The organism is Emticicia sp. GW821-FHT11C11, assembly GCF_058808615.1.
In genome coordinates this window covers 1326447-1384117 of sequence record NZ_JBXARV010000001.1, presented here as the reverse complement: position 1 = coordinate 1384117, position 57671 = coordinate 1326447, and the positions used below count along the sequence as shown (strand labels likewise).

Here is a 57671-nt window from a genome sequence, read left to right as displayed (position 1 = left end):
GACCCGGCTTCTAAAGAGCTATATAAATTTCATTTTCTGAAAGACCCGAAAACTATACAGATTTCGGCCAAAGTATCTGACGATTTTCTGGTAACACAGGCATTCATTATTGCTACAGTCGCCCGTGGCTCGGGTGAAAACGTGAAGTTCAGAGAAGTGAAATTCCCTATTAACCAAACAAATTTCAAAGAAGCATCCGTATCTAAAATCATCGATTTAAAAGCCCTCAATTTTGCTCCGGGCGATGAATTGTACTATTACTGGGGAGCATTTGATAACAAGAAGCCAGAACCGAATTATACCAAATCGGATACCTATTTTATTGTATACAAAGACACTTCTAAAACTGAAGAAGCTGAAATGGCCACTATGGCCATGAATATTCTGCCCGAATATTTCAGAAGCCAGCGGCAGATTATTATTGATACCGAAAAACTCATTGCCAAAAGAAATAAAATCAATCAGAAGGATTTTAACAGTACTTCTAATGAAATAGGTTTCGATCAGAAAGCGTTGCGTCTGCGCTATGGACAGTATCTGGGAGAAGAATTTGAGAACTCGATCGGTGGTGGCAGCGCTTTACCGGAGTCTGCCGGTAACGAAACCGCCGATTTGTTAAAGGGTTTTGTGCATGCCCACGATGAAGGCGAGCATGACCACGAAGACGGCGGAAAACAACAAGAGCACGGACATGACCACGGAGGAGAAACCAAAGGTAATCACTACAACGAAGACCCGCTGGCGGCTATTCTGAAAGATTATGTACACTCGCACGACGACGGCGAAGCCAATACATTCTACGAACAATCAACCCGCAGTTTATTGAAAATGGCGCTGGAACAAATGTGGCAGTCAGAACTGCATCTACGCCTATATGAACCCGAAAAGGCATTACCTTTTGAGAAAAAGGCGCTGGAATTTCTGAAATCGGCCCAACAAAAAGCACGATCATTCGTAAAGAAAACCAGCTTTGACCCGCCACCCATCAAAGAAAAAGAAAAGCGTATGACAGGCGAACTGAACAAATTCAATGAAGCATTCAGTTACGAGAAGAATTTTTCGCAACAACAGGTGGAGCAACTGGTGGCAGAAGTACTCGGCATTATAGATACCAAACAGGAAGCGCAGAAATTGAACGGCCTCCAAAAGCAAACAGTACTGGCATTGGGGTCTTATCTAAGTGGCAAGGTAATGAACAGCAAACTGAGCAACTGGTCGGTTTTGAGCCTGTTGCAGAAGTTAATCAACGATAAAGACCTGTCGGCGGACGAAAAAGCTGAGCTAAAGACAAAACTTTATCAGCTCACAGGTATCAGTCAACCTAAAGGCACATTGAACAAATCTTATTCGGGAGAAAAAAAATTAGAAAAGGCATTCTGGAAAAACATTCAGTAGTCCGGCATCAGACCAAACTTAATCAATGACATTGCAATTACTCATATTATCAGTTTTTCAGTCAAAGTGGCTACTCTACGGGTGTTTAGCAGTAGTGCTGCTTATCCAATTCTGGCTATTATGGCAGTTGAAAACACTACCTACAAAACGCTTGTGGATTCGCGCGGGGTTGAATCTGTTTGTCTGGTTAATGGTTTTTCTCTTCGTTCTTCAACCCGGGTTCAACCGCACGACTGATAGCAACAAGATTTTATTGACTGATGCAGGAGTACCGAGAGCATATATTCAGAAAGTCAGAGACAGTCTGCAAATCAGAGAGTCGTTCAGTGTTTCTGAGTTCAACCGGCTAATGAGTAAAAATCCACACTTTTCGGATCAACCGGGCATTGTATACCTGTTAGGGCAAAATTTCAATCAAAAGACAATCAGTCTCCTAAGCAATAAGACCCTGAACTGGATACCTTATTTTAACAACGGACAATTGGAGGATTCAGACTGGAAAGGCATCGTAAGAAAGGGCGATATACAGGAGGTAAGTGGGAAAATAACGGTAGACAAGCCTCAGACACTCAGTATCAAATACGCCAATCAGATTTTAGATAGCGTACTATTACAAAAAGGCTTAAATGCCTTTCAGCTGAGTTTTCCGGTTTTCACGATTGGGCAGACAGAGGCCACACTGGCATTAGAAAATAAGTCTTTGCAGGATATACACTTTTTCGCTCACGCCCCTCAGGCACACAATGTGCTGTTTATATTGGGTAACCCCGACTTTGAAAGTAAAAACCTATCTGAATGGCTGGGTAAAAACAATCACAAGGTCGAAATCATTACGACTATCGCCAAAGATGCTCAAAGTAAGGTTTCTATCAATAAAACCACACAGGCAAAAACCTTCAATACGGATATTGTAATAACTGACCCCGGCAACGCTTCTCATGCTCTGGTAAAAAAAGCTGCTGCAGAAGGCAAAAGTGTTTTGTTTATTAACTGTACTAATCCGGAGCAGGATGTCAAAACTATTAATCAGGCGTTGGGTACTAACTGGCGGGTAAAAAAGATATCGAATGAGCAATCAGTAAATCTCGCCGATAATCTCACTGCCTTGCCATATGCTTTGGTGGAAAACATCAATCAAAAATCAGTGGGTACCTATCCCATCGCTGTTCAGAAGAAAGCCGGCACAATAGTTCTAAGCCTTTTAAACGAGACTTTCCCTCTGAAATTAAGTGGTGATAGTCTGAATTATAATAAAATCTGGGCCTCAGTATTCCAACAGTTGAATCCCCCGGCGCAGAATAACGTCATTATACAATCTCCTGTTTTTACTGATACCCAGACACCCGTTATTGTCAACAATCCTTCAGCAATTACAGATGTGCTTAAAATAGCAAGTGATACCACCCGGCTTCTACAGTCAGTTGTTAATCCGCTTACCTTCTCGGCCAACTATGTTTTTAGAAAACCGGGTTGGCAAGCTTTTCAGGATTCACTATCCGTTTACGTTGAAGATAAAATAAGTACGCTGCAACAAAGCAAACAAATACAAGAAGCTTTACTAGCTCACCAGACATTTAATACCGTTAGCGGAAGTCCTTCGGTTTCGCAGGCATTGACCACTACCCTACCCGACTGGATGTGGTTTGCTCTTATACTGATAGGGTTAGTGGCGCTTTGGGTTGAACCTAAGCTGGATTTTTGAGATTATTTCCACACTTCCACAATTTGTACCAGAGCGCTCTCCAATCTGCTCTTAATCAACTCAATACTATTTTCTTCATTTCTTTTCAGGATTTATGTTTGAAAAAACGTTCCATTTGAGCCTGTTTCAGTCTGGTTTCTTCCGATTTAAACCAGTGGACAGGCGGATAAAAATACAAGACAAGCGAAACCAGCGAGATTACCCAGAAACTGACACGCTGAACTTTAGAAACCCTGCCGGTTGGCTTATACAACTGATAAAAAGTAAGCACGAAAATGAGCAATTGGCAACCCAATAGCAGAGGCGTATATGCTTGCAAGGCAATAAATATGCTCAGGCCACCGCTGATGCTTATCAGCAAAGGCAACCCACAGCAAAGCAGATGAATGCAAGAAGCGGCAAGCAGTTGGATTCCTAACAATACTTTTGTCATAATAAAATGGTTTATAGCAATCAGATACGTTTGGGTAACATTATCGAAGTTCAACAAATAAAATAAATGCAACATTGTTGCAAACGTAGAATTGCATTTCTACATTTGCAACACTATTGCATAAAAATTCTCCGACTATGAAACGTATCTTCTATCCTTTTTCATCAGGAATGACCATCATTCTCCTCGGCAGTTGTTTGGGTTTCGGGTTTTCATGGCAGGGTGCTACACAAAATATAACCTGGAAAGACCTGCAGGATGTACGATTTAAGAAAAGATTCAACAAACAGGAAAACATGTTTTTTCTTTATCCGGAATTCGGAGAGAGAGTAAAGGCATTGGAAGGAAAAGTAATACAAATCAGAGGCTATATGATTCCGGTTGACCCCGCGGAAAATGTCTTCGTGCTTTCGGCGAATCCTATGGCCGCCTGCTTTTTTTGCGGTGGCTCAGGGCCAGAGTCAATCATTCAACTGAAGCTCAGACAACCCCGCAGATTTGCAACAGACGAGATCTGGACTGTAAAAGGCACGCTAAAGCTCAATACTGATAATGTGGAAGAACTGAATTATGTTTTGCAGAATACTGAAACGGTAAGGAAGTTTAACTGAGCAGCTTTGATAACATTATAGCCATACAGGTTTGCTCTATATGGCTATTGTCCTGGTATTAATTTCCTGAAGGCTTATTGGCCGGGCGGAAGAATCTCTTCTTCGATTTGGTCTTATTACCCGATGACGTTTTAAATCTGGTTTTCGTACCACCTGTTTTATACTCAGGGGCGGGGCCTAATCCTAAACCTTCCGTAATGTTTTGCTTCTCTACTTCTCTTTCCAATAGCTTTTCTATATTAGCAATGCGATACTGGTCTTTTTCATTAATGAAAGTGATAGCCGTACCTGTGGTTTCTGCTCTCGCTGTTCGCCCAATTCGGTGAATATAATCTTCTGCATCACGAGGTACATCGAAATTGACTACATGGCTCAGGTTATTGATGTCAATACCTCTCGAAAGTACATCTGTCGCCACCAGAATCTTATATTGTTTGTTCTTAAAATCACGTAAAACGTTTTCGCGTTCCTGTTGTGAATTATCTGACGAAATACCTCTGGCATCCAGTTTTAATTTTGTCAAGGCTCTGATAATTTTATCAATCATCATTTTCTGAGAAGAAAACACGATTACTGACTGAACTCCATCATTTTTTAGCAGATGTGCCAGTAACGGAATTTTCTGTGTATCGTTGGCTAAATAAAATTGCTGGTCTATCCCTTCGGCAGGCTTAGAAGTTGCCAGTCTGACCTCTTCAGGATTATTCAGAATTTTATTGGCAAAGTCTCTTATTTTCCGGGGCATGGTAGCCGAAAACATCAGATTCTGCCGTTTGGCCGGAAGTTGTTTCAGTATAAAAAGGATATCATCCGAAAAACCCATATCAAGCATTTTATCTGCCTCATCAAGTACGAGACATTTGATATGGTCAAACTTCACTTCTGTAGATTTCATGTGGGCCATCAACCGCCCGGGCGTAGCAATGATTATATCTGCTCCGTGCACCAGAGCTTTTCGCTGTTGATCCCATTCTTCACCTACACCACCGCCATATATGGCAATACTGGTAGCATTGATAAAATAACTGAATCCTTCAATTTGCTCGTCAATCTGTTTAGCCAGTTCGCGGGTTGGTACAAGTACCAGTACCGATGTCTGGTTGCTTTGTTGGCGCACCACCTGATCAAGTAAAGGAATAAGATAAGCCGCTGTTTTGCCTGTGCCGGTTTGTGCGGAAGCCAGGAGGTCTCTTCCTGCAAGAATGAGTGGAATGGTTAGTTCCTGTATGGGTGAGGCCTGAATGTAATTCATGGCGCTTACGCCAGACAACAGGTCTTCATGAAGGTTAAATTCGCTAAATTGCAAGTTTTGTTCTGAAATTATAGATTGGTAAAAACGTAAAGATAGCATTTAGAAATGAAGAATGCATAGAATGGCCGAATCATCAGCTATTCTATGCATTCTTTAGTTACTTTACCAATCAATTTAAAGCTGATGCATTACTTAAATAAAAACCTGCTCGGGGCGATTTCAGCTTTAACTGAATCAATCAATACGCCAGTCGGCTTGTATCTGAAAACATAGCCTGCCTGTTTGTATGACGGCGTAGTACCCCCATAGATTATATTCTCTTTTGGATCAAATCCGAAGGCAGTAAAGGTGCGTTTAATTAAAGGAGTCGATGTTGAAATGGTAGCATCATTTATATTAAAACTAAAGGTTTCACCCACCTCGCTCCAATGTGAAAAAGAAAAATAGATAGTTTTTCTATCGGCACTGAAAGTCAGATTTCCGAGTGTTTTGTCACCATTGCCGCCTACTTTAATTCTTGCTTCTACCAGTTTGGTTTGTGGGTTTATTCTCACTACATCCTGATATACAAAACCCCATATTTTACCATTGGCATCTGCCTGTAAGCTACTGATGCTACCCACTCCACTAATCTCTTGTTTAAAAGTATCAGTCTGTGTGTCTATTACCTGAATCACCCCATCGTTTGCATCACTTACAAAGGCCTCGGTCCCTACCACAACAATGCTTTCTGCACCTTTTTGTACAGGTATTTTCTTGGTTATTTTGTTAGTTGTCAAGTCAAGTACAGCTACATAACCTTTGTTGATATAAAAATCGGGATAAGCACCTGTTTCTGCCCAGGCAGTTACATAGGCTTTGTTAGCGCTCACTTTTACAGCCTGGCGGGGGTTTTCAATCTCACTCGACGGAATAGTGGCAACAGATTTAAAAGTGCGGGCATTTACAATTTCAATTTTATCCTGCCCAGTTGTTGAGTTATCAACCAATATGATGCCTTTCCCATCAACTTCCGCATAATCTGCTATCCCTCCGGTTATCGAGCGGCTATTTTCCTTTTGAAATATATCAAGCGACGCCGTTTTTGAATTGCGGTCTACCAATGAGAGAGAGCCGTTATTATCAAAAAAGTTTCCGGCATTTATCACAATCACACCTGAGTCATACGGTTGTGCGGGTTCTGCTTCTTTTGTTTCACAAGAAAAAAGAGCAATAGAAACAAAACCAATCAGTAATAATTTTCTGTAGTTCATCTGGATTATTTATTTATGTTTATAACTAAGTTGATTGCATAATTTCTGCCTGGCATGGCATTGCGTTTCGAATTGAGATACAACTCATCGAATACATTATTGATCTGAAAAAACAATTGACCGTCAACGTGTTTCCATTGTAAACCGCTTTCCAGTATTACATTCACAAGCTGCTGGCCATCGAACCACTTGGAGTTGTCGAAGGTGTAGTACCTGCGGCTATTGGTCTGCCATTGAAGCGTAGCACGGAATGGCATTCCGTGTGTTTTCATCCACTCGCCTTTGCTTCGGGTCTGGTAGAATAAATTGGCAGTAAAATTGTGCTTCGGAATATAAATCAGTTGTTTGCCTATCACATCGGCCGAAAAATTGTCATAAGCCTTCCGTTGTGAAGAAAGCGTATAGGCATATTGTGTATTCAACCCTAAAGTCAATCGCTTCTGCTGAAACTGTGTTTTATGAGATAGTTCTATGCCTTTAGCCAGTACTTGTTGCAGGTTTTGTACGCGATACCCTATCTCTGGGTTCCAGTATACCCAGTTGTCAATCAGATTATGATAGACGTTCAGAGATGAACTGAAACTGAAAGCGTTTTTTGCCTTATTCCAACTGATACCGAGTTCTTTATTGAATCCGTCTTCAGGTTTCAGATTGGGGTCTCCCAATTCAGACCAGTAACGCTCATTCATGGTGGGTACGCGGTAGCTGCGCGAAACATTACCTGTTAACTTAATAGCTTTAGCAAGCTGATACTCGAACCCTAATGCCGGAGCCATCGGCGGCTCAAAGCCTTTCACAAATGCCTGCCTCACATTGAGCGAAGCAAGAAATTTCGAGGAAACCTGATAGCGCAACCAGGCAAAAAGATCGAGTCGGTTTTCAGAGATTTTTCTTCTTTCATACTCATCAACGTGCGCCACCACATTAGCCGCCTCTGTACCAATATGTGCAGTTAGTTTTGAAATTTGCCATTCATGCTCCACCCGAACCAGAAAACGGTCTATGGCTGTGCGGCTGGGTTTAATAAAGTTACCTTTCCCATAATTGGTTATATCCTGTACATACCCACCTCTCACGGTCAGTTTCCTGAACTGATAAGTATTCAGAACCCTGATTGCCTGGGTCTGCAACAATTCTCTTGTATTAATTGACTGCGGCGAAATCTCGACACTATTATCCGACAACCAGATATTCAGCGAAATCTGGTCCTGTTTTTTAGTCAGATAAAACAAATCCTGTATGAATCCTTTTGATGCCGTAGCAGAGCGCTCTACCGGATAATAATTCCGCTCGGTATAAGGGTAATCGTTATTCAACACCCCTTTATAAAATACGGTTTTAGAAGAAATACGTTTATCAGATAGCCGCACTGACAGTTGGCTTTGTCTGTTATCGAAACTGGCCAGTCTTTGTCCGAAACTCGCCTGCATTTTCTTTTCCCAAACAGGTTTTGAATCGAGAAGAATACTCCCTCCGACCGCATCAGAACCAACTACACAGGACGAAGATCCATATTGAATAGCCAGCAAGTCGAAACCTGCCACGGGAAGCGTAGAAAAATCGCTCTGCCCAGTGCTTGGCGAATTAATATTGATACCATTCCAGAGCACTGCAGTATGGTTACTCGAGGTACCTCGCAGTCCCACGGTGGTCAGTTGTCCGTTACCATATGGCCGGAAATTAACCGGTGCCTGAAAACTCAGGAACTCTGCCAGTGTCTGAAATTTCGCCTGCTGTATGGCTGCTGAATCGATGCTTTGGATTTTCAAACCCGCCATAAAACGAGTTGGGGTAAAGGTTTTCACCACTACCTCATCCAGCATTCGTGTCGAATCGGTTTGGGCAAAGACATTTACCTGCGGTAGTAAAAACCACGCAAATACAAAGGAGAATACCTTCGACAAAAAGCATTTAATGGAAATGCTCAAAAATTAATGAATATAAAATGAATGATATCCTGTCGCTCATTTGCTTTTATCCTCCGTAAAGCGCAAATAAGGATAGTCCTGGGCAGGTCTCCTGACTCGTTTCAGCATTTCCGGCCTTCCCGTATAACAGTGGCCATGAAGACGAAATGCATCAATGAAACTTACAGTTGCGGGGACAGCTCCCGGTTTGAACGGGATTCCCTTTTAAGCCTTGAGACGATTATCGGAAATCGCATAAGGCACCTAAAACTGATGCAAAGGTAAAATGATTTTTAAAATTAACAGCAATTGCACAAAAAAATAGTAGTTCATGTCACGTTAATACTAATTCTGAAAACAGATGCTTATACTTGTTAAATGTTGTAAAATCTATGTTTATATTCGCACATACAAAACCTTAATACGAATGACCAAAAAGAGAATTGCCATTGATATGGACGACGTAATGGCAGCCACTGGAAAGAAAATCCTCAGAACTTATAACCATCTGGTAGGTACCGCTTTTACTGAGCAGCATTTTGAAAACAAAGCATATTTTGAGATTTTCGAGGAAAAAAACTATCACAAAATAAGAGAAGAAATATTTAAACCGGGTTTTTTCAGAGATGTAGAAGTAATGGCTGATGCCGTAGAAGTGGTACAGAAACTGCATGAAAAATTTGAAGTATTCATCGTATCGGCAGCCACCGAGTTCCCTAATTCATTGAAAGATAAAATGGACTGGCTGGAAGAACACTTTCCGTTTATTTCATGGCGGAATATTGTACTTTGCGGTGATAAAAGCATTGTAGCCGCCGATTACATGATTGACGACCACGAGAAAAACTTGAAGACCTTTAAAGGTAAAACGCTGATGTTTAGCGCCATCCATAATCAGATGGTTACCGGTTATCAAAGATTCAAATCATGGAAAGAAATTGAGGCTTTTTTTGAGAATGAAAGTTAAGATTCATTCAAAAACGACCTTGTATTCATGGGAAAAACTGAAGAAAAAACAATAGTATCACAACCTGACAATAACTATGCTCGATCTATCACATTAGCCGTTTTATTGTTAGCAGGATATTTTTGGTTTTTTGTTCAGTCAATTGCAGTAGTTTCATGGCTGCTACTTTTCTGCTCTTTGTTTTGCCTCTTTTTAGGAAGTTATCTTATTCTCAATTTATCCAAATACATTTACTATTTATATTCTGATAAAATAATTATAGCCACGCATAAAAATGAATATCTTGATGAAATAAAGATTACTGATATCACTGCTTGGAACATTGAATATGATGAGGTTGGAAAATACAAATCAAACAAAAATTTAGTTTTTAGAACAAATGAAAAAACTATATCTATAAGCAGCCAGGACTATAAAAATTTCTCAGATTTTACTAACTACTTTAGAAAGTAAAAGTTACCAATTGACAAAAACCTAAAAGCACCACTTAAAATTTCATTAGATGAAGAAATACCTAGTTCTGAGAGAATCGGCCCAATTATTTTATTCGCTGCTGTATTAATTACAATAGCAACTTTTTGGTTGATTGTCAGGAAAAAATCTGATTCTGATGAAATAATTTACTTTATAAGTGAGATAACAAACATTCACATTAAAAAGCATGGAACAGAGTAAGAGTTAAAAGGTTACCCCTCATTAAATTTCTATACAAGCAATAAAATCTTTTTTCAGCCATACTATTACAATAATGGGAATCTTACCTATACAAATCAAGGCAAAACAATAAGGATTAGTGTTCTAAAAAGTGATTACGATTGGCGTCTGAAACATAAGTTTATAAGGAAAATCACCATGTTCTCTGAAACAGATTTACCGATTGAAAATTTTAAGATTCTTGATTAGCTCTGCTAAAGATAAAACCTAAAACCCAATATGACCGCAAAACAAATTGTAGAAAAACTGGCATCTTTTCCTAACAGAGGCGTAGCTACTGCTAATGAAATACCCGTGCTTGATTATCTGAGCAGTTTGTTTCCGGAACGAGATGTTACAAGGGAGTCGTTCAAAACACCTAAAACCTACATCTCAATTGTATGGTGGTTGATTGGGGGTTTAACGGCAGGATTATTGGCGCTTAATTTCTCCCCTATAGCTGGCTTATTTCTGACATTGATATTTGTAACCCTGGCTATGCTGTATTTCAACTGGTACGCATCGCCGGTTACTGGTTTCCCTCCCTTAGTCACTTCGTATAATCTGATAGTTAAGGCTAAACATAACGAGGTCAGCAAGCCTAAAAAGCTCATTCTGATGGCACACTGGGACACAGCGCCTATTTCAGTTCTTTACAGACCTGAAATGGTAGGTAATTTCAGAAAATCATTAAAAATGAGTTTGCTTCTTATGATTATAGCACAGTTTATAGCCATTTCTCAGTTTCTGGTGCCTAATAATTTCATTATGCTGATAGGCAATATTTTAGCCTTCTATTTTCTATTGCAGGGATTAGTGGGAACCGTCGATTATTTCCGTTTAGGATATTCAAACGGGGCTTCTGACAACGCCACCGGCGTGGCAGCAGCTATTGCCACGGCAGAAAAATTGTGGGCTGAAAATCTGGATAATCTTGATGTTGAACTGGTGCTGACAGGTGCCGAAGAGGTAGGTATGATTGGCTCAAGAGCTTATATGAAAAAACATTATACCGAATTCAATAAAGAAACTTATCTGGTAAATTTTGATACTTTAGGTAAAGGGAATCTGAAAATCATTACCCAGACCGGCAGCTGGTCTAATATTGTGTATGATAACCAGCTGATACAGATAGCCAAACAAACCGTTGCGGAACTTCCTGCTCTGAAAAACGTAACAACCGGAGCATGGCATACAGCTGATTTTGACTCGGTCTGGTTTCAGCGGGCGGGTATTCCGGCAGTAACGCTGGCGGCTCTTGATGCCAATGGCCGCATGCCTAATATTCACCGCCCGACTGATATTCTGACAAACGTAGATTTTTTACCTATGGAAAAGGCTATTATATTAGCAGAGAAAATCGGAGAACAACTCAACAATTCTTAATCTTCTTTACTATGAATCGTAACCAGACTTATCTATTCTTTGGCTTGTCTGCATTAAATATTGTAGCTGGCTTATTGGAAAACGAATGGCTTGGCTATATAACAAAACCCCTGCTGATGATTACCCTGGGTCTTTTTTATTATCAGCATACCCATACAACTTTTACCAGAAGAGACCGTATTGTGTTGTTTGCGCTGCTTTTCTCCTGCCTGGGTGATACCTTCCTGATGTTTCAGAAATTCAATCAGAACTTCTTTTTGCTAGGCTTAGGTGCGTTTTTGCTGGGGCATGTTTGCTATATATTGCTGTTTCAGCAAGAGGGGAAATCCCGCCACTTCCGTTGGTTACCGTTTATATCATACGCCTGTTTGCTTTTGTTCTTCCTGCTCAATAAAATTCCGGCAGACTTCAAAATTCCGGTCATGCTTTATTCGGTTGTGATAACACTGATGGGTATCAGAGCCAGTGAAAGGCAGGTGAAAGATAAAAGTTATGAAATAGTGCTGATTGGCGCCGTCTTATTCATTATCTCTGACTCGCTCATTGCGCTTACTAAATTCGTAGTGTCAATACCTTTGGCAGGCTTCTGGATTATGAGCACCTATGTTGTGGCCCAATACCTGATCATTCATGGCCTATTAATCAGTCGCCGCTCTTAGCTTCATTCCTTCTTCGTTTTCTGTATGAAGGCTCAGGAGTAATTAATTCAGCCATGTCGCTGAGTTCGAGTTTCAAGGCATTCATTGAAAGCGTAATTTCACGCACTGATAGCGTCAGCGCTGCAATTTGAAGCATCAGGGCTCCGCCAAACATCCATTTGGCAGCCAGTTCTTTGCCTACAAAAATTAACAGCATACAAACGGCACTCAAAAGCAGGCTCGAAATGGCTATTACCTGAATATTCCTTACAATTCTGATGCGTCGTTGCAGGCCTCTGATCTGTGCAACAATGTTTTCTTTTTCCTCTTCTGTTTTGTATTTCAAGTGCAGGTCACGAATAAGACTTGCCAAAGCCAGAAACCGGTTAGTAAAAGCAATCATCAGTAATGAAACTGTAGAAAAAAGAAGCGCCGGGGTACTAATAGTCAATTCCATCAGGTATGATTAAGCGAAACCTGCAGGCTTCGCCGTTATAAACAAAATAAGTAGGTCTTTGAAAGAGATATTATGCGTAACTGCCCGAAATATAACTTTCGAGGGAAGCAATCTGAGCCTTTTGCTCATTGATTATTGTTGTTACCAAATCATTGATGGAAATAATACCCGCCAGCCTATCAGCGTCCATTACCGGTAAGTGTCTGATGTGCTTGTCAGACATAATACGCATGGCATCTTCCAGTTTATCTTCCATATCTATCGTAATCACTTTCGATGTCATTACGTCACTTACCTTCGTTTCGTCAGAATGCAGCCCTTTTAACACAATTTTGCGGGCATAGTCACGTTCTGAAAAAATGCCGGAAAGTTTTCCGTTATCTATTACCAAAACCGCCCCGATATTTTTATCGGCCATTTCTACAAGCGCATTATATACGGTTGTATCTGATGAAACCGAAAAGAGCGCATTGATTTTCTTTTTTTGCAATATCTGACGAATTTTCATAGGTATAAATTTACGGTTGATAAAACATAAGACAATTTTATAAAAAAAATCATAGAAAGCAATAGTTTGAAAAACAAAAATATATTATTAACTTTGCACCCCTAAATAATATGTTCACGGCACAACCGGAAACTATTTTAGAATAAAACAGTATTCATTGTAAATCTTTCATTCAAAAATGTACGCAATCGTAGAAATCGCAGGTCAGCAATTTAAAGTTGAAAAGGGTCGTACGCTCTATACTAATAGATTAGAGGGCGAAACGAACGCTGAACTTGTTTTCGACAAGGTACTCCTTGTTGACAACGGTGGAACTATCTCAGTAGGTGCTCCAACCGTAACTGGTGCTTCTGTAAAAGCAACTATCCTTGAACACCTTAAAGGCGAAAAAGTAATCGTTTTCAAGAAAAAACGTCGTAAGGGCTACGTTAAAAAGAACGGTCACCGTCAATATTTGACTAAAATTCAAATCGACGAAATCGGAGCGTAAAAGCAGGTTGAGTGAGATACTCAGCAACAAAAACATTTATTCATTGCAATTCACTAATTAAAAGAGAATAAGGTCATGGCACACAAAAAAGGTGTTGGTTCGTCGAAAAACGGACGCGAATCAGAAAGCAAACGCTTAGGCGTTAAATTGTTTGGTGGACAAACCGCTATCGCTGGTAACATCATTGTTCGTCAACGTGGTACTAGACATAATCCGGGTGTTAATGTAGGTGTTGGTAGAGACCACACACTTTTCGCGTTAACCGATGGTATCGTAGAATTTAAAAAAGGACGTGACGGAAAATCTTTCGTTAACGTTGTAGCAGAAGCTTAATCAGTGTTCTGTAAAAGATTTTGAGACCTGCCCCATAAAGGCAGGTTTTTTTATGCCTGTACCAAACTTATTTTTAGTAACGACTGTTCTTAAACAGACACAGATTATTTAATACTACCGATTGTCATGCTTCAACGCCAAACAATGATATATACCGAGCTGAGCCCCAATCCGAATTCAATGAAATTCGTATTGAATTTTGAGCTGGCTCCTGACGGATTGTCGTTCGATTATCCCACCATAGTTGCTACTGCAGACGAAGAGAAAGCTTCTCCTTTAGCAGCAGACCTTTTTCAGTTCCCGTTTGTGAGGAGAATCTTTATTGCAGCCAATTTCATCACAATTACCAAAGATGAGGATACAGAATGGGAAGATGTGGTTTATGATATAAAGAAATTTCTGAAGATATATTTTGAGCAAAACCATCCTGTCTTTACTCAGAAAACGATTGATAAAAACACGTTGATTATTGATGCGAATGATTCGGCCATAGTGGCGAAAATCAAATCAACGCTTGACCAATATGTGCGCCCGGCGGTGGAGTCAGACGGTGGCGCTATCAACTTCGCTTCTTTTGATGAAATAACCGGACAAGTGAAAGTTTATCTGCAGGGTTCTTGCAGCGGTTGTCCTTCGTCTACAGTTACCCTACGTGACGGTATCCAACGTTTATTAACAACAATGGTACCAGAGGTAAAAGAAGTAGTAGCAGAAGGCGTTTAAGACATAAAGATAATATGTTAGGTAGAGACATGGCAATGCCATGTCTCTTTTTTTGTAATATCAAAGCGCATGATTGGCCATAATTCTCGATAATATTCCCTCTTTTAGCGAATAACTCGATACCCTCACATGATTAATCCCATAGGCCTGTATTACGTATCTGATAAGGCATACCGCTACCACTATCATATCCACGCGCAGCTCAATCATTCCGGGAATCGCCATTCTTTCCGCATGATTTTTAAACACCAGTTCATCATAAGCCGTGTAAAACTCCGAAATGGAATAATCAAACCCTACTTGCTCAGTCGGTGGTAATTGGCCCTTTTCATTCATAAAGTGCATATCAATCAGAGTATCGAACGAACCCGAGGAGCCAATCAAAGTCTTGGGGTCATACTGATGGCAGGCATTTGCCAAAGGCAACAGTTTTTCACGAAAAAAATCATCCATTTGCTGCACTGAACGCATGGAAATAGGGTCGGTCTTCATAAACTTGTCCATCAATCGCTGCCCTCCTATTTCGAAACTCTGTTTCCAGAAAATCTTCTCACCATTACCGATAATAAACTCTACGCTCCCTCCTCCTATATCCATCACCATAGATGTTTCATTGATCGGGAGCGCCTCCCTTACTCCATAATAAATCAATTCTGCTTCTTTATCGCCCGAGATGACCTGTATATTTATACCCGTTTCTTCAGCTACTCTGCTGGTGAACTCTTCTTTATTAGCGGCGTTTCTGATAGCGCTGGTGCCAATGGCAAAAATCTGAGCAGTATCTATCTGATGGCTATCAATGATAGCCTTAAAGTGCTTCAAAACACGCAAAGCCCGCTGAATACCTTCTTCGGCAATAATACCCTGGCTGATACCTCCCTGACCGATTTTGGCCGGTATTGACTCTCTGTAAAGTGTTTGTTGGTTTTCGACAATCAGCAAATGAAATGTATTGGTTCCTAAATCTATAATGGCTATTTTCATGCTGAAGTAATTAGGTGAGGTTTGCAGTGCAAAACTACACTTTTTCAAAAAACACTTGTAGCACCGCACCGATTAAATTTCACAAAAACCTGACCATTGCTTGAAAAAATAAACTATTCTTTCTACATTTGCAACCCCAAACAAAAGGAGGTGTATTTATATGTTAATAGTAAATGTAAAAGAAAACGAGTCTATTGATAAAGCGTTGAAACGTTTTAAAAAGAAATTTGAAAAAACCGGTGTATTGCGTCAGTTGCGTAAACGTCAGGCTTTCGAGAAACCTTCAGTAGCGCGTCGTAACGAAGTTATTCATGCTCGTTATGTTACACAACTAAGAAGCAACGAAGAAATCTAAATCGATTGACAATAGACACGAAACTAAATTTCGGTCGTTCATTGTAAATAGATATATTTTAAACCATATTAGCAGTTTCAATTGCTTAAGGCAAATTGTTTACTGGTAGTATGGTTTCTTATTTTTTACAATATATCCAATTCGAAAAACGGCTCAGTCAGCATACGGTTACGGCCTATGAAAACGACATGAAGCAGTTTTCTACCTATCTGCAATTTCAATACGAGCTAAACGAACCCGAAAAGGCCGATTCACAGATGATCAGATCATGGATTGCGGGCATGGCCGAAGAAAAAATGGACAACCGGAGTATCAACCGGAAAATTGCCACACTCCGGAGCTACTACGATTTCCTGCTTCGTCGCAAAGCCATCTCAGCCGACCCGATGCTCAAAATCAAGACTTTAAAAACCGATAAGCCTCTGCCAAAATTTGTTGAAGAAAAATCAATGCAAACCATGCTGGCCGGGATTGAATTTGAAAATGATTTTGCCGGGCAAAGGGATAAACTGGTTTTGGAACTACTCTATGGCACAGGCATGCGCCTTGCCGAGTTAATCGGTTTGAAAATAAGCGATATCAACCTGTTTAATCACACGCTTAGCGTACTTGGTAAAAGAAATAAACAGCGGGTGATTCCGGTTAACAAGAGCCTGGCAGAAGCCATAAGCAGTTATATAGATGGTAGAAAAGAGTTCGTGAGCAATTTTGCTGCTACACCTTACTTGATACTGACAGATAACGGAGCACAGGCATATCCGATGTTTATTCAGAGGCTGGTTAAGAAATACCTTACAATGGTTACGTCACTTGAGCAAAAAAGCCCGCATGTGCTAAGACATACCTTTGCCACGCATCTATTAAACCGCGGTGCCGACCTGAACGCCATTAAAGATTTACTCGGCCATACAAGCCTGGCTGCTACACAGGTTTATACCCACAATACGATTGAGAAATTGAAGAAAGTATATCAACAGGCTCACCCTAAAGCCTGATACATGCATAACTGCCTGAACATTCAACCTAAAACTACAATTGATGAAAAACTACATTTATACACTCTGCCTTATACTGGCAGTAAGCGTTGCCTACTTTTTCCCTCAGTATTTTATAGAAATCAACGGCTTTCAGTTAAAAGAATTAATCATACCCCTATTGCAGATTATCATGTTTGGCATGGGTACCACCATGACCTACGACGATTTTCTGGGTGTAATTAAAATGCCAAAGGCCGTTATTATTGGCTTGGCCTGTCATTTCATTATCATGCCTTTACTCGGCTTTTCTATAGCCAGTGTCTTTGATTTTCCGGCTGAAATTGCCGCAGGGGTTATTCTGGTTGGCTGCTCACCAAGTGGGCTGGCCTCTAATGTGGTTTCTTATATTGCCAAAGCTAATGTGGCGCTTTCTATTACCATTACCTCTTTTGCTACCTTACTGGCACCTTTCCTGACTCCATTTCTTATGAAAATTCTGGGTGGTCAATTCATAGATATCAATTTCTGGCAAATGATGATCGAGATCATCAAAATGATTATTGTACCGGTTATTCTCGGATTTATGGTTAATAAAATATTCAAAAAGCAAAGCGCCTGGCTCAACAAAATTCTGCCCTATGTGTCAATGGGAGGTATCCTTATTATTCTTGTTGTCATAACTTCTGCCGGTCAAAAATCACTTCAGACAGTGGGTATTGCTTTAGTTTTTGCCACTATTATTCACAATGTGGGCGGTTTTATTCTGGGTTACTGGGGAGCCAGACTATTCAAATTGCCTGAACAAGACTGCCGGACAGTAGCCATTGAAGTAGGCCTGCAAAATGCAGGATTGGCCTCAGGCTTAGCCAAGGCAATGGGTAAACTGGCAACAGTGGGCGTTCCACCTGCTTTGTTCGGACCAATCATGAACATTAATGGTTCATTGCTGGCTAGTTTCTGGAGTAAGAAATCGGTAGACTGAATAAAAAAGCAAAAGGCGCGTAAATCGCGCCTTTTGCTTATATGATACATTCTGATTATCTGTCTGTATACATGCTTTCATAGTATTTCAGATAGTCACCACTGGTTACATTTTTCAACCAGGTTGTATTTTCAAGATACCAGTCTACAGTACTGGCCAGCCCTTCTTCAAATTGTAAAGATGGCTGCCATCCCAGTTCATTCATAAGCTTTGTGGCATCAATGGCATATCTTAAATCGTGACCTGCGCGGTCTTGTACGTAGGTAATCAATTTAACCGATGTTCCTTCCGGGCGGCCTAATTTCTCGTCCATTATTTTGCATAGCAAATGTACTAAATCAAGGTTTTTCCATTCGTTGAAACCACCAATGTTATAAGTTTCTCCATTGGCACCATTATGGTAAATCACATCAATGGCACGGGCGTGGTCTTTTACAAAAAGCCAGTCGCGCACATTCTCGCCCTTGCCATAAACCGGCAGTGGCAGATTATGCATGATATTGTTAATCATTAATGGAATCAGTTTTTCCGGGAAATGATTCGGGCCATAATTGTTAGAGCAGTTCGATACCACTACCGGTAACTTATAAGTATTGTGGTATGCCCTCACGAAATGGTCTGACGATGCCTTTGATGCAGAATACGGCGAGCGGGGATCATAACTGGTTGTCTCGAGAAAAAACTCTTTCGGATCATGCAGTTCTCCGTATACCTCATCTGTTGACACATGATAAAAACGCTTGCCTTCATAATTGCTATCCTTCCATGCCTCTCGGGCAGCATTCAATAAATTAACGGTACCTATCACGTTGGTCATTACAAATGCCATCGGGTCAGTTATCGACCTGTCAACATGCGATTCCGCCGCCAGGTGTATCACACCTTCAAAATTATATTTCTGAAACAATCCTTTCAGGAAATAGGCATCTACTATGTCTCCTTTTTCAAAAACATAGTTAGGCAGATGTTCAATGTCTTTCAGGTTTTCCAGGTTACCGGCATAAGTAAGGTTGTCCAGATTAACTATCTGATAATCCGGATATTTTGTCACGAAGAGACGAACCACATGAGAACCTATGAAACCTGCTCCGCCCGTTATTAAAATGTGTTTTGATTGCATTTTTATCATTCAATTTAGATCGTACCCAAAACGATAAACTCTCAATATAATTACTAATCTATCAGCTTTCGCTTATTTATTCTTTGCTATTTTCTTTTCCCATCTCCAGGCATCTTTTACACTTTCTTCCAGTGATTTCTCCGTTTTCCAGCCTAACACTTTTTCTGCTTTTTCAACACTGCCAAATATTTTCTCTACATCGCCGGCACGTCGGGGTCCTATTTCATAATTAAGTTTCACTTTATTCACTTTTTCAAATGCCTTAATCACCTCAAGAACCGTATTACCTCTGCCTGTGCCTACATTGAACACATCATAGAAATTATCCTTGCTTTCAGACAGCAATTTTAATGCCGAAACATGTGCTTTAGCCAAATCAACTACATGTATAAAATCTCTCACATTGGTTCCATCTGTAGTATTGTAATCACTCCCGAAAACAGTGAGTTTAGGCCTGATACCAATAGCAGTTTGTGTGATGAAAGGCACAAGATTGCTTGGTACTCCTCTGGGCAGCTCTCCTATATGAGCGGTTGGGTGGGCACCAATCGGATTAAAATACCTTAGCGCTATGATTTTCAACGGGTTGCCTGCAGTGATGGTATCACGGAGTATATCTTCACAAATGGTTTTGGTATTACCATAAGGCGACGCAGCCGGTTTGCGTGGTGTATCTTCTGTAACAGGAATCATGTCGGGCTGACCATAAACCGTACATGACGATGAAAAAACAAGGTTTTTAATATTTAGTTTCAACATCACTGCCAGCACGTTCAGGGTCGAACCTATATTATTTTCGTAATACTTAAGTGGCTTTTCAACCGACTCTCCTACTGCCTTGTAAGCGGCAAAATGAATGACACCTTCTATATTTTCTTTTTTACAGATTTGCTCCAGTGCTTTTATATCATTACAGTCTTTTTCGTAGTATTTAACAGGCTTTTTTAATATTTTCTTTAAACCTTTCAGAACAGATTTTTCCGAATTGTTGAAATTATCGATAATAACAGGGTCATAACCGGCGTTCACCAGTTCAACTACTGTATGCGAGCCAATGAATCCGGCACCGCCTGTAACTAAGATTTTCATAAGCTTAAAATATCCGGTTAAAATTTCTGAAAAAGTTTTTTAGCAAAACTATTTGTTTTTTTGTCAAAAGTATGAATTTAGAGGTGGATTTAGAAAAAATTGAGCTTTGAAGTTTTAACACGGCCACAAGCAAACCGTTAGCCTGCTTACAGTCAGCTATTTAGGCCCACAAAGATTTGTTATGAAAGAATCGGAAATAAAAGCGTTGGTAACACTTCTGGACGATGAAGACATTGAAGTAGTACAACATGTTGAAAAACAATTAAGAACCATTGGCGGAGCGGTGATTCCTTTGCTGGAAGATCACTGGCAGGAAAACGGATTGAACCCGGTATTACAAAAGAAAATAGAGGATCTGATTCATGATCTGCAATACAACTTATTGATCAGCAGATTACTGGAGTGGAAGCAAAACGGACACCAGGACTTGCTGGAAGGTATGTGGATAATTGCCACTTATCAATATCCTGACATCACGCTTGAAAAATTACGGCAGAGTCTGAATGATATTTATTTTGATGCCTGGCTGGAGTTCAGAGATGATTTACACCCGCATGATCAGGTCAGAATTCTGAATCAGGTATTTTTTGATAAGTATAAGTTTGTGTCTAACACAAAGAACTTTCATTCTCCGGCCAATTCAATGCTCAATCAGGTTTTCGAGCAAAAAAAGGGAAACCCCATTTCGCTTTGTATCATTTATATGTTGATAGCCAAGCGACTGGGTATGCCGGTTAGCGGAGTTAATCTGCCCAGTTTATTTGTATTAACCTACAAAAACCCACAGATACAATTCTATATCAATGTATTTAACCGGGGGCTTATTTTCTCGAAAATTGATATAAGCAACTATGTAAAGCAAATGCATTTGCTGCCGCAGGACAGTTTTTATCAACCTTGTACCAATCTGGATATTATATGCAGAGTATTGCGCAATCTGATCGTATCTTTCGAGAAGGTTTCAGATGTTGAAAGAGCACAGGAAATTGAAAATATTCTGAAACTAATGACAGAATAATTTAGCAGACCATAACGAGATAGTACTTATCTATTTTTTCAACCACCATTTCATAATCCTCGTCAATTTCATTGATTTTAAGTCGACCATTGATAATCTGCTGATTTTTCCCGAACGGGGCAATCAGCAGATTATCCTTGAAGATAACCTTACGCTTGCCGTATAATTTATACAAAGCTTCTTTAGCTGACCAGTAAATACAGAGTTTATCCTGGTCGTTAGCAGCGTCATTCCTTTCAGCTTCTGACAAAAACTTATATGCAATTTTCAATAATTTTTCGCTGGGCCGTTCCATGTCTATTCCCAAAGGCCGACTCCTGTGCATAATTACCGCTACAAATTCAATAGTGTGCGTAAGAGAAAACTGCCAGTCGACTCCTGCCAGATATGGTTTGCCACATTCATCTTTTTTTATACCCAGATACTGTATACCCAATTTATCGGCCAGATATTTAATGGTCAATCTGCTGCAGAAAAACTCAACCTGTTTTTGCGCATGATGAATATTTGCCAGTTCGGCGTCTGTTAATATTTCAGAAGGAAGCATGGCCTGTAACTCGTCATGCGACTCTTCTATTTTCCAGACAGCCAGAAAAGAATCATTGCTATATTGTTTTTCTATAATAACAGGCATACTACTATGTTGTTTTAAAGCCTCCTTATCAATAATGCCGCAAATAAATGAATAAACTGTAAGTCGGGGTTTGAATTAAAATAATTTTTTATATTTGTTCTGATCCTATCCAAACAATAACCTATTAAGATGCCATATGAATACTAAAAAAAAACTTCTGCTCCTGTACCCGATAACATTGTCTTTAAACATATAGCAGGCTTAATACATCTGTATTGCCATTTTCATAAAAACTGAATGCCCGATGAGCAGTATTGACACATCGGATGATTCAGGAATAAATCTCAATTTTTCATAAATTAATAAAAATAATAATAGCAGATATCTAAGAAAATACGTTCAGATTAGAAGAAGTATTTCCATAAATGGCAAAATTTTCTAAAATTACTTACACAAAACGCAGCATATTATTTTATTTTCTCGTCTTTTGTCTAAATAATTGTTTATTTTTAAACTTGGCATCTCAAATAGTTAACTGCTGTTTATTGCCAATTGTATAGAGTACCTTTTTAATTACTAAACTAAACTATATTTTCCAACCTATGACTTTTATGAAATCTCGACATTGCTTAAATACCCGGGCCGTTCTGCCGCAATCATTCAATTTTTAAATATTTCTATTAATTATTTAGGACAATAAAAGGTTTGTCTTGTACAATAATTGATTTTTATAATTTATCGGCAATTTTCACTCATGTATATGAGGTTTTTACTTGTATTTAATTTATTTTTAATCTCTTTAAATTAATCCTATAACAAACTAAATTACGAATGGACAAACTTTTACGAGTTTCATTAAGTTGCGTATTCCTATTTATCTCAATTTGGGTAAATGCGCAAGACGTGGATGTAACAGGGAAAGTTACATCAACTGAAGACGGTAGTCCGCTACCAGGAGTATCAATTACAGTAAAAGGTACAACAAGAGGAACTACTACTAATGTAGACGGAACTTACAAAATTGCTGTTCCTGCCAACGGTATTCTTCAAGCCAGTTTCATTGGCTTCGCAACGTTGGAACAACCGCTTAATAACCGCAGAATTGTTAACTTTGCTTTAGATCTTGCTACCAAAACACTGAACGAGGTGGTTGTGACAGGTTACGGTTCGCAAATCAAACGCGATTTAACAGGTAATATTGCTAAAATCAAAGGAGCTGATGTAGCTGATATGCCTGTAACTACTTTCGAGCAAAGTATCCAGGGTAAAGCAGCCGGTGTGCAGATAAACCAGGGTACGGGTAAACTGGCACAAGGTATTCAGGTACGTGTCCGTGGCCAATCTTCTGTAAGTGCTTCTAACCAACCATTATATGTATTAGATGGTATTCCGCTTACGCAAGGTAATCTTTCTATCACAACCAGTACCACCAATCCCTTGGTAGATATTAACCCTCAGGATATTGAATCTATCGAGATTCTGAAAGATGCTTCAGCCGGGGCTATTTATGGGGCACGTGCCGCAAATGGGGTTGTTCTGATTACTACTAAAAGAGGTAAAGCAGGTAAAACCAATGTTACTTTTGGTATGCAGTATGGTAAAAGCAAACCAACCAATGTTTTGCAATTTCTGAACACAGAGCAATACATCGATTTTTATCGGATGGCTGCTGCCAATTCAGATGCCATTGAGGGTTACCCAACGAGCGACCCTGACTCTTATACCTCATACATGGAAAGCTTCTTTTCTACTCAAAGTCTGGGAACCCTAGGTACTGCTAAACAAGTGGATACAAAATGGGCCGATCTGGCGTATCAGGATGCACCTTCACAGCAATATGATTTAAATATTAGTGGTGGTTCTGAGAAAACTTCCGTATTTATTTCGGGTCAGCTTTTAGACCAACAGGGTATCCTTGCGGGCAATGCATTCAACCGCATGTCAGGACGTATGAACCTTACCCACAAAGTTACTGATCGTCTGAATGTGGGTATGAATATGAGCATGACTCGTTCGTTTAACCAACGTGTATCTGGTGACCGTCAGTTCGATAACCCACAGCAGTTGGTAGCGCTTCCCCCAATGACTCCGTCAACTGACCCAGAAACAGGTTTACCTGTTGGTATGCCTCCGGGTGATATCTCAATTCCGGTATATTACAATGCGCTTATTAACATCGGTAATGCTTATTATAACACTACTGTGCATCGTAGTATCGGAAGTATATTTGGTGAGTATAATTTCTTCAAAGGACTTAGATTCCGTTCCGAACTAGCTGTTGATTTATTGAATCAACAGGAAGAACAATATTACAACAGTAAAACCCAACGTAACTTCGGAGCTCCGCTTGGCTATGGTTATAACCGTTTTGTGAGAGTAGAAAACTACAACACCAATAATTACTTTGTATTTGACAAAACCATTGGTATCCATTCATTTGATGCAACGGCTGGTATGTCGTTCCAAAATTCTCTCACAAAGACAAATGCGGCCGAAGGTAGAGATTTCCCGTCTGATGCCTATCGTATGATTGCAAGTGCAGCCCGTAAAACAGATGCGAGTTCTTCAGAATCGAATTATAATTTCCTTTCGTACTTTGCCCGTGTGAATTACAAATTCAACGAAAAATATCTGTTAGGTTTAAGTGCCCGTGCCGATGCATCGTCACGCTTCGGTATAGATAATCGATATGGTTTCTTCCCAGCGGTATCTGCCGGATGGATTCTAACGGAAGAAAGCTTCCTGAAAAATATTGAGGCAATCAGCTTTTTGAAATTACGTGCCAGTTGGGGTTTAACAGGTAATGCTGAAGTTGGAAACTTCGGTCACTTAGGATTATTCGCAGGTGATGCCGGCTATGGTACATTACCGGGCCAACGCCCATACCAATTAGCAAACCCTGACTTAAGTTGGGAAACAACTAACCAAATAGATATTGGTTTAGATTTTGGTATTCTTAAAAACAGAATCAATGGTGAGATTGACTACTACGAAAAAAATACAACTGGCTTATTGTTGAATGTAAATGTACCGGGTACTTCAGGTTTTTCAACCCAGTTGAAAAACGTGGGTTCATTAACTAACAAAGGTTTTGAATTTGTATTAAACACCGACAACCTGGTTGGCCAGTTCAAATGGAAAACAAGCTTTAATGCTTCAACAAATACTAATAAAATTACTAATCTGCAAGGACAGGTAATTGAAGGTGGTTTGAGCAACATGAGCCGCGCTGTTGAAGGCCAGCCACTTGGGGTATTCTATACTGTAGAATATGCAGGTGTTGATCCGGCTAACGGAGATGCGCTTTTCTATAAAAACACTAAAAATTCGGATGGTTCATTAGACAGAACAACAACCAATGTTTACTCGCAGGCTCAAAGAACGGTGATAGGTAGCCCGCTCCCTAAGTGGATTGGTGGTATTACCAATACTTTCAGCTATAAAGGTATCGAACTAAGCGTATTCTTTAATGGTGTGTTCGGTAACAAACTAAATTTCTATGGTGTGGGTCGTTTCTCATCAGCCAATGGTCGTTATGAAGACAACCAGACTGTTAATCAGTTAGCTGCCTGGACTCCTGAGAATCGTGACACAAAGGTGCCGCAGGCTCGTTTATTCTATAATAACGGTGCACAGGCATCAAGTCGCTTCATTGAGGATGGTTCTTTTATACGTTTGCGTAATGTTACACTTTCTTATAATCTTCCAAAATCTATTATTAATAAAGTGAAGTTGAGTAATGTAAGATTGTACGTAACCGGTCAGAACTTGTTGACATTTACGAAATATTCTGGTTGGGATCCGGAAGTAAATGCCGATGATGTTGTATCAAACATTGCTTTGGGTTATGATTTTTATACTACCCCGCAAGCAAAAACTATTTTGGGTGGTTTAAGTATCAGTTTCTAATTTCTTTTTCAGAAGTACATGAAATAGAAAGCAGCACTTTATTTTAATTATTTAAAGCAATCAGAAAATAAAATGAATAAAAATATTAAAAATTGGATATTTACTTTTGCCGCAGTTGCCTTTCTGGCTAGTTGCGACAATAAGCTGAATGTATTGCCGACTGCCACCATTGATGAATCGGAGGCACTGTCGAATTCACAGGCGGTAGAAGTAACACTCATAGGTGCTTACGATGCCATAAGCAGCAGCAACGTTTATGGTGGTGCCGTACAATATTCCGGAGATTTACTAGGTGACGATCAGGAGGTAAGATTTGCCGGAACATTTGTAACATTGGATGAGTTGTGGCGTAAAACCTTCACAACCACCAACACGCAAACACAGGCTACCTGGTTACAAAGCTATAGCGCCATTAACATTTCTAATAACGTGCTATCGGCTCTGGATAAAGTTGAGGCATCTAAAAAGAACACCGTTGAAGGGGAAGCTCGTTTCATTCGTGGTTTGGTTTATTTCGATCTGGTAAGACTTTGGGCAAAAGCGTACCTGGATGGTGATCCTAATACTAATTTGGGTGTTCCATTAGTGACTACTCCAACACGTGGCATAACAGAAACAGATTTTCGTGCTAGAGCTACGGTAGCTGCTATTTATGCACAGGTAATTGAAGACCTAACTAAAGCTGAAACTCTTTTGGGTAATCCTCAGAATACTGGCTTCGCTTCAAAAGGTGCCGCACAGGCTATTCTGGCAAGAGTTTATTTGCAACAAGGCAAGTATACAGAGGCACGTGATGCAGCTAATCGTGTAATTGCCGGATCGCAGTTTTCTTTGACTGAGACGTTTCAGGATGTCTTTAATGATGCCACTAATGATAGTGAAATAATATTTAGAATACTTGTTACAGATCAGGATGGTGTAAACAGCATGAACACTTACTATGCTCCGGCCACTTATCAGGGACGTGGAGATATTCGTGTACAAACCAAACACCTTAACTTATATGGACCTGGTGATACAAGAGGTTCTTTCTTTGTAAGAGCATCAAATAACACCTATACAGGAAAATATCTCGACCAATATGGTGATGTTCCGGTGGTTCGTCTGGCTGAAATGTATCTGGTTCGCGCTGAAGCTAACTTGCGTTTAGGAACAACAACGGGAGCAACGCCTTTGAGCGATGTGAACCGAATCAGAGAAAGAGCAGGTGCTATTCCTTTGCTTACCGTTTCAGTAGATGATGTTCTGAAAGAGCGCAAATTGGAGCTTGCCTTCGAAGGAGAGCAGGTGCATGATGCCAAGCGTACGAAAAGAAACGTAGGCGCTTTGCCATTCAGCGATAATAAACTGGTTATTCCAATTCCGCAACGTGAGATAGATACCAACAAATCGTTAGTACAAAATCCGGGGTATTAATTATTCAATATCTCAAACATAAAAATAGAGGGCGCAAGCGCCCTCTATTTTGTTTTCTATGCAATACATTGCCTTAATCTTAATTCCCACCTTTTACCTTCATCGGTAAAACAAAAACGGATTCAGAGGCAGTAATAAAAAGAATATCCTTGTTCTTACCACCGAAACAAACATTGGCAGTCCATTTAGCAGGCACCTCAATCTGCTCTATTTTCTTTCCTTCAGCGTTATAAACAGTCACTCCCCTACCTGCCAAATATACATTGCCCTGGTTATCAATCGTCATACCATCTGAAAGGTCTTTGGCAAACTCTATTTTATTACTTAATGAGCCATCAGCATTGATGTCGTATCTGATTATTGCCCGGTTCCCCATGTCAGATACATACAGATATTTATTATCAGGAGTGCCAATTAGTCCATTAGGTTTTTTAATCTCCGGGTCAACCAGAATGGCTTCACTTTTACCCTTGGGCAAATAATATAGTTTTTCTCCTTTCATTGCAGGATCAGGACTTTTTCTTTCCCAATAGTCTCTTTGAAAATACGGGTCCGTAAAATACATACCCCCTTTTTTATCTATCCATAAATCATTCGGGCCGTTAAATATATGCCCCTGATAGCCCTTTAACAAAACCGTAACTTTTTTATCCGGACTTATCGACCATATTTCGTTATGCTCGTCGGCACAAGTAATCAGATTTCCTTTTTTGTCAAAATAGGTTCCGTTCGATCGCCCGGCTTTATCTAAAAATACCGAGAGTTTACCTTCGGTATCATATTTCCAGATTTTGTCGTTAGGCTGATCTGTAAAATATACATTCCCCTTTTTATCTGCTGCCGGCCCCTCTGTAAATGCAAATTGGTTTGAAACCAATTGTGGCTTGGCGCCATCGGCTATAATGCCCGATTGCTGACTGAATACTTTCATAGTTATACAAGATGCTAAACACATAAGTATAACCAGCGTTCTTTTTGAATTGTTTTTCATTGTATGATCAGAATTGTTTGAATAGATGCTTCTGTAAAAATAGAAATAACTCTGCAGAGTACTAGATATCAGTTATAATTTTAAATAATAACATACTGAACAAATACGGACGGGCATCTGTGCACCAAAAAAAAATAGCCTTACTGTTGGCAAGGCTATTTTTTTGAGTACTCTATCATCAGCTTAAATGCTTATCTTTTTTCTCTCTGTCCCAGAAACGATGTTGTGCTATGGCACTCACAAATTCTTCCGTTGATTGGTTAATCAATACTCCGGACAAAGGATGTGTTTCTTTAGCCAGTTCTTTCATGATTCTTTTCGAAGTTCTTAACAACTCAATGCCTCTACCTTTGGTAGCAATAGGTTTACAGTGTTTGTAAGCCTCTTCTATAAACTCAGCGGCATTAGGTTCATCAAGCAATGTCCCTACACTTTTTGCTCCATCACATACAAAAACCGCATCAAAAAGTACGGAAGCAGCCATTAGCAAACTCTGGTCAGCTTTTATGTCCTCTCCACTTTCACTCTTAATCATTCCCAGTTTTGGTGCAACAGTAGTAACTTTGGCGCCTTCCTTCTCCATGGCCCGCTTCATTTCATTGAATGATTTCTCTTCAAATCCGTCAGCCAGCAATACAGCAATCTGTCTTGTTTTGATTGTATCTTTACTGGTATCATTCATGCTTAGCGCCGCTGATTTTTTGAGCGTCTGCTGCACAAAAATCGGCTGATAATTTTGAGGATCCTCATCAGCAGGAACACTATGGTTAATAGGATATTCTAAAGTTTTTGGAACGGTTAACCCGAGTCCATCAGCCACGTTTTTGGCCAGAGCCTCGTTAATCTTTGATAATAAGCCAAGCATTCTGTTTCTTATTTCAACGGTTTCCACCTTGCCTAACTCGAATCTTAAAGCATCCGTCAAGTGCTGTTTTTCTGCTTCTGACTGGCTCTCATAAAATAAAGTAGCCTGACTAAAATGGTCAAGAAAACTCTTGCTTCTGCCACGTATTTTTTTACTGTCTATCCGTTCGGTATAACTTTTGAATCCGCCATCGGCAGCCTTGGCCTGAAACGGGCACCCTCCGCCTAATGTGTTAGGGTGATAACTCACTTTACCTGTATTGATGGTTTGCCTCATAAAACCATCTCTTTGATTGTTATGTGTAGGAGATACCGAACGGTTGATTGGGATCTCATGAAAATTAGGTCCACCTAATCGTATCAATTGAGTATCTGTATACGAAAACAACCTACCTTGCAAAAGGGGGTCGTTAGTAAAGTCTATGCCAGATACCAGGTTACCGGGATGAAAAGCTACCTGCTCTGTTTCGGCAAAGAAATTGTCAGGGTTACGATTCAACACCATCTTACCAATTCGCTTTACAGGTACCAGTTCTTCCGGTATAATTTTGGTTGGATCCAGTAAATCAATCTCATATTTAAACTCATCTTCGTCAGGAATAATCTGTACACCCAGTTCCCATTCCGGAAAAGCTCCGCTTTCTATGGCTTCCCATAAATCTCTTCTATGGAAATCAGAGTCTTTTCCTGATATCTTCTGGGCTTCATCCCAGCATACGGAGTGCACACCAAGCAGGGGTTTCCAATGAAATTTAACGAAATGAGACTTCCCTTCGGTGTTAATGAAACGAAAAGTATGCACTCCGAATCCTTCCATCATGCGGTAGCTTCGTGGAATGGCCCTGTCACTCATTACCCACATAATCATGTGCATGCTTTCAGGCATCAGCGAAATAAAGTCCCAGAAAGTATCGTGAGCCGATGCAGCCTGTGGCATTTCGTTGTGTGGCTCCGGTTTAACGGCATGTATCAGATCCGGGAACTTCATGGCATCCTGAATAAAAAATACGGGTATGTTATTGCCTACAAGGTCATATACACCCTGCTCTGTATAAAATTTCACGGCAAAACCCCTTGCATCACGAGCCAGGTCGGTTGAGCCTCTAGAACCGGCAACAGTTGAAAATCTGACAAATACAGGTGTTTTGAGCGATGGGTCTTGCAAAAAATGTGCTTTTGTATAGGCCCCCATTGACTCATACACCTGAAAATACCCGTGCGCAGCTGTTCCTCTGGCATGTACAATCCGCTCTGGAATGCGCTCATGGTCAAAATGCGTTATTTTCTCGCGTAGAATGAAGTCTTCCAGTAAAGTAGCCCCGCGTTCTCCTGTTTTCAAAGAATTCTGGTCATCATTGATGGGCAAACCATGATTGCTCGTAAGCGTCTGGCCGGTGGCATCAAGAGTGTTGATACGCAGATCTTCTTTCTTTTTATCCTCTAACGATTGGTCAGGATGTTTCATGACTATTAAGTTTAAGTATTGTAAATTAACTATCACTCAATTCTCTATTTTTTATCTTTTTTGTTGTCTTTTTCATTATTACTATATTTTGCAGTTGACTACCTCATTTTGTTTTTCCGGTCTTTTCTCGTTTTTCAATGCTTTTATCTATTATTAACTCTTCTTCTTCCGACAACTCCACCAGCACCGCATCTTTATTCGGTTCTATGCCCCTGCCAAAATGCGTGGCAAATTGTTTGGTGAATTCAGCCCCAAAAAACACTATCATACAAGAATAAGATACCCAGAGCATCACCAATATAATAGAACCTGCTGCACCATAGGTTGACCCCGGCTCGGCTTTACCAAAATAGACACCCAAACCAAACTTGCCTAATATAAAAAGCAAAGTGGTAGCCATGGCCCCAATCCAGACATCTTTCCATTTGATACGTGCATCGGGCAGAATCTTATACATAAGGGCAAACAATACGGTAATAATGACGAACGAGATAAGAAAATTGATTGACTGAAACAGGAATAACATAAAATCGGGCAGGTGCGCTTTTATCCAAGTGCTAAAAGCTGCCAAAGCAGTAGTGAGCATAAGAGAAATTAAAAGCAGAAAGCCTATTGATATAATGAGACCAAAAGAGAACAAACGGTCTTTTATCAGTTTCAACCACTTTTCTTTGCCCTTGAGCTCAGGCTTTACTTTTACCTCCCAAATCTGGTTCAAAGAAGTTTGCAATTGAAGAAATACACCAAGGGCACCAAATATCAGAGAGATGATACCAATAATAGTAGCCCATATTGAGTTTTTTTGCTCACCGGCTTTTGCAATAATATCTTCTATCTGCTTAGCTGCATCTGCACCCATTGCCGAGCTGATCTGGCCTGAGATTTCTCCCTGAACTGCCTCCCGGCCAAATGCAAAACCTGCCAGAGCAATAATTATAACCAGTAAAGACGGTATAGAAAAAATAGCATAATAGGCAATAATGGCACTCTGCCGAAAAGGATCTGCGGCATTCCAGGCTTGAAATGATTTCTTTGTAATGAGCCACAAATTCTTCGGACTTGCTTTTGAATTACTCATAATAGAAAAAAATAAAAACAATAAATCGAATAGTACTCAGATGAGAGAACTTTACCATTACAAGTAAGTATTTGCAAAAATTTTAATCCATATCAATTTTGTGGAATTACTTGCGCACGTTTGTCCGGAGGGCTATTGAACGAAGAAAAAACATCTACAAACCTGTTCATTAAAATTGTGCCTGTAAATAGCAGTTTAGGAAGAAATATTTGAAAAGCTTCGTGAATCACACTCTAATTAGCAACAATTAATAACGAATTGCCTGCAAAAAAGCATTTACGCTTTTGCCTTTGCACAGATTTTTAGCCATTTACTACCAATACATTCAATTAACTCAATAGCGTGTCTGTTGAGGAACAAGTTTGTTTTAAGCAATACAAGTAATAGAATATAGTTATGAACGAAGTAATCATGCAGTTTTTCGAGTGGTACTACCCCGATGACGGTTCTTTATGGAAGAAGGCCAGCCAGGAAGCCGAACATTTACAGAAAGCAGGTATTTCGGTAGTATGGTTACCACCGGCATATAAAGGGTCAAGTGGAACACGTTCTGAGGGATATGATGTATATGACCTATATGATTTAGGAGAGTTTGATCAGAAAGGAACCATCCGCACAAAATACGGAACTAAAGAAGAATACATTGCCGCAATTAATACACTTCATCAGCACAATATACGGGTTTACGTAGATGTTGTTCTCAACCATTTGGGAGGAGCAGATGAAAAGGAAAAGATTATGGTTCGGCAAGTAGATTTAGAGAACCGAAACCAATTCATCGGTGATTCTTTTGAGTTTGAAGCAAACACAAAATTCACATTTCCGAACAGGAATCAAAAGTATTCAGCTTTTGTATGGAATTACGAATGTTTCACCGGAGTAGATTGTGAAACAGAGAATGGCGAAAAATGTATTTACAAGATTAATAACAGCTATGGCGATAGCTGGGAGCAGGTAGTAGGTAACGAAAAAGGAAATTATGATTACCTCATGTTTTCAGATATTGAGTCGAGGAATCCGGCGGTGCGTGAAGAATTAAGGCATTGGGGAAAATGGTATCATGAAACCGTTGGTTTTGACGGCGTGAGACTGGATGCACTCAAGCACATATCTCCTGATTTTTACAACGATTGGCTTGATTACATGAAAACTCAGGTAAAGCCGGACTTATTCGTAATCGGCGAATACTGGTCGTTAAGCGATCTTGGCACATTGGAAGAATACATAAAAGCTACAGAATCACGCGTTCATTTATTTGATGTTCCCTTACACTATAATTTTCATAATGCATCTATAGCCGGTAAAGACTATGATTTAAGAAATATACTCAACAATTCTTTAGTTAGTAAACAGCCTGACATGGCCATTACTTTTGTCGAAAACCATGACACTCAGCCTTTTCAGAGTTTAGAGTCGCCCGTTGACGGATGGTTCAAGCCGCTGGCTTATGCACTCATTCTGCTTCGCCAGGAAGGCCGTCCATGTGTTTTCTATTGTGATTTTTACGGTACCTGCTACGCTGACAAGAAAGATGGCGGAGCAGAAGAGCAAGTGGTTATGCCCAAAATAAGCGCCTTGGAAAAACTACTGAAAGCCAGACAGGAATACGCATGGGGAGCGCAGCGCGACTATTTCGACCAGCCTAATTGTGTAGGCTGGGTAAGAGATGGGGATGATGAACACAAAGGTTGTGTCATACTACTATCAAACGGTGATAAATCTGATAAAACGATGCAGGTTGGTTCAAAATATGCAGGCAAAAAATTTGTTGATTTTCTGAACGACAGGTCGGCGGAAGTTGTGATTGATTCAAACGGTAACGGAAAATTTTACGTAGATGCTGGTAGCATTGCTATCTGGATACCCAAAGATTGATGGTGCATAAAAATAAACGCTAACAATAATTAATTCCACACAATACTATGAAATCTTCAACTAAGAAAATTGACTCAGCCTCTTCCGGAGAACAAAATATGGCCGATAAGCCGGTCTTTGAACGAGCCTATGACCGGCAGGCCAAAAAACTGACAGATAAGGTAGCCATAGTAACAGGAGGAGACAGCGGTATCGGTCGGGCTATTTGCGTAGCTTTTGCCCGAGAAGGAGCCAAAGTAGCTATTATTTACCGCAAAGAGAGCAACGATGCCAAAGAAACCCGGAAACTTGTACAAGAAAAGGGAGCTGAAGCAATTATTATAAGTGCCGATATAAGCGTTGAAAAAAATTGCCGGAAAATCGTAGATACAGTAATAAAGACCTGGGGAAAAATTGATATTCTGGTCAACAATGCGGCGGTGCAGTATCCACAGACCGAAATAGAGAATATCAAGGAGCAGCAACTTCTTCAAACATTCCGTACCAATATATTTTCACAGTTTTTTCTGGTACAGGCAGCACTACCACATCTAAAAGAAGGCAGCGCTATTATCAATACTACATCGGTTACTGCTTATAAAGGCAACCCATACTTGTTAGATTATTCCGCCACGAAGGGTGCCATTGTTTCGTTTACCAGGTCTCTTTCAGGCATACTCAATGGGCGCAAAATAAGAGTAAATGCCGTTGCTCCCGGGCCAATCTGGACGCCCCTCATTACCTCCACTTTTCCTGATGAATCACTGGATACCTTTGGAAAAGATACTCCGATGCAAAGAGCAGGGCAACCTGCAGAAATAGCTCCGGCCTATGTATTTCTTGCTTCTGAAGACGCCAGTTATATTACCGGACAGGTGATCCATGTTAATGGAGGCGAAATTGTAAATGGTTAAGTATCACTGAACATCCCCCACAATCATGATCAATTTGCAACCCAAAGAAATATTGACAGAAAAAGAAGTACAATGCGGTATGAGCCTGAGCATCAGGGAAGGTCTGGCAACTGAAACCATGACGGTACTTACTAGTGGGGCATTTCTTACAGCGTTAAGCCTTTTACTGGGCGCATCTAACCTTCAGATAGGGCTTATTGCTGCGCTTCCGGCATTTTCTAATATCTCTCAGCTACTAACTATCTGGCTGGTGAAACGCTATAATAATCGCCGGGCCATCAGTGTGCTGTTTTCTGTATTGGGGCGTATTCCTATATTGATTATAGGTATCATCGCACTCTTTTTTCCGCGCGATATATCCATTGAATTCATTATTCTGTTTCTTTTCTTTAACTTCTTTTTTGCTTCAATGGCAGGTCTCTCCTGGAATGCCTGGATGAAAGACCTGATACCGGAAAAAGTAATGGGTACGTATTTCTCCAGAAGAAGTGGTTACCTGCAAACTTTGAATGTCTGCATGAGCCTGATTATAGCCCTGACAGTTGATTACATCAAAGACAATTATTCCAAACTTGAATTAGATACCTACGGCACTATGTTTGTAGCAGGAGGCCTTATTGGCCTCATAGGTGTTTTTCTGCTGTCACGCATTCCTGAGCCAAAATCTTTCCTTGGCAACGAAAATATTTTCAGGCTTTTTATCTTACCACTTAAAGACAACAACTTTCTACGGTTGCTTATCTTTAATTCTTTCTGGGTCTTTTCTTTAAGTATTGCTACTCCTTTTTTTACGGTGTTTTTAATGAACCACATGAAGTATTCAATATCATATATTATTACCTTAACCATTATCAGCCAGTTGTGTAGTATTGCCACCATACGAAGCTGGGGAATTTTTGCCGATCGCTACAGTAATAAAACCATTCTGTCTATTTGTGCGCCAATTTATATCATATGTATTGGTGCGTGGTCATTTGTAGGCATTTATACACAGTTCCGTTCGAATTTTGCACTGTTAGTAATCATCTACGCACTCATGGGAGCTACAACTGCCGGTATAAATCTGTCATTGACCAACATAGGTTTAAAACTGGCTCCGCGTAAAGAAGCCATCGCCTATTTATCTGTCAAGAACACCATCACAGCTATTTTTTCCTTTATCGGTCCGCTTATAGGAGGTTTTCTGGCCGATTATTTTACCAACAGGCATCTGAATATCCGCATAGAATGGACCAGCCCATCACTTGAAAAAGTATTCCGCATTCTGTCGCTTAATCAATGGAATTTCCTTTTTATGATAGGTGCCGTTTTAGCACTGATATCGCTGGAATTCCTTGTTCGTGTAAAAGAGGTAGGAGAAGTAGAAAAAAACCTGGTAGTGAAAATTATGCGGAGCAGTATCAGAAACAACCTCAAAGATTACTTTGTATTAGGTAATATGCTGAACTGGCACAACCATCTGATGGCCGTTATAAGAAAGAAAAAACCTGAAGCTATACAAGGAGAAATATCCAAACCGGTTTAACATAGCTCACCATTGGCTAGATGGCTGGCACGGAATATTTATTGATCAATAAATATTAACATCAATATGCCAATGGAAACTTCTTAGTATGAAGCGCGGCCTGATCAAAAAAGAAGATATTATGCAGGGCGTTAGAAAAACTATTCTTCAGGACAGTATCGACAAAATCTGCCTTGAGCATAATGGTGAAATAAGTCTCATTAAGAAAATACGGCTCACAACAAATGAAGGTGAGCTCAGGTGTATCCTCCCTATATTATAGTGATACAATTTCTGTTTTATTCTTGCCAAACAATTATATTTAGGCAATTTTAGTATTTACTGATTTAGGAATGATAAAAATTGGAGTAATTAATGTCTCTGACCGCGCCAGCGCAGGTATATACGAGGATATACCCGGAAAAGCCGTTGTAGAAACCCTGAAAGAATATCTGGTCTCTGAATTTGAGACCGTCTATAAAGTTATACCTGACGAGCAGAACCTGATTTCGGACACATTAATTGAAATGGCTGATATACACGAGTGTTGCCTGATTGTAACAACAGGAGGAACCGGCCCTGCCAAACGCGATGTAACACCTGAAGCAACCGAGGCCGTATGCCAGAAAATGATGCCTGGCTTTGGAGAACTGATGCGGATGGAAAGCCTGAAATATGTACCAACAGCCATATTATCCAGACAAACCGCCGGTATACGCAATAAGAGTCTGATTGTTAATCTTCCGGGTAAGCCCAAGGCCATCCGGCAATGTCTGGATGCCGTTTTCCCTGCCGTTCCTTATTGCATAGATTTAATAGAAGGCCCTTATCTGGTTTGTAATCAGGATGTTATGAAAGAATTCAGACCAAAGAACTAGGCCCAAATAAGCATTGAGAGGCCGAATGATACCAGAAGACAATTATCGTCTATTCTCTTATAAAAACATAAAAACGAGAGAGGCTCCGGAATTCCGGAGCCTCTCTCGTTTTTAACTATACATTAAATCTGAAGTGCATTACGTCTCCGTCGGCCACTACATATTCTTTACCTTCTATACGCAGGCGCCCCGCATCCCGGCAAGCGGCTTCTGAGCCATATTTCACATAATCATCATAACCTATTACTTCGGCTTTGATGAATCCTTTCTCAAAATCAGTATGAATCACACTGGCAGCCTGTGGCGCCTTCCATCCCTCCTGAATCGTCCAGGCTCTTACCTCCTGCACACCGGCTGTAAAGTACGTACGCAAAGTAAGCAATTTATAGGCTGCCCTGATCAATCGGTTCAGACCTGCTTCTTTTAGACCATATTCTTCTAGAAACAAAGCTTTGTCGTCAGGGTCTTCCATTTCTGTAATCTGTGCTTCTATAGAATTGTTCAGCACTATAATCTGTGCGTTTTCCGCATCGGCTACTTTCTGCAATATTTCTGAGTACTTATTGCCTGTATGCATTGATGCCTCGTCTACATTAGCAACATACAGCACCGGTTTAATAGTTAGCAAGAATAAATCTGCTATTGCCGGTAAGTCTTCTTTCGCAAGACCCATCCCACGTACATTCTTACCTTGTAATAACCACTCCTGGCAACGCTTCAACACATCAAACTCAGCTTTTGCTTTGGCATCGCCACCCACTCTTGCCTGTTTTTCGATCTTCTGTATTTTCTTTTCTATACTGTCCAGATCTTTCAACTGCAATTCGGTATCGATAATTTCCTTATCACCTATCGGATTAATATCGCCTTCATCCCGAAGTATATTTTCATCTTCAAAGCATCTGATTACATGAATAATCGCATCTACTTCTCTTATATTCCCCAAAAACTTATTTCCCAGCCCCTCGCCGCGGCTGGCCCCCCTCACTAATCCTGCAATGTCAACAATTTCTATCTGGGTAGGTACTACACGGTTGGGTTTTACCAATTCCGATAATTTATTCAATCTTTCGTCAGGTACATCAACCAAACCCACGTTCGGGTCAATTGTACAGAAACGATAATTGCTTGCTTGTGCTTTGGCACTATTAGATACGGCATTAAAAAGTGTCGATTTCCCAACGTTGGGCAGTCCCACAATTCCGGCTTGTAAAGGCATATTGTATTTAAATCTTTATTCTAGTGAAATTTCCCGCAAAATTACTTTAAAAGCAGGAGAAAGGCAAAAAGTACCTGATTTCTATTTGCAATAAGAAATGGAACAGGAGTATACGCAATTTTGATAGGTTTAAAATAGCAAAGCCTTTGAGGGTTACTCAAAGGCTGAATGTCATTAACTCCCTTACTCAAAAAGCAATTATCAACTAATAAGGGGTCTTACAGATTCCCGTTTTTGAAAATCCGGACAGAATCATCAGCAAAAATTGATAATTGAAATTTTGACAAGAATTACTCCCATTTTAGATCTGAACCACCACCTGCAGCGTAGTCTTCCGTTTCTTCTCCTGAAACCGGTACTTGTTCGTTTTTGTACTGATCGAAGTCAAAATCTGGCATTAGCTCGGTTTTAATGTGGTCAATTGTTTCTTGCAGAGCTTCAAGGAATTTGTTAAAGTCCTCTTTGTACACAAACATCTTGCTCTTTTCGAATACAAATCCCCCATCTTTCTGAAAACGGCGGCTTTCGGTGATAGTAAGGTAGTAATCACTTGAACGGGTGCTTCTTACATCAAAAAAATAAGTACGCTTACCCGCTCTTACACGTTTAGAGTAAATTTTGTCTCTGTCTTCTCTTTCCACAATCCTTTTAAGTTTTAGAGGTTTAGAATGAATTTCAAATATAGGTTTTTATTATTTTATGCAAAATATTTTATTAGGATTTTCAAACAAAAATAATGTTAATTTTATTTCAAATCAGCAATTTTCAGCATAAATATTTTAATTATCATTTCATTACAAAATTTTTGATTGTTTTCTGCCTTGCCGAAATTTTTGTATCTATGCATTGCAAAATCAAATTTCAACCCGGAATGACACTAAAAACGATATCTTTTTTATGTTTACTCATTCTGCTTAAACCCACGCTTTCTTTTGGTCAGTCATCTTATATCGGAACCGAAATCTTCGGAAAAGCTTCGTATTACGAAAACTGGTTTTATGGAAGAAAAACCGCCAATGGTGAAATTCTGAAAAAGAATTTATTTACCTGTGCTCATCAAACACTGCCCTTTGGTACAATGATAGAAGTAACGAACCTGACAAACAATAATTCGTGTATTGTTAGGGTTAATGACAGAGGGCCTTATATGAAGAAAAGGATTATTGATTTATCGCAGGTTGCGGCCCAACAATTAAACATGCTTCACCCCGGCGTGGTTAATGTTAAATTAACAATAGTAGGCGAAAACAATAAAATATACATTGCAAGCCCCGGTTCAATGGATAAAACTGCTACCGAAATCGTGAACGAACCCGGAGAAAAACATGTGCAGGTACCATTGAAACCTAAAAACAAGGCAGTCAGAAGCAGGTCGTCAAAGGCGGCGAAAGAAAAAAGGGCCGTGAGAAGAGCCGTAAATACTACACCACCCAACGACCCGGGCAAACAGCAGAAATAAAACTCAGGAGTGTAACCATGATAGATTTAGTAAAAATAAGAGAATACGGCAGCATCGAATTCCTGGCCAAGCAACTGGTTGAGGGGTTTATTACCGGTTTACACAAATCTCCCTTCCACGGGTTTTCGGTAGAATTTGCTGAACATCGCTTATATAATACCGGAGAAAGCACACGATACATTGACTGGAAAGTATTTGGTAAAACCGACCGCCTGTATGTAAAACGCTATGAGGAAGAAACCAACCTGAGGTGCCACCTGCTGATTGATACTTCGTCGTCAATGTATTATCCCGAAAAAACCAATGGTAAAATTAACTTCAGCATCATGGCAGCCGGGGCTTTGGCGTATATGCTGCAAAAACAAAGAGATGCCGTTAGCCTGACTACTTTTTCGGATGGCATTGAAATACAAACTCCGATCAAATCAACGGCCTCGCATATACACAAGATATTTCTTGACCTAGACTCACTTTTGCAGAAGCCTAAACCCAACAAAAGAACTTCGGTAGTAGAAACCCTGCACGAAATAGCAGAAAAGATACATAAACGCTCACTGGTAGTGATTTTCAGCGATATGTTCGACGACATCTCGAATACAGAACGTCTTTTCTCGGCCATGCAGCACTTGCGCCATAATTTGCACGAGGTGCTGTTGTTTCATGTGACCGACAAAAACACAGAGGAAGACTTCAATTTTGAAGAACGCCCTTATGAGTTCATTGATCTGGAAACCGGAGAAAAAGTAAAGGTGCAGCCGTCACAGGTAAAAACACATTATCAGGCAGCTATTAAAGATTTTTATCATAATCTGCGCATGAAATGCGGACAGTATAAAATAGATTTTGTAGAAGCCGATATTTCACAGGGTTTCGATCAGATTCTCTCAGCTTTTCTTGTCAAAAGAGGCAAAATGAAATAGTTTTCATTTCGTTGAAATCCCAAACTTTTATATGCTATGAATACGGGCAGACGTTTATTTCTGGGTTCTTCTGTGATTGGCGCAGGGTACCTCATCTATAGACAATTATTTGGAGGAACCCCGGTTAAATCTACTTTAAGTACTACTGAACTGGCCGACGTTACTGTTGCGCCTATGCCTGAGGTAATCGTTCCGAATGGCTCATTTACCAAATTTGAGACAGACACCCTGCCCGCATTAGTAAGTGGTGTAAATGATATACCTACAAAAAACACACTTGGTTTCGAAGTGTTTCCAAATATCAACGGTCAGCCTACTCAGCAATTCAACAGCCGCTTTCTTTGGGGAAACGGTATTGAGTTCATGAATCATAGCGGCGATACGCCACCGATAGGCTTAGCAAAAGGACTGGCTACCGGATTTGACAATTGTTTTCTGAATACACTGAAAGGCGTGCCCAGCGAACACCGGTATAAATGGACACTTTTCAACGATTTTCTGTTCTGGCAAAAAAGTCACACAGATCTGGAAAGAATTGGTGGCGAAACTTATGGCGCCATGAAAACCCAATCGATTGATTCAGACGGAAAAATGGCTCCTTTTTCTTATACCATGCTCGATATTGAAGCCGGCGTAACCGACTTCTCAAAAATAAGTTCTTTTCTGAAAGGCTACTACGCCGTTGCCAAAGCAGATAACCCAAAGCACACAATCATTTTGTACAGCTATGTCCCCAATAAGGGTTTTACCTACTGGCAGAGCGGATACTATTATGATGGCGACGATGTACCGCTCGACAAAAAATTCTTTCCTTATAGCAAGCATTCTTACAATGAAGACAAAGCAAAAGTCAGTAGCGGCGTAATCAACAATTATTTCAGGGGTAAAGACCTGATGTACAATATTCTGGTTAGTTATCAGAAGGTCAATCTGCCCATCACGACCCCTATGTACCAGAAAGATGCTCAAGGCAGGTTTATAGTGGATACCAACGGAGACAGGGTATTAAGAAGTGAGGCTTTTGAGGAAATGCAAAGAGGTGAGCTTATCAGGTTTTCAGAGGCCGGTGAAAGAAAAAATATTTCCTTGGCAGAAGGACATAACTTTGGAGAATACCGTTTAAAATCTGAACTCTATCATGGCATTAATCAGTTCGGGGGGTATTATTCCGAGGTTTTCTTCAGGCTTCAGATGTTGGCTAAAGATTGTGGATTGAACGAAGATTTTCAGAACATACATGCCATTAATAATCCGTATCAGACGGTCGGAGTTTTACGGCATGACCTGGAGTCGAATCCGTATACTAATCTTTACCGACCCATGGATCGGGTTACGTCAGAATGGCACGCGGCGCTGGTATACACATTGCTGAATAATCTGCTGATCTGGACAAACGTAACAGGAGGCAACATAGGCCTGACAAAAAAAGGAGCCTGGCTCAATGGTAATTTTATTCCGGATTTGCACCTCTCAACCCCTGAAGGGAAACCATTTGCGCAGGAATACTTTGGCGACGGTGCCGGAAAACCAAAAAAGGAAGGCCATTTAGGTAATTACAGACAATGGGCTGCCAAAATGTATCAGATGCAGGCAGAGAACAGAATTTATGGTTTATGGCAGAAAACCGACAAGATATTAGGGTTGGCTCATCCTGAACAAATCATTAACGGACAGTTTCCGGCTGTGGGCAGACTACAGGGAAATGTGCTTAAACTCACCGCGCTGGAATCAAAACTTGAACTGGGTGAGAGTTTTAAAATTAATATCAAAAACACGAAGAATAATGCCGTTTTTACCAAAACCCTGTCTTCAAAAGCGGTATTGAATAAAATAATAGTTTTGCCTGCCGGAAAATACAATGCTCAGGATGTTTATCTGGAATATACGAATCCGGTTAAAGGCAAACTGCAAAGAGTAAACGGACGGGGAGAAACCGTTTAGTTTTATCGTCTCAAAGAATCCCAGATTACGCTGAAAGTAAAATAGCCTTTCCCACTAGTGAGTGTGGCATGTGAAAACGAAAAACCGAACTTTTTCAAACGCATATTGCCACCGAACGAAAATCCCCCTGCCCCGCCTAAAGAACTGACAGCTAATTCCTGATGGCGCAGATGATTGTATCCGGCCATCAGATGAAAATTCTTATGCAGTATTATTTCTGTACCTATCGCAAAATGCCGGAACACCTTATCAGCCACTGATATTTTTTTTGGAACCCTGTTTCCTTGATCGTCATAAGTATAGTTAAATGAAGGGTCATTATAGGCGATATCAAAAGCATATAAATGATGTGCCGTGAGCGAGAATCGCACCGGCATATGCTCAGGCTTAAAAGTAGTGCCCAATTGCAGGTCAAAGGGTATATCCGGACGTATGTTTCCATAGCTTTTTATAACAAAGCCCACATTTTTAGCCACGAGTCCAAAGCTCAGATCATAATCCGGATGTTTGAAAGTCCCGCCCCAATCGGTGAGAAGTGCCATTGAATTGTATGATTCCAGAACCGACCCAACCAACTTTGCAGTAATACCAAAAGAAATGTGGTTGATTCGCCGGGCATGCGTTACTCCTAAAGAAAAATCGTTAGCAGAAAACTCACCCGTGGCATTCCCTATTGCATCAGTGCCCTGAAAAGTACCATAGTTGAGGTTTTGCAGACTGATACCCCACTGGCCTTCATTCATACTTCCTTTAAACTTTGGTGCATAATTCAAAGTAAAGAAATTACTATGTGCCAGATAAGGCGAATAATTAATACCTATTTGACCCTGCTGCGACGAATCCAGTAAAGCCGGGTTCGCTGTATGTAGATTAACGTCTTTATCAAAGAGAGAGACATTTACCCCTCCCAGCGCATTTAGGCGTGCATTATTGGGTAAGGTTAAAAAAGAAAAACTGTTTTGTGCTATGGCGTTGGTGCTCAAAAAACTACAAACTGAAAGAAAAACAATGGGTTTAAAAAATGAAATAGCCCAACTTAATACCCACCGTAAGGCGTGGGTATTTGTATTTCTTTTCACTGTGTCTGAGTAAATTATTTCCATAGTACCTGAAATCTGCTATAAATTATTGACCGAGCAGCCTGATAATGCTTTAGCATATGACCATAATTGTTTTGGAATGGCTGCATGAGACTATCAGTTTTTTTTCAGATAGGCAATCACTGTTTTTCTGATGTCATTCCTTACATCATTTTCATTGAATGTATCTTTAACCGAGATGATGTCCGGATTCGTTTTGATGAAAAAATCCAGATTCCTCTCTTTTCCGGTCAGTAAAAAATCGCTGGTTACTACCTGATACTCCTGATTCACATCCAGCAGTTTGCCGTTAATTTTCCATTCGTTTCTGGCTTCATCGTAGCTTATTCTATCCCATTGCAGATAGCCGCCGCTACCTTTATTTTTCAAACCTATTTCAAGTGTTCTCTCCAATAAACGACCTCTCATCTTCACTTCTATTACCTTTCCGCCAAACGGCAAAATTCTGAGCACATCCAGTTGCGTAATTCTGCCGGACACCACATCATCTATTCTGATAGAACCACCATTGAAAAAGGTACAATCGGTTGCTTCAGGTGTGGCAGCTGTCATGGCTTTAGCTATCATATTTCCCATTGGCGCCTGTTGATTCCTCACTGTTGACTCATGCCCATCCAGCGGTTCTTTTAAATCAGCAATAACCTCATTTTTATCAATACCAATGGCCTTGAAACTGGCATCAGCAATATCTTCCCATTTTTTCACCACAACTGCCGTTCCGGCATGATCCGGTATCTGATTATCAATTTTGCGTAATTCTGATTTTACAATTGTCTTTTTATTGGCCTTACTGTACACAATTCGATGGATGTAGGCAGTTTTGGCATTGGCATCAGCTTTAGCCATTATTACATTGCCAATCTTTTCAATCATGTTGTCGTGGTCATGCCCTCCCATCAGCAGTTTTACTTCGGGCAACATGCCTGCCAGTTTTATGTCGTCTACCTTATTAATATGTGTAAGCCCCACAACAAAATCACATTGAGGTTTCAGTTCTTCAAAAGCCTTTTTTGCCGACTCAAAGAAATCATCATACCAGACATAATCTTTTGGGTTCGAAGGCAATACTATGCCAAACATCCCCATTTTTATCTCTTCCCCTTTCGCATTCTTAAAACTGAAAATTTTTGTCTTAACAAAAGGCACTTTCATTCCGTTTATCACTTTGCCAAAGGGTTGCAGTTGTCCGTTGACCTTCTCTGAAGCATTGGTATTCAGCCAATCAAACTTCGACTCATTGATACGTTCCTGTAAATCTTTTTCGTCCAGGTCAAATTCATGATTACCAAAGCACACCCAGTCAAACCCAACGGTATTCATTACATCAATCATTTGTCTTCCTTTAATTCCTTTTCCCTCATATCTTAACGTACCTGTTACTGACGGACTGAGGAAGTCTCCGGATAATACAGTAATTGTATTAGGATTTTCTTTCAATAATTGCTCACGCACGGTGGCAACTCTGGCTAACCCTCCTACCTTGCCGTTGTCCAGAGGTGATATCTCATACACATCATTGAGATGCAGGAATGTAATGGCTACTTCATCCTGATTTATTCCGGCTAACTGCGAAGTGCGGCAAGCTCCCAGCAAAAGAGCTATGGAAAACAAAAAAAGTAGTTTTTTCATCATATAAAAAGCTTTATCAATCAGTTATAAACAGGTTCAGATTATTATGTTTAAGTAGATAAAAAGCCCTCGGTCTATCCACTTTGAGGACAGCAAATGTATACAAAAAGCGTTACTCATACTAAATCCGTTTCATAAATGCTTACCGGGTATCGGGCAGAAGTGCTTTGTAATGATAATTAAATACATAAACATATACTTACTTACGGGGCTTGTTGAAAAGACTTACTTCTTAAAACCATCGTTTCAATTTCACATACCTATAAGCATCTGTGAATCAACAATTTAAAACAAAAATCAAAAACTTATCAGATTTTAGCCGACAGAGTTCGACAAAAAATCGTACCTTTGTATCCCGTAATCAAAGATATCAATACCACATGTCAATGAACGGGCAACCCCGCAATCCGAAGTATATTTTCGTTACGGGAGGCGTAACTTCATCACTTGGAAAAGGCATTATCGCTTCTTCCTTAGCTAAACTCCTACAAGCCAGAGGCTTATCGGTAACTATTCAAAAATTCGATCCTTACATCAATGTTGACCCCGGCACATTGAATCCTTACGAGCATGGCGAATGCTACGTAACCGATGACGGCGCCGAGACAGACCTTGACCTGGGCCACTACGAACGTTTCCTGAATGTTCCTACCTCGCAGGCAAATAATGTAACCACCGGACGTATCTATTATAATGTAATTATGAAAGAGCGTAAGGGGAGTTATCTCGGTAAAACCGTACAGGTAATTCCGCATATTACCGATGAAATCAAAAGAAACATTCTGCAACTAGGTGAAACCGGCAATTTTGACATTGTCATTACCGAATTAGGCGGCTGCGTGGGTGATATCGAATCATTACCTTATGTAGAAGCCGTACGCCAGTTAAAGTGGGATCTGGGTGCAGATAATCTGCTTGTGGTTCATCTTACCTTGGTTCCTTACCTGCAGTCAGCCGGTGAATTAAAGACCAAACCTACCCAACACTCGGTTAAACAATTACAGGAGTCTGGTGTACAACCGGATATTATTGTTTGCAGAACAGAACATCCGCTTCCGCAGGATATCCGCAGGAAAATAGCGCTTTTCTGTAATGTTGAGCAAAATTCTGTTATTGAAGCCATGGACGCTGAAACGATTTATGATGTGCCATTGTTGATGCAGAAAGAAAAGCTTGACCAACGTGTATTGTATATGCTCGATATATACAACGATCAGGATGCTGACATGGATAACTGGAAGAAATTCCTGAGCCGTTTCAAAAATCCTATTGAACAGGTTACCATAGGGCTGATCGGGAAATATGTAGAACTAAAGGATGCTTACAAGTCAATTGCAGAATCTTTTATTCATGCAGGGGCAGCCAACGAATGTAAGGTAGTTGTTGAATGGATACATTCGGAAAGCCTGACTCCGGAAAACATCGCCGAAAAATTTGCCGGCCTGGATGGCGTACTGGTAGCTCCCGGATTTGGAGAACGCGGCATAGAAGGCAAAATTGCGGCAGTCCGTTATGTAAGAGAAAACAACATTCCGTTCTTTGGTATCTGTCTTGGTATGCAAATGGCATGTATTGAATTTGCCAGAAATGTGATCGGTCTGAAAGAGGCCCATTCGACTGAAATGGATCCAGATACGGCCTATCCGGTAATAGATTTAATGGAGGCGCAAAAAAATGTAACTGACAAAGGCGGCACCATGCGTTTAGGAGCTTATGCCTGCAAGCTGAAAGATAAAACACTGGCTCGTAAAATTTACGGGAAAGCGAATATCAGCGAGCGCCACCGCCACCGTTGGGAGTTTAACAGTAAGTATCAGAAAGACTATGAAGCAGCCGGAATGGTGATTTCTGGTGTTAATCCTGACAGCGGACTGGTAGAAATAGTGGAATTGCCTAATCACCCGTATTTTATCGGTGTGCAGTTTCACCCGGAATTGAAAAGTACGGTTATGAACCCGCATCCGCTTTTTGTTAATTTTATAAAAGCGGCCATAGCTTATTCTTCGAATAAAAAGCTTGCTTTAAACTAAATTAAATCTTTGAGAACCAGGTTCTTAGAGATAGCCTAATAATTAGGAATTATTATCATTCTTTGCGACTTTTGTAAGACAATCTGAAAGTTGCGATTGTATTTTTTACGAATTTTAAATCTTTAATGGAAAAATTAATAGACAAAAACCAGATAATTGGTATTGTATTGTTGTTGGCAATGTGGGCTGGGTACATGTATTTTATGCCTTCAACTCCCCCTCAAGAACAAAAACCTGCGATTCCGGCCAGTGCAACAAAAGTAGTACCAAAAAATAATCAGACTACTGATACTACCGCTATCAAAGCGGCATTTGGTGACTTTGCCTCTGCTGCAACCGGAACCACCAGAGATATAACAATTGAGAATCAGGATGCCCGATTCACATTCAGTACACAGGGCGGTGGTGTAAAAGAAGTAGTTCTGAAAAACTATTCGGCATACGACGATTTCAAAAGCGGTAATAAAAAACCTTTAACACTTTTTGACGACAAGAGCTCTACCCTGAGTCTTGAGCTTCAGACTAATAAAGGCAAAATAGATTTAAAGAAACTCTTCTATACTTCTGACAATCAGTCGTCTGTAATTAAATCAGGCGATTCAACAAGAGTAGTTTTCAGATTAAATTTAGCTGCAAACCAATATGTTGAGCAGGTATATACTATCAAAGGCACCGGATTCATCGTTGACTACGATTTAAATCTGGTAGGCTTAGATGCCCTGGTTCAGAACCAGCCGGTTCGGTTATTCTGGCAGGATAACCTGAAAGTGCTCGAACACGATATCAACGAAAACCGTAAGTCGGCACAAATCAATTATTGGGACGCCAAAGCAGATGACTTTGATGACCTGGGTTCAAATAAAGTAGGTAATGATGAGCTGAACATTGTTGATCCTATCCAATGGTTTTCGTTTAAGCAGAAATACTTCATTACCGGTTTTGTGGCCAAAAATCAGCCGCTTTCAACACCTAAATTTAAGCTGACTACACCGGAAACCGACCCTAACGTAGTAAAAATTGCTGAAGTAGATGCCAACCTTCCTATTTCTGATTTAAAAACAGGTAAAGGAAACTACCGCTTCTATTTCGGACCAAACGATTATAATGCAGTAAAGACAGTTGCTACCGGTTTCCATAGAAACGTATATCTTGGATACGACTTCGTAAAGCCCATCAACCGTTATATTTTTGTACCTTTATTTAATCTGGCCGAAAACCTTATCAGCAATTATGGGTTATTGATAATAGTAGTGGTGTTAATCATTAAAACTGTGCTTACTCCACTTATCTATCGTTCTTACGTGAGCTCTGCCAAAATGCGTATTCTGGCACCTGAGTTGAACGAGATACGGGCAAAAGTGGGTGACGATCAGGTGAAAATGCAACAGGAACAAATGAAGCTGTATCAGCAGGTAGGTGTAAATCCGCTTAGTGGTTGTGTACCTATGCTTTTACAAATGCCTATTCTGATGTCGGTTTTCTTCCTGTTCCCGAACATGATCATGTTCCGCCAGAAAAACTTTTTGTGGGCATCTGACCTTTCTACTTACGATTATCCGATCAGTTGGGCTACCAACTTGCCGGTAATCGGGAGTCACATCAGTTTGTTTGTGGTATTAATGACACTTTCGAGTCTGGCATTTACCTACTACAACAACCAGATTACCCCAGACCAGCCCGGGCCGATTGATATGAAGAAACTGAGCTATATTTTCCCAATCGTTTTCTTCTTCGTATTGAACAGCTTCCCGGCAGCGTTAAGTTTTTACTATCTGGTTTCAAACGTCATTACGATTGCACAACAACAAATAGTACGCCGTTTCGTTGATGAGGATAAAATCAGGGCGATTCTGATGAACAATAAAGTTAAGTACCAGGCCAATCCCCAAGGTGCTAAAAAAGGCAAATTTGCACAGTTTATGGAAAAACAGGTGAAAATGGCCGAAGAATCCCGCAAACAACAGGACGAGCTGAAAAAGAAACAACAAAATAGAAAATAAAAATTTCAGCTGAGCGTGAAGCTCCCTTATGCTTCACGCTCACTTCAATATAAACTCTATTACTATGCCTATGAGAAGGACAAAAAATTTCTTCATTTTTTTATTCTTATCATATTCTGCAATAGCTCAACAGCAGGCCAGTCTGAGTGAGAAAGATTACTTGTTGAGATATAAAAAAGCTGTGCAATTTTATGCCGACCAGAAGTACACCGAAGCCAGAGAGTTACTGCTGCCACTTACCAACAAGAAATACGAAAACTCCGTTTCTCCGTTTGTTCATTACTATTATGCTTCAGCAGCCTTTAAGCTGAACAAATTCTATGATGCCCGCACTATGTTGCGACAACTCTTTGAACGCTTTCCGAATTGGGGCGAAATAGATGATGCCACTTATTTGTATGCCAACGTAGCTTTCGCTGAAAACAAACCCGAAGAAGCGTTGCAATCACTCAACCGGATTACATCAAAAAACTGGCGTCCGGAAATTGAGAATATGATGTATGCATATCTTAGCAATATCAAAGAATTGAGTCAGCTAAAGCAATTATATCAAAAATCTCCTGATAACCCTGTGCTGGCTCAATTGATAATTGATGTCATACAGCGAAGCAAAAACGCCAGCCGTGAAGACCTGGAATTATCAGACCGGCTTACCAATCAGTTCAATCTGAATAATTCGGGTAACAAAAAACCAAAAGCAAAAGACAATACAAATACCATTAATGTAGCCGTAATGCTGCCCTTCCGCTTGTTTGAATTTGATGCCAACAAAACCAGCAGAGCGAATCAATACGTTTACGATTTATACGCTGGTATGAAACTGGCACAGGAAAAACTGGCTGCTGAGCAGATAAACCTTAATTTATTTGCATTTGACGTAGAACGTGACGTTAAAAATATCAATGATATTGTAGGTAATCGTGGTTTTGGGAAGATAGATGTAATCATCGGGCCATTGTATCCTGAGGTTAACAAGGTAGTCAATTCATTTGCCAAATCGAACGATGCCATTCAGGTGCATCCATTATCTAATAATCAGCAATTAGTGAGCAATGATAAGTCAGCTTTTCTGGCTTCTCCTTCTTACGAAATGCAAGCCACCAAAGCGCTTGAATACATTGTGAATGAAAAATCAGCCCATTCGGTAAGTATCTATTACGGTAATACTCGCAAGGATTCGACTTTTGCCTACATTTATAGAGACAAGGCGATGGAAAAGGGTCTGAGTGTATTGGCGATTAAAAGATACAATAGCGCCGACGACATTGATACCAAACGAAGATCTGACCATATTTTCATTTCCGGTAGTGACCCTGCGTTTGGTCCGAAAATCATGAGTGCCATTGATAAAAAGAAAATAAGTTCGCTTATTGTTGCGGCATCTTCTGCGTTTGATATTGAATCCGTTTCGCTCAATTTATATAACAGAGAGTTATTTCTGATCCAACAGGATTATATTAATAGAGAAAAAGATGAGGTTAAAAATTTTAAGAGTGCATACATAAGTAGTCAGAATATAGCTCCTTCTTATTATGCCTATTGGGGTTATGACATGGTATTGTTTTATGGCAGAATGCTGAGAATGGGTAAAAACAGACTTCGCGGTAACCTTGATGCAATAGAATATACACAAGGGTATACACTTGATGGCTTTGATTATACGAATCGCTCGCACGAAAACAAGATAGTACCCATTGTTAAATATGAAGACGGCAAATTTATTGAAGTAGCCAGATAAACAGATTTATCAGATATTATAAACGAAAAGAGACACCCCGGGGTGTCTCTTTTCGTTTATACACAGCCCTGTTTATTTATTCATATATTTCAATTTATACTGAAAATTCAATCAATAACATATGTATAGAATATTAAATTAATACAATATCAATTATCTATAAAAAATATATTGGAAATATAGAATTAACAAAACAAATAACCTATTCAAAAAAAATGAGCGAAGCTATGCTTCGCCCATTCAATTATTTTCTATGACTGTAAGTATCAGATGCCGAAAGCCTCTTTTACCTTGTCAGTATGATCCAGTTTCTCCCAAGTAAAAAGTTCAACTTCTACTTCCTTATGGCCTTCAGGGCCTTTGAAAACTTTGCTCACCCACTGAGATTCACGACCCATGTGTCCATAGGCTGCGGTTTCAGAATAAATCGGGTTACGAAGTTTTAAACGTTGCTCGATGGCGTAAGGACGCATATCAAAAACTTTCTCCACTATTCTGGCTATTTCTCCGTCTGTAAGTTTTTTGCCGTTAGCTCCCTTCACTTTAGCAGTGCCATAGGTATCTACAAATATACCACAAGGCTTAGCTACACCAATGGCGTAAGAAACCTGCACCAGCACTTCATCACAAACACCGGCCGCAACCAGGTTTTTAGCAATATGGCGCGTAGCATAGGCTGCAGAACGGTCTACTTTCGACGGATCTTTGCCAGAGAATGCTCCACCACCATGTGCACCTTTTCCACCATATGTGTCAACGATAATCTTACGGCCTGTCAAACCTGTATCACCATGTGGCCCTCCGATAACAAACTTACCTGTCGGGTTGATATGATAGGTAATCTTATCATTGAATAACTTACGAAGAGACGGTTTCAACTTCGCTTTTACACGAGGTATCACGTATCCGATAATGTCTTTTCTGATGGTAGCTAGCATGGCTTCATCTTCAGCGAAATCGTCATGCTGCGTTGAAACAACGATTGTGTCTATTCTGACAGGCTTGTTGTTGTCGGTATATTCAATTGTAACCTGCGACTTCGCATCAGGTCTCAAATACTTGATTCTCTTATTTTCGCGACGAATAGCTGAAAGCTCCTGCAAAATTTTGTGCGCAAGGTCTAAAGCCAACGGCATATAGTTGTCGGTTTCACGGGTAGCGTAACCAAACATCATACCCTGGTCGCCGGCACCTTGTGCGTCGGCCTTTTCTTCAAAATTTCTCTCATCTGCCGAGCGGTCAACACCACGGTTGATATCGTCTGATTGCTCATGGATAGCCGATAAGATACCGCAGGAATTGGCTTCGAACATGTATTCAGATTTGGTATATCCGATTTTTGCAATTACATCGCGTGCTATTGATTGTACATCCAGGTAAGTTTTGGTTTTTACCTCTCCTGCCAACACTACTTGCCCGGTTGTAACCAGGGTTTCGCAAGCAACTTTAGAGGAAGGATCAAACGCTAGAAAATTATCAATAAGGGCATCAGAAATTTGGTCAGCAACTTTGTCCGGGTGGCCTTCCGAAACCGATTCGGAAGTAAATAGATATGCCATAAATCTTAATAATTTTTAAAATGATTTGTCAAAATGTGTTTGCCAAAAAACTCTGCGCAGAAGGAAAAAGAAACTTTTTTGACAAATAAGAAACGAAAGTCTTATTGCCCGCATCTTTTTACCACCGTAGTGTTTCTACTCGGTTGGATTTCCGCAAAAGGGAATTTCTTGATACTTTCACAAAGTACGTTAATTAGTAAAACAAATGCAAAAATTAAATCTAAAATCTCTCTGAAATCCTGCAATAGTTTACCGAAATTATCTTTAAACAAATTTCAGTTTGGACAATTTATCTATAAAACATACACTATTGCCGATATTTTACCTTTACAAAAGACACAACACAACTGTATGTATTTATAAAATAAAGAGATGCTTTTAGCCAAAAGCATCTCTTTATTTTGAAAGTTAACAATTTCTTAAACGAATATTCTGAAAAATCAGGATTTACCTTCTTTCAGACTATCTAATACTCTGCGGATACCCACAAACCTTGCATTATAATACTTTTCTTTCAAATAACTTATAATGACTCCCTGGCTCTGGGCAGAGTGAATGAATCTCACACCTTTTTCGTCCGATTCCAATACAATGCCTACATGTGATACCCCACGCTTGCGTGAGCTGGTTTTGAAAAATATCAGGTCACCGGGTTTTGCTTCTTCCGGTGTGGTTTTCTGCCCTAATTTATATAGCTCCCTGCTACCATGGGCTACCTCCATTCCAAAATGACCAAACACATAATTGACGAGGCCAGAGCAATCAAACCCTTTGGTTGCCCTCCCACCCCATACATATCGTGTCCCCAGTAATTGTTGGGCAACGATTTGTATCTCATCGGTTAATTCTAAACAATCTTTTTCATCAATTTCCGCATAAGTTGAATCAGCGGATTGAGATAACTCCTGGGCGTTTCCGGCTAAAGCAAAAGCAATTAACAAGAAACTTAATGTAAATTTTTTACGCATAATATTGTCTCGACTTTTTTAGGGTGAAAGGCAGTACATGCGCCCTCAATTTGGGAATTTAACCTGATATATAACAGCAGAAATATTCAGTTTGACCTCACATTCAGAACGAATATGTATTGAAAATAATCGGTGAATCAACACATTGGTCAAATAACTATGTTTCAAATATAGAGTGAATGAATTTCAAAAAAAATGTTTGTGGAAAATTATTAGTTAAAAAAACTTAAAAAACTTTTTGGTTAATAAAATATCCTTACCTTCGCACCATTAATAACTAAATAGTTAGTTGTTAAAAGAGGAGCTATTCTTTACTAAACATTCTTATGAAAAAACAATTACTTCTGCTTGCTGCATTGATGCTTACATCGGGTTTTGCATTTGCTCAGAACCCTACTAAATTCACTATCAAAGGTATTGCTATCGACTCCGGCAACACTGCAATGCCATTTGCCACTGTCATGCTTTTGCAGCCGAAAGACTCTACGCTAGTCAATTTTGGCCGTACCGACGAAAACGGTGCCTTTGAGTTTAAAAACATCAAAAAGGCACATTATGTTTTGAAAATCTCTTTCGTAGGTTATATCCCGTTTCAGATAGACGTAAAACCGGTGGATGGAGCTATTAATGACCTTGGCAATTTAAAATTAAAGCCTATCGCCAAGGAACTGATGGAAGTAGTAGTTAAAACAGCCCGTGCACCTTTAAACATTAAAGGAGATACGATAGAGTATAATGCGGCTTCGTTCAAAGTTCCACCGGGTTCTTCGGTAGAAGATCTTCTGCGGAAACTACCCGGTGTTCAGGTTGATCAGGATGGCAATATAAAAGCTCAGGGGCAGGATGTAAAAAAAGTGACCGTTGACGGGAAAAACTTTTTTGGGAATGACCCTAAAGCCGCCACTAAAAACTTACCTGCAGATGCCATTACAAAGGTTCAGATTTTCAATGACAAATCAGAGCAAGCCAAAGCCACAGGAGTAGATGACGGTAAAAAAGAAAAAACTGTGAACCTTGAGTTAAAAGAAGACTTCAAAAAAGGAGGATTCGGTAAGGTAACTGCCGGAATTGGTACTGACGAACGCGCCGAACTAAGAGGGAATTATAACCGTTTCGATTCGAAACAGCAGTTTTCAGTACTTGGTTTGGGAAACAATGTAAACCAGACCGGAATTTCAAGAGACGATTTTCAGGATTTCAGAGGCAGCCAGGCCAATAACTGGGGCGATGCCGCCGACTTTGGTTTCAGCAGTGGCATTTATTATTACTCCGACAACGACTCTGAAGAAAGCCTGTCTATTCCTATTGGTGGCCGTAACTTTCAGGGGTTCTCTGAAAACTATGCCGGTGGCGCCAATTACAACTATGATACAAAAAAGACCAAGTTCAGCTCAAACTATTATTTCAGCCAGACCCAACAATTGGTTTCTAAAAAATTAGAAAGAGAGAATTTCCTTCAAAACAATACATCATTTAAAAGTTTTGAAGATAGCTACCAGAATCGTATCAGCCGCAATCACCGCATAAGTTTGCGTTTTGAGCAAACAATTGATTCACTCAATACAATAATTCTGATAGGAAATGGCCGGATGGGCAACGGAACAACCAAATTCAATAGTTTACAGGAGTTCTACAGAAATGGCACTACGAAATCGAACGAAACATTTATCAATAACTTCAATGATTTCAATTCGTCAGCTGCTTCTCTGATTGGTATCTATCGACATAAATTCAAGAAAAAAGGCAAAAATTTTGCAGCCAGCCTTACCTATAATTACAACATTTCAGATGGAGAAGCCCGCCAGAGTTCTACGAACGAATTGTTTGATGCTCCTGCCGGCTCCATTCCTTCTAACATTAATCAGGTTAACTTCACAAACAGCCCAAGGCATCTGGTTAAATCGAGCCTGCTTTATGTGGAGCCTTTGTCGAAAAAGTTTTTCTCCGAAACCTTCTATAATTTCAGCCTGCGCCGTGATGCCGTTGATAGAAACGTACAAACCACAGATGGGATAAGAATTGATTCTCTGAGTAATTATTACAATAACGATTTCATGTATAATCGCTTCGGTACGAGTCTGCGATACAACCATAAAGGTGTAAACATCTCGCTTGGTTTAGCGGCACAACACTTCCATTTCCAGGGAAATTTTGCCCGAATCAAAAACGCTACAGACGTTCAGAAAATCAACCGTGATATTTTCGCATGGATACCTGCATCAACCGTAAGTATCGATTTGAAAAACAATCGCTACATCTGGGCTGACTACGGCAAAGAAGTAAGTGAGCCGGCTATTAAAGATTTACAACCGATTATTGACAACAGCAATACGCTATATCTTCGTGTAGGGAATCCGAACCTGTTGCCTATGAGCACGCACAGAGCATATGTAGGTTATAATATGTTCAATCCGGCAAGCTTTACCAATATGTTTTTCAATTTAAATTACGGTTATAATATCAACCAGGTAATTTATAACCAGACAGTTGACCCGGTAACACTGGTTACCACGGCCAAGCCTACCAATATTTCCGGTGGTCAATATTATGGTTCGTATCTTGGCTTTGGATTCCCTATTAAAAAGACCAAAAGCAGCCTGAATCTGAGCGGTGGTGCCAACATATCGAAAAACCTGATTTATATTAACAACGAACTGAACACCACATCGAACAATAATTACAACATAGGCTTCAGAATTGATTTGACTCCGAGCGACAAGTTTACCTTATATGCCAATGGTAATTTTGGTATAACCAATACCCGGTACTCGATTAATACCTCTCAGAACCAGCAGATATTCAATCATACCTTTGGTGCTGAAATGAACATTGCCCTGCCTGCAGGTATCTATTTCAGCTCGAACCTCAATTACCGGATTTACAAAAACGAGCGTTTCGGTTTCGACCAACACATTCCTATTCTTTATTCATCGATTTACAAGATTCTGGGTAAGGCGAAAAGAGCCGAAATCCGTGTATCAGGTTATGACTTGTTAAAGAAAAATATTGGCATTAACCAATATGCATCTCAGAACTTCGTTTCTCAGGAACAAACCCAGACACTCTCGAGATACTTTATGGTAAGCTTTACATACAACTTAAGAGGTGTAAGTGCGAAGATGCGCCGCCAGGGCTGGTACTAATAAACAATGTTTCATCTCATTAAAATCTAAACTAATGAAAGCTATCACTAAATTTCTGTTAAGCTTAATAGTATTGACACTCTTCACTCCGCTACTTGGTTTTTCACAAAAAACGGAGGGCATAGTGGTATATGAACGTCAGGAATTCTGGTCGAAAATCATCGGACAGCTGACCTACCTATCGAATGAAGAAAAAGACCGTGTAAAGCAAACCTGGGGCAAAAATGATGAGGGCTGGAAATCTAAAACCAAGATGTATTTCAATGCCAACGAAAGCCTGCTGACTAATCTTGAAGAGGCTAGCGAATACGGGTGGTCGTCACGCACAGAAGATTACTACATCTATAGAAACTTTGAGAAAGAGAAGAAAATAGAATTGATAGAGATGATGGGTAAAACCTATGTAGTTGACGATTCTCTTCGTGCACCAAGCTGGAAAATACTGAATCAGATTAAAGACGTTGCCGGATACATCTGTATGAAGGCCGTGTCGGAAGACACCGTCAAACACCAAAAAATAACAGCTTGGTTTACAGGTGATATTCCGATTTCATCAGGACCGGAGCGATACTATGGACTTCCGGGGTTGATTATGGAACTGGAAATTAATGACGGAGATGTAGTGATTACAGCCAAGAGTGTTGAATTCAAAAAACTTGAAAATAAAGAATTGTCGATGCCCAAGCTGAAAGGAAAGAAAATAAAAGATGCTGATTATGACAAGTTAATTGCTAACCATATCAAAGACAGCATTAAATCTTACAGGAATCCTTATTGGGCAATCAAATATTAGAAGTTGATATCTGCTTAAAGTCAGGTTTACAATTTATAAGACAAAAATAAAAAACCAGTGGAAGAATCTCCACTGGTTTTTTATTAATACAAGATAAATACCTAATGCTTAATTTTTAACCTTATTCTCAGTTGGCATACTTACCATTAAGTACAAGTCTATTACTCGGAACGAAGAGAACGTACCGGATTCATTAAGGCTGCTTTCACACTCTGAAAACTGACTGTTAATAAAGTAACCAGTAAGGCTCCTACACCCGCAGTCGCAAAAACCCACCAGGGAATTACTGTACGATATTGGTACTTCTGAAGCCAGTTATCCATCAGGTAATAGGCTACAGGTGTTGCAATAAACAAAGCAACAACAACCAGCATGACAAAATCTTTAGAGAGTAATATCCATAAATTTGTCACTGATGCCCCCAATACTTTGCGTACACCGATCTCTTTAGT

At 40.0% G+C, this 57671-nt stretch carries 48 protein-coding genes and 2 riboswitches (2 of these 50 cut by a window edge); of the genes, 28 read left to right on the top strand and 20 right to left on the bottom strand.

Annotated features, from left to right (window positions below; genetic code table 11):
* Together AC1RRY_RS05875 and AC1RRY_RS05870 are read left to right on the top strand one after the other, a co-directional pair.
* Positions 1 to 1395 carry the 3' portion of a hypothetical protein gene (locus tag AC1RRY_RS05875; protein ID WP_492817474.1) on the top strand. 825 nt of this gene lie to the left of the window's left edge, so 1395 of the gene's 2220 nt are visible here — the last part of the coding sequence; its start codon lies off the left edge, out of view; its stop codon occupies positions 1393 to 1395.
* A 25-nt stretch (positions 1396 to 1420) separates the two neighbouring features.
* Positions 1421 to 3097 (top strand): hypothetical protein, encoded by a 1677-nt coding sequence (locus AC1RRY_RS05870; RefSeq protein ID WP_492817476.1) that lies wholly within the window; start codon positions 1421 to 1423, stop codon positions 3095 to 3097.
* 85 nt (positions 3098 to 3182) lie between these two features.
* Here the strand turns inward: AC1RRY_RS05870 and AC1RRY_RS05865 are convergent, their stop codons facing one another.
* Positions 3183 to 3530 carry a hypothetical protein gene (locus AC1RRY_RS05865; RefSeq protein ID WP_492817478.1) on the bottom strand — a complete coding sequence of 116 codons (348 nt, stop codon included), beginning with the start codon at positions 3528 to 3530 and terminating at the stop codon, positions 3183 to 3185.
* Between the two features lie 137 nt (positions 3531 to 3667).
* On the opposite strand from AC1RRY_RS05865, the gene AC1RRY_RS05860 reads away from it, so the two are divergent.
* Positions 3668 to 4141, top strand: a complete 474-nt coding sequence (locus AC1RRY_RS05860) for a DUF3299 domain-containing protein (protein ID WP_492817480.1) — start codon at positions 3668 to 3670, stop codon at positions 4139 to 4141.
* Between the two features lie 58 nt (positions 4142 to 4199).
* Here AC1RRY_RS05860 and AC1RRY_RS05855 read toward each other — a convergent pair whose 3' ends face one another.
* The 3 genes from AC1RRY_RS05855 to AC1RRY_RS05845 all read right to left on the bottom strand — a co-directional run bounded on the left by AC1RRY_RS05855 (position 4200) and on the right by AC1RRY_RS05845 (position 8550).
* Positions 4200 to 5447 carry a DEAD/DEAH box helicase gene (locus AC1RRY_RS05855; RefSeq protein ID WP_492817482.1) on the bottom strand — a complete coding sequence of 416 codons (1248 nt, stop codon included), beginning with the start codon at positions 5445 to 5447 and terminating at the stop codon, positions 4200 to 4202.
* A 134-nt stretch (positions 5448 to 5581) separates the two neighbouring features.
* Positions 5582 to 6646, bottom strand: coding sequence for a YncE family protein (locus AC1RRY_RS05850; protein ID WP_492817484.1), 1065 nt, complete (start codon positions 6644 to 6646; stop codon positions 5582 to 5584).
* A gap of 5 nt (positions 6647 to 6651) precedes the next feature.
* Entirely contained in the window at positions 6652 to 8550 is a 1899-nt protein-coding gene (locus AC1RRY_RS05845) for a TonB-dependent receptor plug domain-containing protein (RefSeq protein WP_492856498.1), read from the bottom strand.
* Between the two features lie 88 nt (positions 8551 to 8638).
* Positions 8639 to 8836: riboswitch (cobalamin riboswitch) on the bottom strand.
* Between the two features lie 144 nt (positions 8837 to 8980).
* Between AC1RRY_RS05845 and AC1RRY_RS05840 the strand changes: the two genes are divergently transcribed.
* The 4 genes from AC1RRY_RS05840 (at position 8981) to AC1RRY_RS05825 (ending at position 12258) form a co-directional block, all read left to right on the top strand.
* Positions 8981 to 9520 carry a 5' nucleotidase, NT5C type gene (locus tag AC1RRY_RS05840; RefSeq protein WP_492817488.1) on the top strand — a complete coding sequence of 180 codons (540 nt, stop codon included), beginning with the start codon at positions 8981 to 8983 and terminating at the stop codon, positions 9518 to 9520.
* 27 nt (positions 9521 to 9547) lie between these two features.
* Positions 9548 to 9973 carry a hypothetical protein gene (locus AC1RRY_RS05835; RefSeq protein WP_492817490.1) on the top strand — a complete coding sequence of 142 codons (426 nt, stop codon included), beginning with the start codon at positions 9548 to 9550 and terminating at the stop codon, positions 9971 to 9973.
* A 480-nt stretch (positions 9974 to 10453) separates the two neighbouring features.
* Positions 10454 to 11599: a M28 family metallopeptidase gene (locus tag AC1RRY_RS05830; protein ID WP_492817492.1), complete on the top strand. Its 1146-nt coding sequence runs from the start codon at positions 10454 to 10456 to the stop codon at positions 11597 to 11599.
* Between the two features lie 11 nt (positions 11600 to 11610).
* A complete protein-coding gene (locus AC1RRY_RS05825) occupies positions 11611 to 12258 on the top strand; it encodes a lysoplasmalogenase (protein WP_492817494.1) in 648 nt (215 codons plus the stop codon).
* Here the strand turns inward: AC1RRY_RS05825 and AC1RRY_RS05820 are convergent.
* On the bottom strand, positions 12242 to 12694 hold the full coding sequence (locus tag AC1RRY_RS05820) for a DUF2721 domain-containing protein (protein ID WP_492817496.1): 453 nt from the start codon (positions 12692 to 12694) through the stop codon (positions 12242 to 12244). The two genes, AC1RRY_RS05825 and AC1RRY_RS05820, sit on opposite strands and share 17 nt — an antisense overlap.
* Before the next feature lie 70 nt (positions 12695 to 12764).
* Positions 12765 to 13202 carry a CBS domain-containing protein gene (locus AC1RRY_RS05815; RefSeq protein ID WP_492817498.1) on the bottom strand — a complete coding sequence of 146 codons (438 nt, stop codon included), beginning with the start codon at positions 13200 to 13202 and terminating at the stop codon, positions 12765 to 12767.
* A 178-nt stretch (positions 13203 to 13380) separates the two neighbouring features.
* On the opposite strand from AC1RRY_RS05815, the gene rplU reads away from it, so the two are divergent.
* The 3 genes from rplU to AC1RRY_RS05800 all read left to right on the top strand — a co-directional run bounded on the left by rplU (position 13381) and on the right by AC1RRY_RS05800 (position 14748).
* On the top strand, positions 13381 to 13692 hold the full coding sequence (gene rplU / locus AC1RRY_RS05810; RefSeq protein ID WP_492817500.1) for a 50S ribosomal protein L21: 312 nt from the start codon (positions 13381 to 13383) through the stop codon (positions 13690 to 13692).
* A 75-nt stretch (positions 13693 to 13767) separates the two neighbouring features.
* Complete coding sequence (gene rpmA / locus AC1RRY_RS05805; protein ID WP_181842553.1) at positions 13768 to 14025, top strand: 50S ribosomal protein L27; 258 nt, start codon at positions 13768 to 13770, stop codon at positions 14023 to 14025.
* A gap of 126 nt (positions 14026 to 14151) precedes the next feature.
* Entirely contained in the window at positions 14152 to 14748 is a 597-nt protein-coding gene (locus AC1RRY_RS05800) for a NifU family protein (protein WP_492817503.1), read from the top strand.
* Positions 14749 to 14808: 60 nt separating this feature from the next.
* On the opposite strand, the gene AC1RRY_RS05795 is transcribed toward AC1RRY_RS05800, so the two are convergent.
* Positions 14809 to 15732 (bottom strand): Ppx/GppA phosphatase family protein, encoded by a 924-nt coding sequence (locus AC1RRY_RS05795; protein WP_492817505.1) that lies wholly within the window; start codon positions 15730 to 15732, stop codon positions 14809 to 14811.
* A 160-nt stretch (positions 15733 to 15892) separates the two neighbouring features.
* Between AC1RRY_RS05795 and rpsU the strand changes: the two genes are divergently transcribed.
* The 3 genes from rpsU (at position 15893) to AC1RRY_RS05780 (ending at position 18046) form a co-directional block, all read left to right on the top strand.
* A complete protein-coding gene (gene rpsU, locus AC1RRY_RS05790; RefSeq protein WP_492817506.1) occupies positions 15893 to 16087 on the top strand; it encodes a 30S ribosomal protein S21 in 195 nt (64 codons plus the stop codon).
* 110 nt (positions 16088 to 16197) lie between these two features.
* Positions 16198 to 17082 carry a tyrosine-type recombinase/integrase gene (locus AC1RRY_RS05785; protein WP_492817508.1) on the top strand — a complete coding sequence of 295 codons (885 nt, stop codon included), beginning with the start codon at positions 16198 to 16200 and terminating at the stop codon, positions 17080 to 17082.
* A gap of 43 nt (positions 17083 to 17125) precedes the next feature.
* A complete protein-coding gene (locus AC1RRY_RS05780; protein WP_492817509.1) occupies positions 17126 to 18046 on the top strand; it encodes a bile acid:sodium symporter family protein in 921 nt (306 codons plus the stop codon).
* A 55-nt stretch (positions 18047 to 18101) separates the two neighbouring features.
* On the opposite strand, the gene rfbB is transcribed toward AC1RRY_RS05780, so the two are convergent.
* Together rfbB and galE are read right to left on the bottom strand one after the other, a co-directional pair.
* Positions 18102 to 19166, bottom strand: coding sequence for a dTDP-glucose 4,6-dehydratase (rfbB, locus tag AC1RRY_RS05775; protein WP_492817511.1), 1065 nt, complete (start codon positions 19164 to 19166; stop codon positions 18102 to 18104).
* Between the two features lie 72 nt (positions 19167 to 19238).
* On the bottom strand, positions 19239 to 20255 hold the full coding sequence (galE, locus tag AC1RRY_RS05770) for a UDP-glucose 4-epimerase GalE (RefSeq protein ID WP_492817513.1): 1017 nt from the start codon (positions 20253 to 20255) through the stop codon (positions 19239 to 19241).
* 181 nt (positions 20256 to 20436) lie between these two features.
* On the opposite strand from galE, the gene AC1RRY_RS05765 reads away from it, so the two are divergent.
* A complete protein-coding gene (locus tag AC1RRY_RS05765; protein WP_492817515.1) occupies positions 20437 to 21273 on the top strand; it encodes a transglutaminase-like domain-containing protein in 837 nt (278 codons plus the stop codon).
* Position 21274: 1 nt separating this feature from the next.
* Here the strand turns inward: AC1RRY_RS05765 and AC1RRY_RS05760 are convergent, their stop codons facing one another.
* The gene (locus AC1RRY_RS05760) at positions 21275 to 21907 is read right to left on the bottom strand and encodes a 4'-phosphopantetheinyl transferase family protein (protein WP_492817517.1); all 633 of its coding nucleotides are present in this window, start codon (positions 21905 to 21907) and stop codon (positions 21275 to 21277) included.
* A gap of 771 nt (positions 21908 to 22678) precedes the next feature.
* On the opposite strand from AC1RRY_RS05760, the gene AC1RRY_RS05755 reads away from it, so the two are divergent.
* Complete coding sequence (locus AC1RRY_RS05755; protein ID WP_492817519.1) at positions 22679 to 25756, top strand: SusC/RagA family TonB-linked outer membrane protein; 3078 nt, start codon at positions 22679 to 22681, stop codon at positions 25754 to 25756.
* Positions 25757 to 25828: 72 nt separating this feature from the next.
* Complete coding sequence (locus AC1RRY_RS05750; protein ID WP_492817521.1) at positions 25829 to 27172, top strand: RagB/SusD family nutrient uptake outer membrane protein; 1344 nt, start codon at positions 25829 to 25831, stop codon at positions 27170 to 27172.
* 79 nt (positions 27173 to 27251) lie between these two features.
* Here AC1RRY_RS05750 and AC1RRY_RS05745 read toward each other — a convergent pair whose 3' ends face one another.
* The 3 genes from AC1RRY_RS05745 to AC1RRY_RS05735 all read right to left on the bottom strand — a co-directional run bounded on the left by AC1RRY_RS05745 (position 27252) and on the right by AC1RRY_RS05735 (position 31570).
* Entirely contained in the window at positions 27252 to 28103 is an 852-nt protein-coding gene (locus AC1RRY_RS05745) for an SMP-30/gluconolactonase/LRE family protein (protein ID WP_492817523.1), read from the bottom strand.
* A 238-nt stretch (positions 28104 to 28341) separates the two neighbouring features.
* Complete coding sequence (locus AC1RRY_RS05740) at positions 28342 to 30492, bottom strand: catalase (RefSeq protein WP_492817525.1); 2151 nt, start codon at positions 30490 to 30492, stop codon at positions 28342 to 28344.
* A 103-nt stretch (positions 30493 to 30595) separates the two neighbouring features.
* Complete coding sequence (locus tag AC1RRY_RS05735; protein ID WP_492817527.1) at positions 30596 to 31570, bottom strand: YihY/virulence factor BrkB family protein; 975 nt, start codon at positions 31568 to 31570, stop codon at positions 30596 to 30598.
* 396 nt (positions 31571 to 31966) lie between these two features.
* Here AC1RRY_RS05735 and AC1RRY_RS05730 point away from each other — a divergent pair, with 396 nt between their 5' ends.
* The 4 genes from AC1RRY_RS05730 (at position 31967) to mog (ending at position 36720) form a co-directional block, all read left to right on the top strand.
* A complete protein-coding gene (locus AC1RRY_RS05730) occupies positions 31967 to 33445 on the top strand; it encodes an alpha-amylase (RefSeq protein WP_492817529.1) in 1479 nt (492 codons plus the stop codon).
* A gap of 47 nt (positions 33446 to 33492) precedes the next feature.
* Complete coding sequence (locus tag AC1RRY_RS05725; RefSeq protein ID WP_492817531.1) at positions 33493 to 34338, top strand: SDR family oxidoreductase; 846 nt, start codon at positions 33493 to 33495, stop codon at positions 34336 to 34338.
* A 25-nt stretch (positions 34339 to 34363) separates the two neighbouring features.
* Positions 34364 to 35863: an MFS transporter gene (locus AC1RRY_RS05720; RefSeq protein ID WP_492817533.1), complete on the top strand. Its 1500-nt coding sequence runs from the start codon at positions 34364 to 34366 to the stop codon at positions 35861 to 35863.
* A 332-nt stretch (positions 35864 to 36195) separates the two neighbouring features.
* Positions 36196 to 36720 carry a molybdopterin adenylyltransferase gene (gene mog, locus AC1RRY_RS05715; RefSeq protein WP_492817535.1) on the top strand — a complete coding sequence of 175 codons (525 nt, stop codon included), beginning with the start codon at positions 36196 to 36198 and terminating at the stop codon, positions 36718 to 36720.
* A gap of 115 nt (positions 36721 to 36835) precedes the next feature.
* Here the strand turns inward: mog and ychF are convergent, their stop codons facing one another.
* Together ychF and AC1RRY_RS05705 are read right to left on the bottom strand one after the other, a co-directional pair.
* Positions 36836 to 37939 carry a redox-regulated ATPase YchF gene (gene ychF / locus AC1RRY_RS05710; protein WP_492817536.1) on the bottom strand — a complete coding sequence of 368 codons (1104 nt, stop codon included), beginning with the start codon at positions 37937 to 37939 and terminating at the stop codon, positions 36836 to 36838.
* 290 nt (positions 37940 to 38229) lie between these two features.
* Positions 38230 to 38580, bottom strand: coding sequence for a DUF3276 family protein (locus tag AC1RRY_RS05705; protein WP_492817538.1), 351 nt, complete (start codon positions 38578 to 38580; stop codon positions 38230 to 38232).
* 230 nt (positions 38581 to 38810) lie between these two features.
* Between AC1RRY_RS05705 and AC1RRY_RS05700 the strand changes: the two genes are divergently transcribed.
* From AC1RRY_RS05700 to AC1RRY_RS05690, 3 genes are read left to right on the top strand one after another with little or no spacing between them, the layout of a single operon-like run.
* Complete coding sequence (locus AC1RRY_RS05700) at positions 38811 to 39398, top strand: septal ring lytic transglycosylase RlpA family protein (protein ID WP_492817540.1); 588 nt, start codon at positions 38811 to 38813, stop codon at positions 39396 to 39398.
* Positions 39399 to 39415: 17 nt separating this feature from the next.
* Positions 39416 to 40318, top strand: coding sequence for a DUF58 domain-containing protein (locus AC1RRY_RS05695; RefSeq protein WP_492817542.1), 903 nt, complete (start codon positions 39416 to 39418; stop codon positions 40316 to 40318).
* Positions 40319 to 40354: 36 nt separating this feature from the next.
* Entirely contained in the window at positions 40355 to 42259 is a 1905-nt protein-coding gene (locus tag AC1RRY_RS05690) for a hypothetical protein (RefSeq protein WP_492817544.1), read from the top strand.
* Between the two features lie 2 nt (positions 42260 to 42261).
* Here AC1RRY_RS05690 and porQ read toward each other — a convergent pair whose 3' ends face one another.
* Positions 42262 to 43362 (bottom strand): type IX secretion system protein PorQ, encoded by a 1101-nt coding sequence (gene porQ / locus AC1RRY_RS05685; protein WP_492817546.1) that lies wholly within the window; start codon positions 43360 to 43362, stop codon positions 42262 to 42264.
* 93 nt (positions 43363 to 43455) lie between these two features.
* Entirely contained in the window at positions 43456 to 44988 is a 1533-nt protein-coding gene (locus AC1RRY_RS05680) for a bifunctional metallophosphatase/5'-nucleotidase (RefSeq protein WP_492817548.1), read from the bottom strand.
* 380 nt (positions 44989 to 45368) lie between these two features.
* Here AC1RRY_RS05680 and pyrG point away from each other — a divergent pair, with 380 nt between their 5' ends.
* From pyrG to AC1RRY_RS05665, 3 genes are all read left to right on the top strand, one after another.
* Positions 45369 to 47018: a CTP synthase gene (gene pyrG / locus AC1RRY_RS05675; RefSeq protein WP_492817550.1), complete on the top strand. Its 1650-nt coding sequence runs from the start codon at positions 45369 to 45371 to the stop codon at positions 47016 to 47018.
* Positions 47019 to 47143: 125 nt separating this feature from the next.
* Positions 47144 to 49018, top strand: a complete 1875-nt coding sequence (gene yidC / locus AC1RRY_RS05670; RefSeq protein WP_492817552.1) for a membrane protein insertase YidC — start codon at positions 47144 to 47146, stop codon at positions 49016 to 49018.
* A 70-nt stretch (positions 49019 to 49088) separates the two neighbouring features.
* A complete protein-coding gene (locus AC1RRY_RS05665) occupies positions 49089 to 50756 on the top strand; it encodes a hypothetical protein (RefSeq protein WP_492817554.1) in 1668 nt (555 codons plus the stop codon).
* A 266-nt stretch (positions 50757 to 51022) separates the two neighbouring features.
* Here the strand turns inward: AC1RRY_RS05665 and metK are convergent, their stop codons facing one another.
* A complete protein-coding gene (metK, locus tag AC1RRY_RS05660) occupies positions 51023 to 52315 on the bottom strand; it encodes a methionine adenosyltransferase (RefSeq protein WP_492817556.1) in 1293 nt (430 codons plus the stop codon).
* A gap of 64 nt (positions 52316 to 52379) precedes the next feature.
* A riboswitch (SAM-I-IV-variant riboswitch) is annotated at positions 52380 to 52495 on the bottom strand.
* A 260-nt stretch (positions 52496 to 52755) separates the two neighbouring features.
* On the bottom strand, positions 52756 to 53283 hold the full coding sequence (locus tag AC1RRY_RS05655) for a C40 family peptidase (RefSeq protein ID WP_492817558.1): 528 nt from the start codon (positions 53281 to 53283) through the stop codon (positions 52756 to 52758).
* A 326-nt stretch (positions 53284 to 53609) separates the two neighbouring features.
* On the opposite strand from AC1RRY_RS05655, the gene AC1RRY_RS05650 reads away from it, so the two are divergent.
* The gene (locus AC1RRY_RS05650) at positions 53610 to 56426 is read left to right on the top strand and encodes an outer membrane beta-barrel protein (protein WP_492817560.1); all 2817 of its coding nucleotides are present in this window, start codon (positions 53610 to 53612) and stop codon (positions 56424 to 56426) included.
* Positions 56427 to 56460: 34 nt separating this feature from the next.
* The gene (locus tag AC1RRY_RS05645) at positions 56461 to 57219 is read left to right on the top strand and encodes a GLPGLI family protein (protein ID WP_492817562.1); all 759 of its coding nucleotides are present in this window, start codon (positions 56461 to 56463) and stop codon (positions 57217 to 57219) included.
* A 161-nt stretch (positions 57220 to 57380) separates the two neighbouring features.
* Here AC1RRY_RS05645 and AC1RRY_RS05640 read toward each other — a convergent pair whose 3' ends face one another.
* A protein-coding gene (locus AC1RRY_RS05640) for an ABC transporter permease (protein ID WP_492817564.1) crosses the window boundary here: on the bottom strand, positions 57381 to 57671 show its 3' end. Its footprint extends 2094 nt past the window's final position; 291 of the gene's 2385 nt are visible here — the last part of the coding sequence; the start codon falls outside the window, past its right edge — the gene reads right to left on this strand; its stop codon occupies positions 57381 to 57383.

Bases quoted from the DNA above. Each gene is read 5' to 3' on its own strand.
- AC1RRY_RS05800 (WP_492817503.1), top strand. From the start codon at position 14,152: ATGCTTCAACGCCAAACAATGATATATACCGAGCTGAGCCCCAATCCG.
- AC1RRY_RS05815 (WP_492817498.1), bottom strand. From the start codon at position 13,202: ATGAAAATTCGTCAGATATTGCAAAAAAAGAAAATCAATGCGCTCTTT.
- AC1RRY_RS05650 (WP_492817560.1), top strand. From the start codon at position 53,610: ATGAAAAAACAATTACTTCTGCTTGCTGCATTGATGCTTACATCGGGT.
- AC1RRY_RS05690 (WP_492817544.1), top strand. From the start codon at position 40,355: ATGAATACGGGCAGACGTTTATTTCTGGGTTCTTCTGTGATTGGCGCA.
- AC1RRY_RS05725 (WP_492817531.1), top strand. From the start codon at position 33,493: ATGAAATCTTCAACTAAGAAAATTGACTCAGCCTCTTCCGGAGAACAA.
- metK (WP_492817556.1), bottom strand. From the start codon at position 52,315: ATGGCATATCTATTTACTTCCGAATCGGTTTCGGAAGGCCACCCGGAC.
- AC1RRY_RS05750 (WP_492817521.1), top strand. From the start codon at position 25,829: ATGAATAAAAATATTAAAAATTGGATATTTACTTTTGCCGCAGTTGCC.
- AC1RRY_RS05665 (WP_492817554.1), top strand. From the start codon at position 49,089: ATGAGAAGGACAAAAAATTTCTTCATTTTTTTATTCTTATCATATTCT.
- AC1RRY_RS05860 (WP_492817480.1), top strand. From the start codon at position 3,668: ATGAAACGTATCTTCTATCCTTTTTCATCAGGAATGACCATCATTCTC.
- AC1RRY_RS05820 (WP_492817496.1), bottom strand. From the start codon at position 12,694: ATGGAATTGACTATTAGTACCCCGGCGCTTCTTTTTTCTACAGTTTCA.
- AC1RRY_RS05825 (WP_492817494.1), top strand. From the start codon at position 11,611: ATGAATCGTAACCAGACTTATCTATTCTTTGGCTTGTCTGCATTAAAT.
- ychF (WP_492817536.1), bottom strand. From the start codon at position 37,939: ATGCCTTTACAAGCCGGAATTGTGGGACTGCCCAACGTTGGGAAATCG.
- mog (WP_492817535.1), top strand. From the start codon at position 36,196: ATGATAAAAATTGGAGTAATTAATGTCTCTGACCGCGCCAGCGCAGGT.
- porQ (WP_492817546.1), bottom strand. From the start codon at position 43,362: ATGGAAATAATTTACTCAGACACAGTGAAAAGAAATACAAATACCCAC.
- AC1RRY_RS05870 (WP_492817476.1), top strand. From the start codon at position 1,421: ATGACATTGCAATTACTCATATTATCAGTTTTTCAGTCAAAGTGGCTA.
- galE (WP_492817513.1), bottom strand. From the start codon at position 20,255: ATGAAAATCTTAGTTACAGGCGGTGCCGGATTCATTGGCTCGCATACA.
- AC1RRY_RS05760 (WP_492817517.1), bottom strand. From the start codon at position 21,907: ATGCCTGTTATTATAGAAAAACAATATAGCAATGATTCTTTTCTGGCT.
- rpmA (WP_181842553.1), top strand. From the start codon at position 13,768: ATGGCACACAAAAAAGGTGTTGGTTCGTCGAAAAACGGACGCGAATCA.
- AC1RRY_RS05655 (WP_492817558.1), bottom strand. From the start codon at position 53,283: ATGCGTAAAAAATTTACATTAAGTTTCTTGTTAATTGCTTTTGCTTTA.
- pyrG (WP_492817550.1), top strand. From the start codon at position 45,369: ATGTCAATGAACGGGCAACCCCGCAATCCGAAGTATATTTTCGTTACG.
- AC1RRY_RS05755 (WP_492817519.1), top strand. From the start codon at position 22,679: ATGGACAAACTTTTACGAGTTTCATTAAGTTGCGTATTCCTATTTATC.
- AC1RRY_RS05730 (WP_492817529.1), top strand. From the start codon at position 31,967: ATGAACGAAGTAATCATGCAGTTTTTCGAGTGGTACTACCCCGATGAC.
- AC1RRY_RS05840 (WP_492817488.1), top strand. From the start codon at position 8,981: ATGACCAAAAAGAGAATTGCCATTGATATGGACGACGTAATGGCAGCC.
- AC1RRY_RS05745 (WP_492817523.1), bottom strand. From the start codon at position 28,103: ATGAAAGTATTCAGTCAGCAATCGGGCATTATAGCCGATGGCGCCAAG.
- rfbB (WP_492817511.1), bottom strand. From the start codon at position 19,166: ATGCAATCAAAACACATTTTAATAACGGGCGGAGCAGGTTTCATAGGT.
- AC1RRY_RS05700 (WP_492817540.1), top strand. From the start codon at position 38,811: ATGACACTAAAAACGATATCTTTTTTATGTTTACTCATTCTGCTTAAA.
- AC1RRY_RS05785 (WP_492817508.1), top strand. From the start codon at position 16,198: ATGGTTTCTTATTTTTTACAATATATCCAATTCGAAAAACGGCTCAGT.
- AC1RRY_RS05735 (WP_492817527.1), bottom strand. From the start codon at position 31,570: ATGAGTAATTCAAAAGCAAGTCCGAAGAATTTGTGGCTCATTACAAAG.
- AC1RRY_RS05865 (WP_492817478.1), bottom strand. From the start codon at position 3,530: ATGACAAAAGTATTGTTAGGAATCCAACTGCTTGCCGCTTCTTGCATT.
- AC1RRY_RS05720 (WP_492817533.1), top strand. From the start codon at position 34,364: ATGATCAATTTGCAACCCAAAGAAATATTGACAGAAAAAGAAGTACAA.
- AC1RRY_RS05830 (WP_492817492.1), top strand. From the start codon at position 10,454: ATGACCGCAAAACAAATTGTAGAAAAACTGGCATCTTTTCCTAACAGA.
- rplU (WP_492817500.1), top strand. From the start codon at position 13,381: ATGTACGCAATCGTAGAAATCGCAGGTCAGCAATTTAAAGTTGAAAAG.
- yidC (WP_492817552.1), top strand. From the start codon at position 47,144: ATGGAAAAATTAATAGACAAAAACCAGATAATTGGTATTGTATTGTTG.
- AC1RRY_RS05695 (WP_492817542.1), top strand. From the start codon at position 39,416: ATGATAGATTTAGTAAAAATAAGAGAATACGGCAGCATCGAATTCCTG.
- AC1RRY_RS05680 (WP_492817548.1), bottom strand. From the start codon at position 44,988: ATGAAAAAACTACTTTTTTTGTTTTCCATAGCTCTTTTGCTGGGAGCT.
- AC1RRY_RS05740 (WP_492817525.1), bottom strand. From the start codon at position 30,492: ATGAAACATCCTGACCAATCGTTAGAGGATAAAAAGAAAGAAGATCTG.
- AC1RRY_RS05795 (WP_492817505.1), bottom strand. From the start codon at position 15,732: ATGAAAATAGCCATTATAGATTTAGGAACCAATACATTTCATTTGCTG.
- AC1RRY_RS05835 (WP_492817490.1), top strand. From the start codon at position 9,548: ATGGGAAAAACTGAAGAAAAAACAATAGTATCACAACCTGACAATAAC.
- rpsU (WP_492817506.1), top strand. From the start codon at position 15,893: ATGTTAATAGTAAATGTAAAAGAAAACGAGTCTATTGATAAAGCGTTG.
- AC1RRY_RS05645 (WP_492817562.1), top strand. From the start codon at position 56,461: ATGAAAGCTATCACTAAATTTCTGTTAAGCTTAATAGTATTGACACTC.
- AC1RRY_RS05850 (WP_492817484.1), bottom strand. From the start codon at position 6,646: ATGAACTACAGAAAATTATTACTGATTGGTTTTGTTTCTATTGCTCTT.
- AC1RRY_RS05780 (WP_492817509.1), top strand. From the start codon at position 17,126: ATGAAAAACTACATTTATACACTCTGCCTTATACTGGCAGTAAGCGTT.
- AC1RRY_RS05765 (WP_492817515.1), top strand. From the start codon at position 20,437: ATGAAAGAATCGGAAATAAAAGCGTTGGTAACACTTCTGGACGATGAA.